This window comes from Stenotrophomonas indicatrix (assembly GCA_041545745.1).
In the GTDB taxonomy this organism is placed as follows: domain Bacteria; phylum Pseudomonadota; class Gammaproteobacteria; order Xanthomonadales; family Xanthomonadaceae; genus Stenotrophomonas; species Stenotrophomonas indicatrix_A.
In genome coordinates this window covers 2,647,017-2,702,383 of record CP168152.1, presented here as the reverse complement: position 1 = coordinate 2,702,383, position 55,367 = coordinate 2,647,017, and the positions used below count along the sequence as shown (strand labels likewise).

Below are 55,367 nucleotides of genomic sequence, written 5' to 3'. Positions count from 1 at the left end.
GCCGATGTGGGAGGGCGACCGCAACTTCCTGCCGCTGGTGTTCGATGCCGATCCGCGCCCGTTCCACGGGGTGATGCCTTACCGGGATGGACGCATGCAGAGCTGGTCCTTCAGCCGTCTTTGACCTAGCCCGCTTGGTAGTGCCGGCCGCTGGCCGGCAGCCGTCCTCGTCTTCGACGAAGCCGGCTGCCCCCGCATCCTCCCTTAACCCCGCGCCTTCGGCGCGCCCCCTTGAACAACAAGGGGGCTCTCCACCCGCCGGGTCCACGGTAGTGCCGGCCAGCGGCCGGCACTACCGGCGGCGCGCCAGCAGCAGGTGGAAGTGCTTTTCCCGCTGCTGGCCGTCATTGCCGGCCGTGCATTCGCGATGCGTGCGCCAGGCCGTGACGCTGAAACCGGACCCGCAGCGCCAGCTCCACGGCATCCCGCTCATGCAGTTCAAAGTCATCGGCGAAGGGCAGGCTGCGCATGAATCCAGCATCGCCGAAGGCCAGGCATAGCCGGCCGCCGCGATGCGGCACCCGCGCCAGCTCATCCGCCAGCACCGCGATTGCTGCCTGGTTGAGGGCGCCGTTGCTGCGGTTCATCGATTCGCCCACGGCCAGCGCGGCCTCGCCAAGGGGCTGCCGCAACTGCGCGGCCAGGGTGCGTGCATCCAGCATCAACATCGTCCGTCGGTAGGGAGTCGGACGTGGCGGCGGCGGGTCCGCCGCAGACCATAGCGCCAGCCGATTGGCTTGGGAAGTAGGAAAACCCCGGCTTGAGGTGATCAGGAAATGTCCAGCGTCGCAGTCGGTGAGAGCCAGTTGTCCACAGGGGGTGTGGATTACGCGTGGGCAACTTTGTGGATAAGCACTGGCAGGCGCCACCCCCCTAGGCTGTCAAGATGGGTGGCGAAAAATTCACCGCTGGTGAGGATCGGTGAGTGACGGGTGAAGGACAGGGGAAGCCCACGCTGTTGCCGGTGGCGGCGCTCGCGGTACCCTGTGGGCCTTGATGCCCCGTGAGACTTCATGAAACGTCACTTCTCGATGCTGCGCGAGTTCCATCTGGCGGACTGGTTCACCCTCGCCAACGCTTTCTGCGGCACCGGCGCGGTGTTTGCCGCGATGCGTTTCCTGCAGGACGGCGAGCGTGGCTATCTGCTGTTCGGCATGGCGCTGATCCCGCTGGCTTTCATTTTCGATGCACTGGACGGCCGTATCGCGCGCTGGCGCAAGTCCAGTTCGACCCTGGGCCGCGAGCTGGACTCGCTGTCCGACGTCATTTCCTTCGGTGTCGCACCGGCAGCGCTGGCCTATGCCTGTGGCATGCAGGGGGGCTGGGACTGGCTGGTGCTGAGCTACTTCGTCTGCTGCGGCGTCAGCCGCCTGGCCCGGTACAACGTGACCGCCGAGGCGATGAGCGGTGACGAAGGCAAGGTGAAGTACTTCGAGGGAACGCCGATTCCCACCAGCCTGGCGCTGGTGATCGTGCTGGCGATTGCCGCCGGCACCGATGCCATCGGCCACGACCTGTGGCTGGGCCAGTGGCAGATCGGTCCCTGGCAGCTGCATCCGTTGGTGCTGCTGTTCGCGCTGTCCGGGTCGCTGATGATCAGCAAGACCCTGCGCATTCCCAAGCCATGACCCAGCCCTGCGGAGGAGCGCGATGACCAGCTCGGCCAACGACCCCGGTAGCAGTGATTTCGAGAGCCTGGCCCGGCAGTACTTCGGTGCCTGGGGCGATGCCCTGCGCCACGCGACTGTACCGGGGGCCCCCGCTGGCGACGACCCGGGCAGTTGGAAGCACCTGTTCGACTGGTGGGGGCAACTGCTGCCCGAGACCGGGGCGGCAGCGCCGGAAGAGGCCGTGCGTCGGTTCCGCGAACAGGCTGGCAGCTGGTACGGCACCATGCAGGAAGTGGCTGCACGCTTTGCCGGCCGTGATGCCAGCAGTGCCGAGGTTGCCCAGGCCTGGCGTGAAGCGGTGAAGGGGCAGGGTGACGGCATGCTGCAGTGGATGTTGCAGGGCGCCCGTGGCAGCACCCACGCGGGCGCGGCTGCGCCCGAGTTCGCGGCGTGGTTCCAGCAGTTGCAGACGCTGGCCGGCCCTTGGCTGCAGAGCCCGGCGTTCGGGCCCGGCCGCGAGTACCAGGCGCGGTGGCAGGCCCTGCTGCGCGCGCAGGAGGAGTACCAGCATCACTCGCAGGCCTATGTCGAGCAGATCAAGCAGGCGCTGGAAGAGGCGTTCGACCTGTTCGAGCAGCGCCTGGCCAACCATGAGCAACCCGGCAGCCAGCTGACCAGCGCACGGGCGATGTTCGATCTGTGGATCGAAGTGGCCGAGGAGGCCTACGCCAAGGTCGCCATGTCTGCACCGTTCCAGCAGATCTACGCGGCGCTGGGCAATGCGCAGATGCGCCTGCGCGCGGGGCTGCAACGCGAGGTGGAACAGATGAGTGAACGTATCGGCCTGCCGACCCGCACCGAGATGGATGCCGCCCATCGTCGCATCGCCGAGCTCGAGCGCACTCTGCGCCGGCTGCAGGCACAGGTGGCGGTGCTTGCCGGTACCGATGCGGTCGATCCGGTGGCCCAGCCGGCGCCTGCGAGGGTGAAGCCCGTCGCGCGCAAGCCTGCCGCGAAGAAGGCACCAGCAAAGAAGGCCGCCGCGAAGAAGGCGCCAGCCAAGAAGGCCACCTCGCGCACTACCACGCGGAAGTCGTAAGCCATGAAAGGACCGCTGGGCTTCAATGCCGATGACCTGATGCAGGAGACCCTGGCCATGCAGCGCAAGCTGATGGAAGGGTTGAAGCTGTTGCCGCAGGTGGAGGTTGTCGACTATGGCGCCACCGCCCGCGAGGAAGTCTGGCGCGATGGCAAGGTGGTGCTGTATCGCTTCGTCGGCGAGAACGCGCCGGTCCGGCGCACGCCGCTGCTGATCGTGTACGCGCTGGTCAATCGCCCGTACATGGTCGACCTGCAGGCCGATCGCTCACTGGTGCAGAAGCTGCTGGCGCTGGGCCAGGACGTGTACGTGCTGGACTGGGGCTATCCGGATCGTTCCGAGCGCTACCAGACGCTTGAGGATTACCTGCTGCGCTACATCGATGGCGCGGTGGATGCGCTGCGCGCGCGCAGCGGTGGCCCGGTCGACATGCTCGGCATCTGCCAGGGCGGCGTGTTCGCGCTGTGCTACGCCGCGTTGCGCCGGCAGAAGCTGGGCAACCTGATCACCATGGTCACCCCGGTCGATTTCCAGACCGCCGACAACATGCTGTCGCACTGGGCGCAGCAGGTGGATGTGGATCTGCTGGTGGACACGCTGGGCAACATCCCGGCCGATCTGATGAATGCCAGCTACCTGATGCTCAAGCCGTTCCGCCTGAACGTGCAGAAGTACGTGGGCCTGCTCGACATCCTCGATGACAAGGCCGCGCTGGAAGACTTCCTGCGCATGGAAAAGTGGATCTTCGACTCGCCCGATCTGGCTGGCGAGGCCTTCCGTGAGTTCATCAAGCAGTTCTACCAGGGCAACGGACTGGTCAACGGCACCGTGCATATCGGTGAGGAGGCGGTGGACCTGGCCAAGGTGACCCTGCCCGTGCTCAACATCTACGCCGAACAGGATCACCTGGTGCCACCGGATGCATCACGTGCGATGCGTGGCCGGCTGGGCACGCAGGACTACACCGAGTCCAGTTTCCGCGGTGGGCATATCGGCATCTATGTCTCAGGCCGTGCGCAGCGCGAAGTGCCAGCGACCATCGACAACTGGCTGAAGGAACGCACGGCCGGTTCAGCGGGACGCTGAGCCTGGTCGCATGGGAATGGCCAGCGGCCCGCGGTAGGGCGTATGCACGACATGGAGGATGACCTCCGGCTGCCCCGCCTGCAGATTCCTGGGAACCGTCCTTGAATACGTGAACTCATCCGCGTCGAGGGTCTGCAGCCGGCGGGAGATCGGTGCGCCGCGATCGGGCAGGGTGACCTGGTGCTGGCCGTCCCCGGTGAACAGATAGTAGCCGGCGCCTCCCAACGATGCGCGCGATGCGCCGCTGATCGGGTCGAAATACTCGAACCGGTTACTGCAGGCATCCCACACGGATAGACCCACTACGTCAGGGTAGCGGTCGATCACGTTTGTGGACCGGTCGTCACCCTCATGCACGGCGGTCGTCTGCCACGCTGTCGATGCGAGAACCGTTTGTGGGGCCATCGCCGCCGGGCAGGCGGAGGCAGTGGTGGCCGCCAGCAGCAATGCCACAGCGCTTGATGGCAGGACGTGATGCATGTGAACTCCTGGATATGCGAGGATCCATCACGTTTACCGATGGAACCGACAAGTACCATGCAATCTGTACGAAAGCTGTTCATCCCGGTTTGCTTTCTGCCAGCCCTGCTGTGCACCGGGCCGGCGTGGTCAGCGCCGGGAGCGCAGGCGCGCCAGGAGATCGCGGGGCTGATCGCCAGCCTGGACGGGTCGGCCTGCCAGTTCCAGCGCAATGGCAGCTGGTACGGTCCCGCCGATGCGCGTTCGCACCTGCAGCGCAAATACGACTATCTGCTGAAGAAGAACATGGTCGACACCGCCGAGCAGTTCATCGAGCGTGCGGCGAGCCAGAGCAGCATGAGTGGCAAGGCGTACCGGATCCGCTGCCCCGGCCAGCCCGAACAGACCTCGGCGGCGTGGTTCGGCGCCCGCCTGCAGGCGTTGCGCCAACGCACGCCGTAGACACGGCAGGCGCTACAGTGGCCGCAGCCAGTCAGCCGGGAGACCTCGCCATGAACGCTGTGCCGCGCACCCTGTCGCGCTCGCTGAACGACCGCATGATCGCCGGAGTGATGGGCGGCATCGCCCATCGTTTCGGCTGGAACCCGACCCTGGTACGGGTGCTGTACGTGGTCATCTCGCTGGCGTCGGCCGCGTTCCCGGGCATCCTGATCTACCTGCTGCTGTGGCTGCTGATCCCCAACGAGGCCGATTGAACGCCGCGTCCCGGCCCTGGCCGATCTGGCTGCGCGCGCTGCAGGCACTGGGCGCGCTGTGGACCGTGCCCAATACCCTGATCGGCCTGCTCGGCGGTCTGGCGGGGTTGCTGGGGGGCGCGAAGATGCGCTGGAGCGGTCGCGACTGCGCGGTGGTTTTCGACCATTGGCCGTGGGGGCCGGGCGGAGCGATCACCCTGGGTAACGTGATCCTGCACACCGGCTACGACCTGGGCATGTGCTGCCGTACCTACGCGCATCAGGCGGGCTGGGGCGTGGAACCGTTGATCCGGCTGGATGACCACGAGCGTGCACACGTATACCAGTACCTGGTGCTGGGGCCGCTGTACCTGCCGGTGTATCTGTTGTGCGGTGGCGTCAGCGCGCGTAATCCGTTCGAGCGTGCGGCTGATCATTACGCGCGGTTCGGGCACGGCTGGTGGCCGTAGTTTCCAGCCAACGGCGCAGCCCCTCGTGGGTGGTCGCGAAAGGCGATTCATGTGATTGGGCCGGGCAGGTGGGTTGCGCAGGGGCCGCTGCAAGTACGTCCCTGTAAGCTCGGTCGCCGCATCCATGCGGCTCACGCCCCTGCGCAACCCACCTGCCCGGCTCCTGACAGTTTCCGGGCGCGTCCAGCCACGGAAAAGAAAAAGCACAACACAGCGGGTCGCGCGCTGCGCTCGGCTCTACAGAAAGCGGCCAGCCAGGCCGCTTTTGCTTTTGATCTTCTTTTTTCTTTTCCGTGGGTGGCAGACCGCAGAAATCTGTCAGAGGGCGGTCGGGTTGGGTTCGCGGGGATGTCCGCGCCATGGATGGCGCGGCCAAGCCTCCAGGGACGGATTCACGGCGTCCGCCGCGAACCCAACCCGACCGACCAGCGCGACGGATTTTGCATTCCGCGACCAACCACACCCACCCACGAGGGGCTGCGCCGTTGGCTGGAATCCCCGCGATTCGTTAGCCGGAAGTTAAAGATCCGTAAGCATTCTGCTGCGATTCCGCAGTCATCTGCATGCAACCGATCGTCATTAGTCTTCGTGACGTTCCAGTCAGCTTGGTCGCGGTAAGCTCTATCCCGATGGGCTCGCAAGTACCGCTCATCGTGTGCAGTACGCAGTAGCAATTTGGAGGAATACATCACATGGCAATCGTTCTTTATGTCGGTGGTAGCAAGGATGGCGAGAAGGGCGTGGTGCCCTACGGCTTCAGCAAATCCCGCGCCGATACCGCGCTGGGGCCGGAGTTCTACACGGAGCGGTTCATGGAACTGCAGGGTGTCGGCAAGGTCCGCCTGATGGCGCTTGAGAGCCTGCGTGACGATATCGTCATGCAGCGTGCCGCCCGCCACTACCGCTGACCTTCGCACTACGCGGCAGGACGCGCCCACCATCGCGCGTCCGCGCCGGCATCCCAGCCCCGGGGCCAGTCCGAGCCCCACTTGCCAGGATGCCGGCGTCCGATCCGGACCCGTCGCCTGAACCGTCGTTCTGTCAACGCCTTGTCCCTGCCGCCCGCGCATTGCAAGAATGGGCCTTTCCCGCAATGCGGCCCAGGCCGGAAACAATGCACGACGCCAAGCACGCCCAGCGCCAGCTCGCCCAGCAGATCGCCCAGACCATCGCCGATGAAATCGGTGCCCAGACCGCCCAGGTCAGCGCCGCCGTCGGCTTGCTCGATGAAGGCGCCAGCGTTCCGTTCATCGCCCGCTACCGCAAGGAAGTCACCGGTGGGCTGGACGACACCCAGCTGCGCAACCTGGAAACCCGCCTGACCTACCTGCGCGAACTGGAAGACCGCCGCGCGGCGGTGCTGACCAGCATCGGCGAGCAGGGCAAGCTCAGCGATGAACTGCGCAACGAGATCCTCGCCGCCGACACCAAGAGCCGGTTGGAAGATCTGTACCTGCCGTACAAGCCCAAGCGTCGCACCCGCGCGCAGATCGCCCGCGAAGCAGGACTGGAGCCGCTGGCCGATGGCCTGTTGGGTGATCCGACACAGGACCCGCAGGTCTTTGCCGCCACGTTCGTGGATGCCGACAAGGGCGTGGCCGATACCAAGGCCGCGCTGGAAGGTGCCCGCGCGATCCTGATGGAGCGCTGGGGCGAGGACGCCACGCTGGTGGGTGAGCTGCGCAGCTGGTTGAGCGAGCAGGGCGTGATCCGTGCCCGCGTTGCCGAGGGCAAGGAAACCGAGGGCGCCAAGTACCGCGATTATTTCGAACACGCCGAGTCGCTGGCGAAGATCCCCTCGCACCGGTTGTTGGCGCTGTTCCGTGCGCGCCGCGAGGAGATCCTGTTCCTCGAGCTGGATCCCGGCAAGGATGCCGAGGCCGGACATCAGTACGCTGAAGGGCGCGTGGCGCACAACGCCGGTATCCGCGATGCGGGGCGTCCCGCTGATCGCTGGCTGCTGGACGCCTGCCGCCTGACCTGGCGGGCCAAGCTGCACATGCACCTGCTGCTGGACTTGTTCAACCAGGCCCGTGAGAAAGCCGAGGCCGAAGCCATCGCGGTGTTCGGCGACAACCTCAAGGATCTGCTGCTGGCCGCACCGGCGGGCCCGAAAAGCGTGCTGGGCCTGGACCCGGGCATCCGCACCGGCTGCAAGATCGCCGTGGTCGACGCCACCGGCAAGCTGGTCGCCACCGATACCATCTACCCGCACGAACCCCGCCGGCAGTGGGAGCAGTCGCTGCAGACGATCAAGCAGCTGTGCGCCAAGCACAACGTGCAGCTGATCGCGATCGGCAACGGCACCGCCAGCCGCGAGACCGACAAGCTGGCCGGTGAAGCCATCAAGGCGCTGGGTGACAACGCGCCGCAGAAGATCGTGGTCAGTGAAGCCGGGGCTTCGGTGTATTCGGCATCGGAAACGGCGGCCAAGGAGTTCCCGGACCTGGACGTGTCGATCCGTGGGGCGGTATCGATCGCGCGTCGCCTGCAGGACCCGCTGGCCGAACTGGTGAAGATCGAGCCGAAGGCGATCGGTGTCGGGCAGTACCAGCACGACGTGGATCAATACCGCCTGGCGCGGGCGCTGGATGCGCGCGTGGAGGACTGCGTGAACGCTGTTGGCGTGTACGTAAACACGGCGTCGGCGGCGCTGCTGTCGCGGGTGTCAGGCCTGTCGTCGACGGTGGCCGAGAACATCGTGCGCCACCGCGATGACAATGGTCCGTTCAAGCGTCGCAAGGACCTGTTGAAGGTGTCGCGGTTGGGCGAGAAGACGTTCGAGCAATGTGCGGGCTTCCTGCGTATCGCCGATGGTGATCAGCCGCTGGATGCATCGTCGGTGCATCCGGAAGCCTACCCGGTGGTCGAGCGCATCGTGGCCAGCACCGCGCGCCCGATCAAGGCGCTGATCGGCGACGGTAGTTTCCTGCGCGGGTTGAAAGCCGAGCAGTTCACCGACGAAACGTTCGGTGTACCGACCGTGCGCGACATCCTCAAGGAACTGGAAAAGCCCGGCCGTGATCCGCGCCCGGAGTTCAAGGCGGCCCGTTTCGCCGATGGCGTCGAGGACATCAAGGACCTGCGCGAGGGCATGGTGCTGGAAGGTGTGGTCAGCAACGTGGCCGCGTTCGGTGCGTTCGTTGACATCGGTGTGCACCAGGACGGCCTGATCCACATCTCGGCGCTGTCCGATACCTACGTGAAAGATCCGCGTGACGTGGTCAAGGCCGGCGACATCGTCAAGGTGAAGGTGCTGGAGGTGGATGTGCCGCGCAAGCGCATCGCCTTGACCCGTCGCCTGGACGATACGCCCGGCCAGGCCACCAGCCGCACGGGCAGCCGTGACGAACGCAGCCAGGGGCAGGCGCCCCGTCGCGACGCTGGCAATTCCGGGCAGGGGCGTGGCCAGGGGCGCAACCCGGGCAACGGCGGACGCCCGGCACAGGCCGCGCCGCCCGCCAACAATGCCCTGGCCGAGGCGTTCGCCCGGGCCAAGCGCAGCTGAGTCCGCCGCCCCCCTCCCGGTGCGGCCCGGGTGGGGGACTTGTCGATGTTCCCCGGCAATGCGCACACTTGCGCCGGAAGGGGCGCCTGGGCCCCTGCTGTCGCTGGGGAGGCCATGCCGTCAGCACCATCCGACTTGTTCCGTGACCGCTGTGGCACCTCGCCACGGCCTGCGGGCAGCTGCGTCGGCAGGGGAGGCGGCTGATGGCCGATCAAGGCGACAGCGGCAACGCACTGCTGGAGCGCCGGCTGCAGGAACTGGCCGAAGAGCGCCGTCGCCTGGCGATGATCATCGAGGGCACTGCGGCCGGCACCTGGGAATGGAACGTCCAGAGCGGACAGATGCGGGTCAACGAACGCTGGGCCGAGATCGTCGGCTACCGGTTGGACGAGTTGGAGCCGATCTGCCAGAAGACCTTCATCGCACTGGTCCATCCCGATGATCTGGCGCTGTCCGATGCGGCCCTGCAGGACCACTTTGATGGCCGCACCGACCACTATGTCTGCCTGTTGCGGATGCGCCACCGGAATGGCGAATGGATCTGGATCCACGATCGAGGACGGGTTTTCGAATGGGACGGGCAGGGCAGGCCGCTATGGATGGCCGGTGCCCACGCCGACGTCACCGAACTGCAGCGCGCGCGCCAGGATGCGGCCGAAATGCGCCAGCGCCTGCAGGCGGTGGTGGATGCCTCCGACGAAGTGGCGGTGATCGCCACCGACACCGACGGCACCATCACCCTGTTCAACACGGGTGCGCAGCGGCTGCTCGGCTACACCGCTGCTGAAGTAGTGGGTGGGCGCAGGCTGGACGCCTTCCACGACCCGGTTGAACTGCAGGCGTGGCTGCGACCGCTGGCGACCGCTGACGGACAGGTTCCTGGTGTGTTCGAGGCACTCAGTGCGCGCGCGGACGGCCAGACGTATTCGCGGCAGTGGACGCTGCTGCGCAAGGACGGCCAGCGTCGCCAAGTGCGCCTGTCGATCAGCCGTATGGATGGCGCCGATGGTGAGCGCATCGGCTATGTCGGCATGGCCATCGACATCACTGAAATCCTGCAGGCACGCGCTGAGGCACGTCTTGCGGCGGACAAGTTCGCCGGTGCGTTTACCTCGGCGGCACTGGGAATGGCGCTGGTGTCGCTGGAAGGGCGCTGGCTGGATGTCAACGATGCGCTATGCCGCATTCTCGGCTACCCGCGCGAGGAGCTGCTGCAGGTCGATTTCCAGCGGCTGACCCATCCGGCCGATCTGCAGACCGATCTGGCCCTGGTGGAGGATCTGCTGGCGGGGCGACGCACGCACTATCATCTTGAAAAACGCTACGTGGGTCGTGATGGCAACACCATCTGGGCGCGGCTGTCGGTATCGCTGGTACGCAATGAGCGCGGCGAACCGCTGCATTTCGTGTCGCAGATCCAGGATGTCAGCGCCCAGCGCAGCAGCGAGCAGCGCTTGTTCGAAAGCGAACAGCGCAGCCGCATCACCTTGGATGCGGTTGCCGACCTGGTGCTCAGCGTCGCCCTGGATGGCCGCATCGAATATGCCAACGCCGCTGCCGTGCGTCTGCTTGCCGGCGATGGTGCGTTGTCGCTGGCAGGGCACAACGTGCAGGATGTGCTGGCACTGACCACCGAGTACGCCCCGCAGTCATTGCTGGACGTAGCGGTGCTGCTGGATCCAGAAGGCAATGCCGTGGACCTGCACGCTGATCTGTTACTGCGGATGGGAGTGGCGACAGTACCGGTGGACCTGACGCGGGCCTGGTTGCGTGACGACGAGGGGCATGTGCGCGGGGCCGTGTGGGTACTGCGCGATGACACGCAGCAGCGCGCCCGACAGCGCGAGGCACGACATCTGGCCGAGATGGACCCGCTGACCGAACTGGGCAACCGGCGTGGTTTCGAGGTGCACCTGCAGCAGGCGATCACCCGGGTCGAGCGGACGGGCCAGGCGGCCTCGTTGATGTATATCGATCTGGACCGGTTCAAACCGGTCAACGATACCTTTGGTCACCTGGCCGGCGATGCGGTGCTGTGGGCCGTGGCCAGCGTGTTGCGCCATGGTGTCCGCGATTCGGACGTGGTGGCGCGTCTGGGCGGTGACGAATTCGTGGTGATCCTGTCCGGGTGCAGCCCGCGGCGCGCGGCACGCATCGGTGGTGAACTGCTGCATACCCTGTCCAACCTGTCCATTCCCTGGGACCAGCACCAGCTGCGGATCGGCGCCAGCATCGGCATCGCGCCGCTCGCTGTCGGCATGAGCGTGGACCAGGCCGTCGCGGCCGCCGATGCCCAGTGCTACCGGGCCAAGGCGATGGGCCGCAACAACGTGCAGGTACAGGGCGAAACCAGCGAACTGCCCGGCGGCTCGCCGGCGGACGGCAGCGACCTCAACGACGGCTGATCTCAACCTGTGAGAGGGGCGCGGCGAATACTGCGCCAACGCCCCACCTTCGCAGGCAAACGAAAATGACGTCCTGGAACCTGAGTGCAGTTCGTGCCTATGCGCCGGCCATTGTCGGCTGGTCCCTGGCTCTCTCCGGCTGGCTCCGGCTGGAGCAGCTGCGCAACGATCAGCAGGCCCGGATGCTGGTCCCCGTGGTGCAGTGGGGCGTGGCGGTGATGCTGCTGGTCACGCTGGGCTGCATCGTCGCTGCCAGCGTGACGATCTGGCGCGCCGGGCGACGTGATGCGCAGCAACGCCGGTAGTGGAGCTGCTGCGGTGATAGGTGTAGGCCTCAGCGCAGCACCGCTTCGGCATCTACCAGCTGCACGTCATGCATCATGTTGAGGTAGGCCTCGTAGTAGCCTTTGTGCGAAGCGCCAACGATGGCCAGTAGCCGCGTCCCCGGCCGCTGGCCCAGCACCTCGCGGATGTTGGCGACCATGCGCAGGTTGCGGGTTTCCCAGTAGCCCACATAGTTGCGACCAAAGCCCTGGCGGGAGGGCTCGACCAGCGCGGCGCCGAAGTCCGCCTGGTAGGCCTGCAAGCCGACGTCGGGGCGGTTGTAGGCACGGTACAGGTCCAGTACGCCACCGACCTTGTCGACATTTGCATACAGCGGCTCGTCGGCGTCCCGCCGTGCGTTTGCGTGCGGATTGTCCCAGGCTTTCATGATCGCTTCGCGTGCTGCCTTCTCGTCCTCGGGCGGGGTTGGCGAATCGGCGGTATGGTCGTCCACTGCCCACAGGCGTTCCAGCCCGAGGCGGGCAGCGAGGACTGCCGCGACCAGGTTGGTTTCATTGCGACGGGTCAGGCCCTTGTCGAGCATCTCGACCAGCGCAGCATCCAGACCTTCGCCTGCGATGCGCTCCTGCACAGGCAGACGCAGCCATTGCACATGCGCCGATCCGCGCTCGCCAGCGGCAAGGAACACTGCGGCCAAGCGGCGACGCTGCGCCGCTGTCGGGCTTGCCGGCCATGCCGACAGCAGGCGTTCCATCTCGACATTGGCGCTGGGCACGTCGAGGCCGGTGGCTGCGCGGGCCGCGTTGGTGTCGAAGCAGTAGGTTTCCACACTTTCGGCATAGCGGCCGGGATTGCGGTGCATGAAGTCGCACTGCAGGCCGGACAGGTTTTCGGTGGCAATCGCCTCCGGGCGCCAATGTGCCAGGCGCTGCAGCAGTGGCTCCAGCATGGCCGGCTCGAAGGTCTTCGGCAGCCCTGACAGATGCGCTGTTCCAAGCACCAGTACTTCGTTGCGGCGACCGGCCGGTGGCCCCTTCAGCTGGTCGGGATGGAAGCTGGGGCGGAAACCCGCGTCGCTGGCCAATGCGCCGGCACTGCACAGGCTGAAGATGATGATGGCGCTCAAGCGTCGAAGCATGCTGCCTCCCAGGGAAAGTCCAGTCAGTGGCGCATGCTGCTGGCAGCGCGCAGGCAAAGGATGTCCCGATGGTCATTGCAACCTTCTGCGTGCCTGCCGCATCCCCTTTCCGTCGGCGCTGGTCCAGAATGGTGGCTGGAAGACTTCCGGAAGCGCGTCATGGATGAAATCGCCGCCATCGTAGCCGCAGGTGCCGTGCTTGGTGCCCTGGCTGGCTGGATCGGGCCGGGCAGATGGCGGTGGCAGCTGTTGCGGCTGGCACCGTTGCTGCTGGTGCCGTTCGCGTTGTACATCCTCTCCACCCGCAACTGGTTCCTCGGTGGCGGCGGGCCACTGGTGGCACCCTCACTGCTGGTCGTCTGCGGCAGTCTGGGCTACCTGCCGGCAGTGCTGGCAACGATGCTGCTGCGCTGGGTTCTGCGGCGCGCTTCCGACCAGGGGATGGCGCCCTAAAGTTGTTGGTCGCCCCGCCGATACCTTCTCTGGAGCCCACTACAGGCTCCTGCTGCCGGACCCGAAGCTGCCTCCGATGGGCGGCCCGAGCCGTTTGCTTCGCCGCTGATTGATGACGATCGCAGCTGCCTTGCTGTTTCTGCCAGTCGCTCGAGTGACGCCTTCCGGCGTCTGCAGTCCCAGGCAATCGAAGTTGCCGCCGGGCATCCCGCTCGGCGGGTCGCAACCGCTACCCGGACACCGAGGATCAGACGATGCTTGTTTCAGGCTCCATGGAAGGTGCTCAGGCGCCGGCCGAAGTGCTCACCCGTTGGTCTCCCTGGCACGCGCTGCGAGGGGTGTTGGGCTCGCAGCGCCGGGCGGCGGAGGTAGCCGAGCAGCATCGGCGGCACGTCGAGCTTGAAGCCCAGGTTGCCGCACTGCATCGGGTGCAGGCCGTCATCGAGTTCGCCCTCGACGGCACCATCCTGCAGGCCAATGACAATTTCCTGCAGGCACTGGGATATCGCCTGGATGAGATCCAGGGCAGGCATCACTCCCTGTTCGTCGATCCCGAGGACGCGCGCAGCACCGGATACCGCGACTTCTGGGCGCGGCTGGGTCGCGGTGAATTCGATGCAGGACAGTACCGGCGCTTCGGCAAGGGGGGGCGCGAGATCTGGATCCAGGCGTCCTACAACCCGGTGCTGGACCCGAACGGGCGACCGTACAAGGTAGTCAAGTTCGCGACCGACATCACGGCGCAGAAGCAGCAGGCGGCCGAGTCGGCGGGGCAACTCGCCGCCATCGATAAATCGCAGGCGGTAATCGAGTTCAGCATGGATGGCCGAATCCTGGACGCCAATGCGAACTTCCTGGCCGCCACCGGCTACACGTTGGAAGAAGTGCGCGGCCAGCATCATTCGCTGTTCGTCGAGTCTGACTACCGGGCCAGTGTCGAGTATCGCCGGTTCTGGGAGAAGCTCGGCTCTGGCGAGTACGACGCAGGCCAGTACCGGCGGCTGGGCAAAGGTGGCCGCGAAGTGTGGATCCAGGCGTCGTACAACCCGATCCTCGACGCGGGCGGGCGGCCCTTCAAGGTCGTCAAGTACGCCACCGACATCACCGCGCAGGTGCATGAGAGCCAGGCCATGCAGCGTGCCGTGGCGCAGACGCGCGAGGTGGTGGCTTCGGCAAAGGAGGGCGATCTGACCCGAAGCATCGCCATGGCCGACAAGAGCGGCCCGATCGCCGAACTGTGCGGCGGCGTCAACGCGCTGGTCGAAGCAATGGCCGGAATCATCGGTCAGATCAAGTTCGCCGCGGACACCATTGCGGTGGGTGCGAGCGAAATCGCCGAAGGCAACAACGACCTTTCCCAGCGCACCGAGCAGCAGGCCGCATCACTGGAAGAAACCGCGGTGTCGATGAAGGGGTTGGCCGAGACCGTGCAGCGCACCGCGAACAACGCGCGCCAGGCCAGCCAGCTGGCCGGCGGCACCGCCGATGTAGCCGCACGCGGCGGCCAGGTGGTGCATGACGTGGTCTCGACGATGGCGGTGATCAACGCCTCCTCGCGTCGCATCGTCGACATCATTGGTGTGATCGATGGCATTGCGTTCCAGACCAACATCCTGGCGCTCAACGCGGCCGTCGAAGCGGCGCGTGCCGGTGAGCATGGTCGTGGTTTCGCCGTGGTCGCCACCGAGATCCGTGAGCTCTCGCAGCGCTCGGCGGGTGCGGCGAAGGAAATCAAGCAGCTGATCGATGCATCGGTTGCCAATGTCGGCGCCGGAACGGCGCAGGTCGAGAGCGCCGGGCGGACCATGGACGAGATCGTGGTCGACGTGCGACGTGTCAGTGACCTGATGACCGAGATCAGCGCCGCTGCGCAACAGCAAAGCGACGACATCCAGCAGATGAACCACGCGGTGGATCTGATCGACCAGGGCACGCAGCAGAATGCAGCGCTGGTGGAAGAGGCCTCAGCGGCCGCGCGCAGCATGGAAGAGCAGTCTTCGCAGTTGCTGCAGACGGTGGCAGCGTTCCGTGTGCGCGCGGGGGCTGGTGCAGGGCATGGCCATGGCGTGCATGCCCCAGCGCTGCGGGTGGTGTAGCGCGCAGAACCGCGTCGGCCTATGGGGCGGCGCGGTCGTCGCCCTGGCCGCCATGCAGCTGCGGGAGAGTGTGCGCATACATCCAGAAGTCGCGCGGCTGCCCACGGACTTGGCGATACGACTGCAGCAACCCCTCGCGTTGCATGCCTGCGCGTTCGAGCACGGCAATGGATCGCAGATTGCTGTCGAGTACGGTGGCCTGGATGCGTACGCAACCCAGTGCGGCATGGGCCCAGGCGATGACCGCGCGGGCCGCCCCGGTCGCCAGCCCACGTCCCTGATGGGCAGGGGACAGGTCGTAGGCCAGTTCAGCGCGGTGGTGTTCGATGTCGATGTCGTTGAGGCCGACGGTGCCGAGCAGCTGGTCGTCGCCGTCGAGGATCGCCCAGCGGCGGCATCGCGCGTTGCGCGCATGGTCGACGATCTGCCGCTGCAAAGCCTCTACAGAGACATCGCCCCAGCTGGTGTGCTCGATCACGCCCGGCAGCGACAGGTAGTTCGACCAGGCGCCCGCGTCCTGCAGGAGCAGTTCGCGCAGGTGAGCCTGGAACGCTGGGGGTAGGGAGGGAGTGGAGTGCAATGCCATCGCTCCAGTGTCGGCGGCGTCGGTCGGGCAGGGCAAGACCGGAAACGACAAAGGCCAGGTCGTAGACCTGGCCTTTGATCGTGGTGCCGGTGAAAGGACTCGAACCTTCATGGGGTCACCCCCGGCTGATTTTGAGTCAGCTGCGTATACCATTCCGCCACACCGGCAGCAGCGGGCTAGTGTACCCGAGCCCGGCGGGTGTTCATAGAGGTGCGGGCGAACGGAGCTGAAACGGCCCCAAATTGTCGGTATCGGCTGGCCGCTGGCTATACTGGCAACGCTTAACAGGCAAGGAGCGATAGCCTATGTCAGCGTTGCAGGACCTGCGGGTACTGGTAGTCGAAAACGACGAGATGAGTGCGGCCCTGCTGCAGATGCAGCTGGTGCAGTCCGGCGCTCTGGTCGTCGGCTTGGCCGCGTCCGTCGCCGAGGCGCTGCGCCTGCTGGAAGAGGCCGCCCCTGACGTGGCCCTGTTGGATTACCGGTTGGCCCACAACGAGACCAGCGAACCGGTTGCTGCGGCGCTGGCCGCGCGTGGCGTGCCGTTCGTGCTCGCCACCGGCATGGCCGCCGAACAACTGCCGGTCGCGATGCAATCCGGCGTGCTGTTGATCAAACCCTATCTGTCGGCGGAACTGTCCAAGGCCTTGGTCCGCGCCGTGGGGCGCTCCAGCGCCAACGCCTGATCCAGCCGCTCAGGCGGCTTCCTCGTAGACGTAACGGATCTCCTCGCGGTCGTCGAGGATGGCGTACTGCGCAGCCAGGTCGTCCGGATCCGGGGTGAGCCATGCGTCCAGATGCTCGGCGCGGATCGGAAGTACACCCCGATCATGGCCGGCAGCGGCGACATCGATGGACGGTCCATCGGTGATGGTAGCGAAAGACAGCAGGCGGCCTTCCGGACCGTCCCATTCCGCCCACAGGCAGGCCAGCAGCAGGTCGCGCGGCGGGTCGGGGCGGAATTCCAGCACCACGTCCTGTGCCTGCTCGTCATTGCGCAAGGTGCGGCCGGCAATGGCATGGCGAGGCACGTGTTCATAGAAGGCCTGTACCACCACCACGCCATGGCGCAGCCCGAAGGCCCCGCGCCAATAGCCTTCCAGACTGTCCCGTCGCGCGTTGTAGGTGCCGGGATAGAGGACATCGTTACGCGCGGGCTTGTCCGGAAGCCGGCATTGATAGCGCATCGGCTTGATCACGCGCCGGCCATTCTCGCTGACCATCACCGGTGCGTAGGTGCCGGGAAAAATACGGTTGTCACGTGGCAGCAGCTGTTCCCGGTGCAGGTCGTCCAGCCGTGCCTGCGCGCGGTCGATGCGGTTGCCGGCAACGCGCAGGTCATTGCGCGCCTTCTGCGTGGGTCGGGTGGCCAGGGTTGCATTGGCGATGTCGCGACGTTCAAGCTGCCGTTCCAGCTCGGCCTGCAGCTGCTGCCGCTCCTGTGCGTGCCATTGCTGGATTTTCGCCACGATGTCGCGGCCCAGTTCGGTGCGCGCACCAGCAAATCCGTCGTCCATGGCTTTGGGCGTCTTTGGACGTTTCTTGCCGGGATCATGCGCATAGAGTTCTGCGAATTCCTCCAGGGAGAGGATGGCGCCGAACTCGCGCACCAGCTTGGCGTAATCGGCGCGGATCAGGGCGGAATAGCACATGGGGCTCTGCCGGAAGATAGGTCGCAGCGGCTGCGACGAGGATGCGGCAGGATAGCTCGACCTTCCAGGAGACGTTGCATGAATCATCCAGAGACGATCCAGTTCCGCGAGACGGTGCCGACGGTCGAGGACTACTGTCAGCTGCGCGCATTGGCCGGGCTCAGTGCAAAGACCCATGAGGCGGCGGCGCGGGCATTGCCCAACACCGTCTTCGGCGTCTGTGCCTACCAGGGCAGCGAGCTGGTAGCGATGGGCCGGATCATCGGCGATGGCGGTTGCCACCTGCAGGTCTGCGATATCGCCGTGCTGCCGCGTCTGCAGGGGCAGGGTCTGGGCAAGGCGGTGATGCAGCGTCTGAGCGACTGGATGCAGGGCAATCTGCCGCCGTCGGCGTATGTGAGTCTGTTGGCCGATGGCGAAGCGCATCGGCTGTATGCGCAGTTTGGCTTTGCGGCGACCGCGCCAGCCTCGATCGGCATGTATCGCCGGTTCTGAGCTGCGGTCACCGCAGAATCGCAGGCAAAGAAAAACCCCGGCCGAAGCCGGGGTTTCAAAGATTGGCGTCCCCACGGGGATTCGAACCCCGGTCGCCACCGTGAAAGGGTGATGTCCTAGGCCTCTAGACGATGGGGACGCACGAAAAACTTCAAGTTGTAGAACTCTCGACGGCCTAATGCCGAAAGTGGTGGAGCCAAGCGGGATCGAACCGCTGACCTCCTGCATGCCATGCAGGCGCTCTCCCAGCTGAGCTATGGCCCCATGAAACTTCGGATTCCTGCTGGGAGCAGGGTCCTTTTTGAAACTGGCGTCCCCACGGGGATTCGAACCCCGGTCGCCACCGTGAAAGGGTGATGTCCTAGGCCTCTAGACGATGGGGACGCACGAAAAACTTCAAGTTGTAGAACTCTCGACGGCCTAATGTCGAAAGTGGTGGAGCCAAGCGGGATCGAACCGCTGACCTCCTGCATGCCATGCAGGCGCTCTCCCAGCTGAGCTATGGCCCCGTGTTACCGAGCCGCCCATCATACCTGCCTGTTCACATTTGTGGAAGCTTTTTTTTGAAGCTTTTTCATCGAATCGTTCATGGCCACAAGGGCAGGGAGCGTTCCGACGCCACAACCTGAATGCCGGTGGGCGGTGAACAAAAAAGACCCGGTTATCGGCCGGGTCCTCGTTGTTCATGATGAGTGGCGTCCCCACGGGGATTCGAACCCCGGTCGCCACCGTGAAAGGGTGATGTCCTAGGCCTCTAGACGATGGGGACGCAGATCTCATCAATGTTCTTTGCGACCTTTCGACGGCCTAATGCCGAAAGTATGGTGGAGCCAAGCGGGATCGAACCGCTGACCTCCTGCATGCCATGCAGGCGCTCTCCCAGCTGAGCTATGGCCCCACGTCGCTGAGGAGCGAAATAATAGCTGTGCCTCCGTGGGTTGGCAAGCGCTTTGTTGCACATTTCTTCACGTAGCACGCGCGATGGCGCAGCTGCGTTTTCCTTATGCCGGACAGCAGATGTCGCGCCGCCGACACCAAGGGTTCAGCGGTCTTCCCCAGCCAGCGCGGCCAGGATCGGGCACTGGGCGAGCGCGCCATGTCCGGGACAGGCATCTACAAGTTGGGAGAGGGCGCCATGCATGCGCTGCAGCTCCGCCATCCGCAGTTCGATGTCCTGCAGGCGTACTCGCGCGGTGTCACGCACGCTGCCCATGTCCTGCGGAGGATGATCGCTGAGGGAAAGCAGTTCACCGATCTCATCAAGGCTGAAGCCCAGAGTCTTTGCCCGGCGGATGAAGCGCAGGCGTCGCAGATCCTGCTCGCCGAAGATGCGGTAGCCACCTGCCGAACGTGCCGCAGTGGGCAGAAGCTGCTGACGTTCGTAGTAGCGGACGGTGTCGATGGGGACCCCGGCCTGGCGTGCCAACTGACCAATGTTCACGGCGGACTCCTCTGGACCTGCAGTGCATAGTCATCCCTGGACTCTGGTCAAGAGTCAAGGCTTTGCTCGCGTCGCCCATTCAGCACACTTTGCAACTTTCTTCATAGCCCCCGGGGCAAAGCAGTTCCTACCCTGCGCCTGAACTGGCCGCTCGACGGCCTGAACCGGAAGAGGAGGTGGGGAGTGGAGGGAATCAGGAACGAAGGATTCGTCGAGGTTGCGGTGGTTGAATACCCCGGAGGCGACCCGTCGGCCGCATCGGTGCTTGCCGAAATGGCGCACGTCGCCAATCGTCTGGCGCAGCAGCAGCGCCGACCCTGCAAACGGGTGCTGGTTACCCGCTGGATTGTGCCCGCCAGCAACACCGGGGTGCATCGCATTGCCGGTGCGGAGATGCTGGATGCGGCAATTCCTGCGGTTATCGCCTTGCCGGGTCAGGTCAGTTCCAGCGCGTCGGTGCGGGCCGAGGATGTCCTGCTGGATTGGTTGCGGGCCCACTACGACGGCGGCAGCCTGCTGGCCGCCGCAGGCGACGGGGTCAGTGTGCTGGCGCGGGCCGGTCTGCTGACCGGGCGTACGGTGTCCGGCCCTGACCTCAACCGCCATCCGGCGCTGCAGGTGCAGGTCGGCAGTTGGGCGCCCAGTGAGCGGGCGCTGGTCGATGACGGCGATCTGCTTACCGTGGGCGGCGCCCAGGCCTGGCGCTTCCTTGGCTTGCGCCTGCTGTACCGGCTGCATGGCCAGGGCGTGGCCAGCGCGGTGGCACAGCAGTTGGGAATAGTGGTCCCGGTTGGGATCCAGCAGGATCTCGAGCGATTCAGTGCCAATTTCGCCCATGGCGACCGTGACGTGCTGAAGGCGCAGCGCTGGCTGCACACCACGGCTGCACGTGGGGCCACGCTGGGGGCGATCTGTGAGATCGCCGGATTGGAACCGCGGACCCTGCAGCGTCGTTTCCTGAAGGCGACCGGGCTGCGGCCCATCGAGTACTGCCAGCGACTGCGCGTGGCCAAGGCGCAGACGTTGCTGCAGCAGGGCGCCAGCATCGACGAAGTTGCCTGGGGTGTGGGTTACGCCGATCAGAGCGCATTCCGTCGGCTGTTCCTGCGCATTGTCGGCATGACGCCCGCCAACTATCGTCGCCACGTCAGCAGCAAACGCCGCGATCGTCCGCTGACGCCTGCTGTGGCCGGCAGCCTGCGGGGGCTGCGCGCCTCGCCGGGCACGCAGCTGGGTCGCAGTGCCGCTTGATGAACAATGTTCAATGCGTCGTGCTTGCATCGCGGGCACGACGCTTTGAACATGCGGGTCTGTGCAGGCGAGAGCGGGTGAGCTGATGTCGAGTGTTGGGCCGGTGCCGATGCCGGTGGTGTTGATCCTGATCTTCCTGCTGCTGGCGATGGCCGTTGCGCGGATCTGGTCGCGTGGCAAGCCTGGCCTAGCCCGGCCACCCGCGGCCGGAATGGTGCTGGACATGTTGCTGGTGGGGCTGCTGTGTGGCCGGCTGTCCTTTGTCGCAGCGCATTTCAGTCTCTATCGTGAAGCTCCCTGGAGCGTGCTGCAGATTGCCGATGGCGGGTACCACCTGCCCGTCGTTGTTGGCGCTGGTTTTGCCTGGGCGCTGTGGCGGCTGCGCAGGCAGCGCCCGTTGCGGGCGCCGGTGCTGGCAAGTGCGCTGGTTGGGTTGTTGTTGTGGGGTGGGGCAAGCCAAGGGCTCGCGTACTGGCAGGCACGGCAGATGCCGCTGCCCATACTGCAGGTGGCCGACCTGCAGGGCAGGGCGATTGACCTGCAGCAGTTTCATGGCAAGCCGCTGGTGCTGAATCTGTGGGCCAGCTGGTGTGGCCCGTGCCGCCGGGAGATGCCGGTGCTGGCGAGGGCCCAGCAGAAGCATGCTGGCATCCAGTTCGTCTTCCTCAACCAGGGCGAGACGCTTGAGGAGGTCCAGACCTTTCTTGCCGCTGAACACATCGTGCTGGGCAACGTCCTGCTGGATGAGGCTTCGGCTGCCTCGACCACGCTGGATGTCCGGGCTTTTCCTTCCACGCTCTTCTTCGATGCGCAGGGGCGGTTGCAGGAACTGCATCTCGGTGAACTGACCCAGGCCGGTCTCGAACACAAACTGCGCCGGCTGCGGTAGCCTGCGCTGGCATCCCACTACGGAGTTTCCATGTTGTCGATTTCCCCGCGCATCGCGCATACGCTGATGTTGCCGGCCATGTTGGCGCTGGCTGCCTGCAGCCAGGCACAGACCCCGCCGGGCAAGGATGCCGCTGCGCCGGCAACAGCTTCGTCATCGGCAACCGCCAAGAAGGGCGAGCTGCCGGCCGTCTTGAAGGGCATCGAGAAGCATGGCTTCGAGGTGGTCTCCGAATTCGACGCGCCGGGTGGCCTGCGCGGTTTTGCCGGCATGGTTGGCGGCCAGCAGCCGGCGGCGGCTTACGTGACCGCCGATGGCAAGCATGTGCTGGTGGGCAGCCTGTTCGATGCCGAGGGCAACGAAGTTGCAGCCGAGACGCTGGAGAAGCTGGTTGCCGCGCCGATGTCGGCCAAGATGTGGAGCAAACTGGAGACCAGTGCCTGGGTACGTGATGGCAAGGCCGATGCGCCGCGCGTGGTGTACACCTTCAGTGATGCCAACTGTCCTTACTGTCACAAATTCTGGGAGGCGGCACGGCCTTGGGTCGACGCAGGAAAAGTGCAGTTGCGCCACATCATGGTCGGCGTGATCCGTGAGGACAGTCCGGCCAAGGCGGCGGCGATCATGGCCGCACACGATCCCAGTGCGGCACTGCTGGAGAACGAGCATCAGTTTGATCGTGGTGGCATCAAGCCGCTGCCCAACATCAGCCGGGAGATCGCAGCGAAACTGGACGCCAACCAGGTTCTGATGGTGGAGATGGGCTTCCAGGGTACGCCTGGCATCCTGTTCCAGGATGCGCAGGGCCAGGTGCAGCGACGTGCCGGCCTTCCGCAGGGCAACGATCTGCAGATGGTACTCGGCCCGCGCTGAGGCCCCCGACATGCTGTACTGAGCGACAGGCCCGCATGGCAACGTGTGGGCCTGTTGCTTTCTGCGACAGTTCCGGCGATGAGGGCTGCGCAGGTCACGAACGGATGTCACGTCTGAATAGTGACTGACATCAAGCATTTTGCTTTGATTCCAATCAAGGCCAAAAACGACAATCGAACTAGCCTTGGCGCATGGAATACAGCGTCACTGCGCGATGGATGCCGCCTACGTCACGCCCTCGCGAGGGCGTGCGCGGCATGCCATTCACGACACTCTCACCCAGCGCTTGTTACCCAGACCCCTGCGGTCGCCACCCCTTCGGCAGCACTGCTGCAGTAGGAGCGACTCCGGCGCAGTGTTGGCAATCGGGACAGTGTCATTGCCCTGTTGCCTGCAACGTCCAGGCTGGCGACGGTCGTCCACGAAGTACCTGCATTTCCAGCAACGGCTCGTTGAGGTCGGGGCAGCGCTCGCGTGCTTCCCGGCCGGACAGCGGGAGTTTCAGTCCAGGGAGGATGCAATGCGCTTGGCGGTACTGAGTCTGGGGTTTCTGACGGCGATGGCAGCGATGCCGCTGCATGCTCAGGACGATGCGCAGGCGTTGCGTCGCGAGATCGACGCGATGCGACAGACGCTGGAAGGCATGCAGCAGCGTCTGGACCGGCTTGAACGGCGCGAAGAGCATGCGGCTGCGGCTCCCGTTGCCGCGTCGCCGCCGATGCCCGCTGCAGCGCAGGCGACACTGAATGTGCCAACCACCAGCGGCAGCCTTCACCCCACCCAGGTACCTGGCGTCGCGCAGCCTGTGCTGCCACAGCGTGAATCGGTGGCCGATCCTTCAACGGCAGCCTCGCGCCCAGACAGCGCCGCCGGCCCCACCGATCCGGATCTGAAAGGCTTCTTCGCCATTCCTGGCACCGACACCGTGATCCGCATTGGCGGCTATGCCAAGCTCGATGCGATTGCGGATTCGCGCGGGGCAGGGGACGAGGATCAGTTCATTCCTTCGTCGATGCCGGTGGGCGGCAGCCATCGCGATGTTTCGAACTTCAATATCCACGCCAAGCAGACGCGTTTCAGCTTCGAGGCGCGGCGACCGACCACGCACGGCAACCTGCGCTTCTATCTGGAGAATGATTTCTTCGGCAGCAGCGATGGCTATGAATTCCGCCTGCGCCATGCCTACGGCCAGCTGGGCAATACCTACGCAGGCTATGGCTATTCCAGTTTCATGGATCCGGACAGCCTGCCCGACACGCTGGATTTTGCTGGCCCCGGCGGCGCCGGCTACCTGCTGGTGGCCGGTATCCATCACAGCTTTGCGCTGGGCAAGGGCAACACCCTGACGCTGGCCGCCGAAGACCCGGACACCGAGCTGGCCGGCGCCAGCGATGCGATGGCGGCGGTCAATCGACTGCCGGATGTGAGTGCCATCGCGCGCATGGAGCGCGACTGGGGCCATCTGCAACTGGGCGTCGTGGCGCGCAATCTGGCCTACGACGGCGATACCCGTCGTGACCGCGTCGTTGCCGGTGGCGCGCAGCTCAGTGGCTCGGCCTCGGTGGGGGAACGCGATCTGCTGCTGTTCGGCGCGCTGGGCGGTCGCGGTCTGAGCCGCTACACCGCCGATCTCACCGGCTCCGGTCTGGATGCCGTGGTAGGGGCCGATGGACGCATCGATGCGCTGGACCTGCACGGTGGCTTCGTCGGCTACACCCATTACTGGTCGGATCTGTGGCGCTCGAACCTGATCTACGGCCAGCTGACCTTGGAGCACAACGCAGCGCTGCCGACCGATGCGTTCCGGCAAAGCCGCTACGGCGTGTTCAACCTGATCTGGAGTCCGGCACCGTCGTGGACGATGGGCATGGAGCTGCTGTACGGCCGCTTGCAGCAGCAGGGTGGCGCGCGCGGCGACACGGTCCGGGTGCAGGGCAGCCTGCAATACAACTTCATCAAGTAGGCGCCAGCGGCAGCACGCCAGCGTAGCCATTCCCCACGCCCGGGTTCACCGGGCCCATGCCAGGTACAGGAGATTGTCATGGCAGAAGCAAAGAAAATCGGGGTGGTCGGAGCCACCTTCCTCGTCGCCGGCAACATGATGGGCTCAGGGGTGTTCCTGCTGCCCTCCAGCCTGGCCAAGATCGGTACCGCCTCGATATGGGGTTGGCTGATCACCACGGCCGGTGCGCTGCTGTTGGCCTTCGTGTTCGCCAAGCTCGGCAAGCTGGCGCCCAAGGCGGGTGGCCCGTATGCGTATGCGCGCGATTGGTTCGGTCCTTACATGGGCTTCCAGACCAACACCATCTACTGGTTCGCCAACTGGATCGGCAACGTTGCCATTCCGATCGCGGCGGTGGGTTACTTCAGCTATTTCTTCCCGATCCTGTCCGAGCCGCTGGTGCGCTGCATCGCGGTGCTGATCCTGGTGTGGGCGCTGAGCTTTGCCAACATGATCGGCCCGGCATTCGTCAGCCGCGTGCAGACGGTCACCACCAGCTTCGCGCTGGTGCCGATCCTGGGCATCGCCATCTTCGGCTGGTTCTTCTTTGATGCCGACATCTTCAAGGGCGCGTACAACGTGTCCGGCGAATCGAACTTCGGCGCGATCTCCAGTGCTGCGGCATTGACCCTGTGGGCGTTCATCGGCGTGGAATCGGCGTCGGTGACCGCCGGCGTGGTCGAGAACCCGGAGAAGAACGTCGCCCGCGCCACTCTGGCCGGTGTGTTCCTGGCCGCCATCGCCTACATCGCCAGCTCGTCGGTGATCATGGGCATGGTGCCTAACGGTGAACTGCAGACCTCCGACGCACCGTTCGCACTGGCAGCGGCCAAGGCCGTCGGTGGCTGGGGTGGTGCGGTGGTCAGCCTGTGTGCCTTCGTCGGCGCTGCCGGCTCGCTGGGCGGCTGGATCCTGCTGACCGCGCAGAGCGCCAAGGCAGCGTCCGATGATGGCCTGTTCCCGAGCATCTTCAGCAAGACCAACAAGGACGACGTGCCGGTCAAGGGCGTGCTGATCGTGGCGGTGCTGATGACTCTGGCGGTGCTGGTGACCTCCACCTCGAAGACTGCCTCGGCCCAGTTCGACGTGATCACCTCGGCGGCGGTGGTGCTGACGCTGTTGCCGTACATCTACTCATGCGTGGCCTGCTATTTCGTGGTGGAGCGTTCGCACACGCTGGTGCACACCGGTGCGTTCTGGACCCTGACCAGCCTGACGGTCGTGTACTGCCTGTGGGCGATCTATGGCTCGTCGGGAACGATCGTGCAGTACGCCTTCCTGTTCGTGCTGTTCATCACCGTGTTCTATCCCTTCTTCAGCGAGGAGCGTCGCCAGCAGCGGCAGCGGTCCCGCGCGGCGGCGGCGATTTCGTCCGGCGCCCAGCGTTCCTGAGTTAGACAAGGAGAATCAACGTGTATTTCAAGTCCCTGGATTATCCGGTCATCGTCATCGACGGTGACTACGACTCGCCGCGCATCGGCGGCATCCTCATCCGTGCGCTGGTGGAAGAGCTGCGCAGCAATGACCAGCGCGTGCTGTGCGGCCTGAACCTGGACGATGCCCGTGCCGGCGCCCGTACCTACGTGGCCGCTTCGGCGGTGCTGATCTCGATCGACGGCAGCGAGGAGGTCGAAGGCGAGTTCCAGCGCCTGACCGCCTTCCTGCGCGAACAGAGTGCGCGCCGCGCCAACCTGCCGGTGTTCCTGTACGGCGAGCGGCGCACCATCGAGAAGGTGCCGAGCAAGCTGCTCAAGTACATCCACGGCTTCATCTTCCTGTTCGAAGACACCAAGAGCTTCATCTCGCGGCAGGTGATGCGTGCGGCTGAAGACTACATGCAGAACCTGCTGCCGCCGTTCTTCAAGGCGCTGATCCATCATGCAGCCGAGTCGAACTATTCCTGGCATACGCCGGGCCATGCCGGCGGCGTGGCTTTCACCAAGTCACCGGTCGGGCGCGCCTTCCACCAGTTCTATGGGGAGAACACGCTGCGCAGCGATCTGTCGATTTCGGTGCCGGAACTGGGCTCGCTGCTGGACCACACCGGCCCGATCAAGCAGGCCGAGGACGAGGCCGCGCGCAACTTCGGTGCCGACCACACCTTCTTCGTCACCAACGGTACCTCGACGGCCAACAAGATCGTATGGCACGGCACCGTGGCCCGCGGCGACGTGGTGTTCGTCGACCGCAACTGCCACAAGTCGCTGCTGCATTCGTTGATCATGACCGGCGCGGTGCCTGTATATTTCACGCCCAGCCGCAACGCACACGGCATCATCGGCCCGATCAGCCTGGACCAGTTCACCCCGGAAGCGCTGCAGCAGCGCATCGCCGCCAATCCGCTGGCCAGCCAGGCCTACCGGGCCGGCTCCAAGCCGCGCATCGCGGTGGTGACCAACTCGACCTACGACGGCCTGTGCTACAACGCCGAGAAGATCGCCGATGAGATCGGCAGCGCGGTCGACTTCCTGCATTTCGATGAAGCCTGGTATGCCTATGCCGCGTTCCATCCGTTCTACGAGAACCACTACGGCATGGCCAAGGGCAAGCCGCGTGAGCAGGATGCGATCATCTTCACCACGCACTCCACCCACAAGTTGCTGGCGGCGTTCTCGCAGGCGTCGATGATCCATGTGCGCAATTCCGCCAGCCGCGACCTGGATGCCGAGCGCTTCAACGAGGCCTTCATGATGCATACCTCGACCAGCCCGCACTACGGGGTGATCGCAGCGTGCGATGTGGCCTCGAAGATGATGGAGGGCGATGCCGGTCGTTCGCTGGTGCAGGAAATGCACGACGAGGCGATTGCCTTCCGCCGGGCCATGCTGCACGTACGCGACGATCTGGGGCGCGATGACTGGTGGTTCAGCGTATGGCAGCCGACCCAGGTCGAGCGCAGCCTGGACAAGGGCGATACGCCGGCGCCGCTGGTCGCCAAGCGCGAGGAATGGTACCTGCAGCCCGATGCGCATTGGCACGGGTTCGAGAACCTGGTCGATGACTATGTGCTGATCGATCCGATCAAGGTGACCCTGTTGACCCCGGGCCTGTCGATGGACGGCAGCATGGGCAAGCAGGGCATCCCGGCTGCGGTGCTGAGCAAGTTCCTGTGGGGCCGTGGCATCACCGTGGAGAAGACCAACCTGTACTCGGTGCTGTTCCTGTTCTCGATGGGCATCACCAAGGGCAAGTGGAGCACGCTGGTTACCGAACTGATGGCGTTCAAGGAGCTGTACGACCTCAACGCGCCGCTGACCCAGGCGCTGCCGTCGCTGGCTGCCGACTACCCCCATGCCTATGCCGGTTGGGGCCTGCGTGACCTGTGTGACGCACTGCATGCGTTCAACCAGGAGTTCGCGGTGGCCAAGGTGATGCGTGAGATGTACGTGGACCTGCCGACACCGGTGATGACTCCGGCCGATGCCTACAACCACCTTGTGAAGGGCGAGATCGAGCGGGTCGACATCGAGCAGGTCAGCGGCCGCATCGCTGCGACGATGCTGGTGCCGTACCCGCCGGGCATCCCGACGATCATGCCGGGCGAGCGCTTCGGCGACCGCGACGAGCCGATCATCCAGTCGCTGCGCATCGCCCGCGAGCAGAACGCGCGCTTCCCGGGCTTCGAGTCGGACGTGCATGGCCTTATCATCGAGCGTGATGGCGACGTGCCGTCCTACAAGGTGGAGGTGCTGAAGGCCTGAGCCGGTACGGTCGGCCCTTCGGCGAACGATGGATACCGCGCGCGAGCAACGCATCCTGAAGTTCTCGATCGGGGTCACCGTGGCGGTCAGCGCGGTCGGCTTCATCGGTGGTCTGCTGGTGGGATCGCAGGCCATCCTGTTCGATGGCATCTACAGCCTGGTCGACGTGGCCCTGACTCTGGTGTCGTTGTCGGTGCTGCGGCTGGTGGCGCGGGAACACAGCCCGCGCTTCCAGTACGGCTATTGGCACCTGGAGCCGATGGTCGAGGCGCTGGGAGGAGTGATCCTGTCGCTGGCCTGTGTATACGCGCTGGCCAACGCGGTCATTGGATTGACCACCGGCGGGCACGAAGTGAAATTCGGGCCCGCCCTCTGGTGGGCGGCGCTGCTGAGTGCCAGCAACCTGGGCATGGCCGCGTTCGTGGCCCAGCGTGCCCGTAGGTTGCAGTCGGCATTGCTGTGGCTGGACGTGCGTGGCTGGCTGCTGGGTGGATTGATGAGCCTGGCGGTGGTGCTGGCGTTCATGTTGGCGCTGGCGCTGCACGGTGGGCAGTGGCACCACTGGGTGCCGTATCTGGATTCGATCGTGCTGGCGTTGATCAGCCTGGCGGTGTTGCCGGTGCCAGCGCGTAGTGCGTGGAAGGCCATGCGGGAAGTGCTGCAGGTGGCACCCGATGACCTCGACGAGCGCGTGCAGCAGGTGATGCAGGCGTTCGTGGCCGAACATGGCTATGCCGGCTTCACCAGCCACGTCGCGAAGATGGGGCGCATGCGGTTCATCGAGATCCACATCCTGACCTTGCCGTCGACCCCGCTGGGCACGGTGGGCGAGGTGGATGCGATGCGCGATGAGATCGCGGTGAGGATGGACGCGCGGGGCAGCACGTTCTGGCTGACGATCGATTTCACCGCGGACCCGGCGTGGACGTGATGTTGTTGCTGCCGATCGTTGCGCGCGGTGGACCGCTCTGTTGCATGCAATGGGTTTGACCTCAACAGCAGTTGAGGTCGCAGACTGCCTCGCATTCCCCACGAGGCATGCAGTATGAACCTGCTGACCACTCCGGACTTCAGTCATGGCCTGCTGGATCTGTTCGATCCTCCCGGCCTGCACGATCCCAGTGCCAACGGATATTCGCACGTGGCGGTGGTGCGACTGCCAGCGCGTGTGATCCATATCGCCGGGCAGGGCGGCGAAGACGACCAGGGAATCCTGTCGCCCAGCTTCGAGGAGCAGGTGTCGCAGGCACTGGACAATCTGCAGACCGCGCTGCGCTCGGCCCACGCGGATCTGACCGATGTTGCGCGACTGCGGATCCTGGTGGTCGACCACGATGACGATCGCCTGGGCATCATCGCCCGCCAGGTGCGGCGACGCTGGGCCAATCGCCCGGCACCGACCTGCACGCTGATTCCGGTGCCGCGGCTGGCGTTGGACGGAATGCTGTTCGAGATCGAGGCCGAGGCCTACAGCGCTTAGCGCAGGTAGTACTCCACCGGCACCACCAGTTCCTGCGGAGCCGGCAGTTCGTCTGGAATCCGGGGCAGAGGTTGCGCGCGGCGGAATGTCTGCAGCGCGCTTTCATCCAGCATCGGCTGTCCGCTGGGCTGCTCCAGGCGCAATGCCAGCAGGTGGCCGTCGCGGCTGATGCTGGCCCTGACCCATGCGGTGCCCTGCTGGCGCCGCGACCTCGCTACGGCGGGGTAGTAGCGGTAACGCTCCAGCCGCGCCATCAGGCGGGCTTCCCACTGGTCGCTGGCGGCGCCGGCCTGGAAGTCCGCCGGTGGTGCGTCCGGGGCGGGCGGCGCGGCCGTGATCGATGCCGGTGCTGGACGGGCATCGGTCGCGGCCGCAGGCGGGGCCACGGGCAAGGGCTGGTGGCCGTCGCCATTCTTCTCGCTGGCGGCGAGGTTGCCTTCGGGTGCTGCCGTGGCGCGCGGTGGTGGGGGTGATTTCCGCGCTTCGGCTGCCCGCGATTGCTGTGCCTGGCTGGGACGTTCGGACTGCAGTTCTTCCACCGGCTGCGGTGGCGTGGCCGGTGCCAGCAGGCGCAGGCTGATGCGCACGTCCTGTTCCGGCGGTGGTAGCAGCGGCGGGGTGGGCACCCAGTGGACGAACAGCAGCAACGGCAGCAGGTGCAGCCCGATGCTGATCGTCACCGCTTGCCAGTGCTGCCGACGCTCACTCATCGCCGACCACCCACAACAGGTCGGCGTCGTCACCCGCCACGTCTTCGTTGGCCGATGCCAGCGCGATCACCAGCGCTGGCTCAGCGGCTGGCAGATAGCCGGGTACGCCGGTGCCACGCAGCACATGCCAGCGGCCGGCGACCAGCAGGGCGGGGGCCGGCGACTGCATCAGCACCTGCGCCATCCGTGTGTCACGTGCGTGCTGAACGGCGAGCATGCCACCGAGCATGGGTGCAGCGTCGGCGTGCTGGGCCAGCACCACCGCTGACAACCGCTGCCGTGCGCCGTCGGCCGGGAACACCACCTCGGGCGATGACACCAGCAGCGTATTGACGTCAGCGCGCGACAGGTTGCTGCCATGCAGCTGGATGCCGCTGTCGACGGCGAACTGCACCAGTCCGCCATAGCGTGTCCAAGGCCAGCGGGGATCCCAGTCCAGCAGTTCGGCCAGGCGCTGCGGTTCGACCTGATGGCCCTTGTCCAGCCAGCGCTGCACGCGCTGCAGTCGGGGCTGGCGTTCGCTGGCGATCATCTCCAGCACCAGCGCACCCTGCGGACGCCGCTGCTGCAATGCCTGCAGCAGCCAGCGTTCGGCGACATGGTCGGCGTCGCTGTCGTGACGCTCGCCGAGCAGCACGCGCTCGGTAGCGGCAACGCGCTGCACGAAGGCAGCCTGGTCCAGTTCCTTGCCCCTGGCCAGATCGATCACTTTGCCGGGCATCGGCTGCGCGCTGGCTGCCGCCGCCAGCGCGATCAGCCCCAGCGCCAGCCAGCGCCGGCTAGAACGCCACATTGACGCCCACCGAGACGGTACGGCCACGGCCGTTGCCGCGGTCCAGGATCGGGCTGAAGATGCTGTCGATGGAGGCGTTGTTGTCATAGGCCTTGTTCTGCAGGTTTTCGATGTTCAGCCACAGCGTGGTGTTGGCCTGTGGCTTGAAGCTGGCGTAGAAGTCCAGCAGCACGCCGGTGCCGCCGGTCTTGCGGGTCTGGAAGAAGTCGTAGCCCTCTTCGGTGGGGCCGGAGTACTCGGCGCGCACACCCGCCTGCAGGCGCTGCTGCCACCAGCGGCCGCCGACATCCAGCGTCCAGTAACGGTCGGGCAGGGCGGTGATGTCTTCCAGGTTGACGAATTCGATGGCCGGCGCGCTGGTGCGCGAGCGGGTCCAGCTGAGGGTGGCGTGGTAGTGCTCGCTGGCGTAGTGCGCTTCCAGTTCCAGACCGCGCATGCGCACCACCCCGGGATGGTTCATCCAGCGCGTGGTGGTGCTGAAGTCGTCCACGTCCAGGCTGTCGGTCCACGCGTTGAGCTGCGGGTCGCTGTCGATCGGCACTACGAACGGTTCGACTTCCGGCGGGTGCACGATCAGCAGGTACTGCGGCTTGATGTAGTCGCGGATGCGGTTGTCGAAGCGGGTCAGGCGCAGCTGCGCAAGGTCGCCGTCGACAAGCAGCGAGCTGGTGCTGAGGTTGGCGCCGAACTGCAGGTTGCGCGAACGCTCGCGGCGCAGGAAGGGATTGGCGCCGACGCCATCGGCATCGCTCATGCCCTCCAGCGGGATCTTCTCGAAGAACATCTCCTGCACGCGCGGCGGCCGCGAGGTGCGCGAGACTTCGGCAAACAGCTGCAGCCAGTCGGTGGCCTGCACCGACAGCGAGAGGCTGGGGCTGAGGGCATGCTGGGTGCGATCCACGTCGATGCCACCGCCCCCGATCTCCAGGCATTGCCCAGGCACATCCGAGCAGGTGGGGACGTGGCCACGGATGCCGTAGCGGTCCTGGCGCAGGCCCGCCGACAGCGCGTAGATGTCGTACTGCAGCTCCAGCGTGGTGAACACGCTGTCGAGTTGGCTGCGCCCTTGTGGGTTGGCGCCGCGCAGGGTGGGGGTATCGGCAACGAAGATGTCCGACTGATGCTTGATGCCGGTGTTCCAGCGCGCCTGTACGGCACCGATGTCGAAGCGGCTGGTGTTGTCCACGTTCCAGCTGCTCAGGCTGCTGTGGGTACGCCGGCCGATGTAGCTGGAATCTTCCACCGGCGGATAGAACAGCCGGGTCTTGTTGGCGGCGAAGCTGGCGCGCAGGTCGATCCACGGCGAGTAGGGCGTGTAGTGATAGCTGGCGCGCTGGTTGCGCGCGGAAATCTGCCAGGGATAGTTGTGGTAGAAGTCGTTTTCATAGCGCATGTGGCTCAGGTCCAGGCGGTGCTGGTCGCTGGGCTGCAGGCGCGCCTTCAGCAGCCAGCTGCTGGGCTGCTGGCTGCCGGGGTCGGCGCTGTTTTTCTGGCCACGGGACGTTGCGTACTCACTGCTGCGGCTGCTGCTGGCTGCTGCCAACAGGCCGAACTGGCGATCGCCACCGTCTTCGCTGTGGCGCCAGGCACCGGCGAAGGTACGTCCGCTGCCATAGCCGTTGTTGCCATGCCGGTAGCCAGCACGCAGACCCCACTCGCGGCCATCGGAGACTACGTCTTCGATGGCCAGGGTGCGGAAGTTGGCACTGCCGGCCAGCGTACCGGCACCGTCGCCACCACTGACCGCGCCGCGCTGTACGTCGACGCCTGCCAACAGGAAAGGGTCCACGTAGGCGAACGGGCCGCCCGAGCCATGGCCGGCGTTGTTGCGGAAGGTCTGGGTGACGCCGTCGATCATGGTGTTGACCCGGCCAGCGCCGGTCATGCCGCGGATGTTGACCTGCAGGCCGGGCTGGCTGCGTGAGTGGAAGCTGTGCGTGCCGGGCATCGAGCGCAGCAGGCTGTTGCCGTCCTGGCGCTCGGCCATGGCGACCCGCTCGCTGCCGATCTTCGGCGCGAAGCCATCCTGGGTGGCCGCAATGTACTGGCTCGCCCCGGTACCTGGAGCAATGGCATGGGCGGTGCGCCCCTGTACGCGCAGCGGGCCGGTCTGGCGGCTGCCGTCGTCGGTGCTGGCTGGCGCCGGTTCGAGGGTGGCACGGCGGGCATCGATGAAGCGCGCGCGCAGGCCGCTGCCGGTCAGGAGCCGTGCCAATGCCTGGGTGTCGTCGAAGTCACCCTGCAGGGCGGGTGCGCTCTGCTTGGCCGACAGGGCACGGCCGATCACCAGATCGACGCCGCTGAGGCGGCTGTAGGCGTCCAGCGCGGTGACCAGCGGCTGGGCGGGAATGTCGTAGCGGCGGGTTGCGCTGGTCTGTGCCTGCGCGGTGGCAGCAAGCACGGGGGCGATACCGGCGCAGGCAAGAGACAGCGCAAGAACAAGGGGGCGGTGGGACAGCATCGTGGGCTCCAGGGAGTGACGCAGTGCGTCGTCACCCTGGGAAGACGCAGCAGTGGCCCGAATGTCAGGGTCGATGCGTTCAGCGCGCATCGGACGATGCCTTCGCCGGCAGCCACACCTGCAGGTTGGGCCCGATACGGACGACGCGCACGTGCAGCTCGGCGGCCAGCTGGTCGCGGCTGCGCGCGGCCGTATCCGCGCCGGCCAGCACCGTGACCGGCTGCCGTCGCAGTGCGTCGCCGGCGATCCAGGTGCGGCCGCCGTGCCAGCGATCCAGATCCTGGACGACATCAGCCAGTGGCGCGGAGACCCAGGCCAGCCGGCGTTCGCGCCATGCCAACTGCGCCGGGGCTGCTGCAAGCGCGGCCGAGGGTGCCGTGCCGTCGAAGCGCAGCTGCTGGCCGGCGGCCGCTTCGCTGTTGCCCGTGCCACTGTCCACGCGGACCTGGTGTTCGGTGACGGTCACGATGCTGGCATCGCCACTGACCGCGATGTCGAAGGCAGTACCCAGGGCCGTGACCGTACCGTGCGGCGTATGCACCTGGAACGGACGGTCGCGATCAGGTGCGACCTGGAACCAGGCCTGGCCGTGCCGCAGCTGCAGCGCACGCCGGTTGGCATCGATGCGTACGCCCAGTTCGCTGTCCGGCGAGAGCTGCAGGCGAGAACCGTCCTGCAGGCGCACCTCTTCGATTTCGCCTGATGCCGTGCGCAGTGTCTGTTCCGGCGGGAGGGCGTTGTGCCGGGTGTAGAGGCCGAGCGCACACAGCAGCAGCACGGCGATGCCGGCCTCGCGCAGTTGCCGGCGCTGGCGACGCTGCTGTTGCCGTTGCAGGCTCGGCAGTGCTGCACCGGCCTGCCATAGCTGCAACAGGTGCTGGTACTGCGCCGCATGGCGCGGATCGGCCTCGTACCACTGAGCGAAGGCGGCTTCGTCGCGCTGTTCGTCGTGCGCATGCAGCCACCAGCGCGCCGCCTCGCGGGCGATCGGATCCTGGCTCATGCGGTAGGCACCTGCTGCAGGGCCACCAGCGCGCGCAGCAGATGGCCATGCGCGGTCTGCCGGCTGATGCCGAGCTGGCGGCCGATGTCGGCCAGGCTGAGTTGTTCGACGCGCGCCAGCAGGAACACCTCGCGCGAGCGCGGCGGCAGGGCGGCGATGATCGCATCGAGGTGACGCAGCTGTTCGGCATCGAGCAGGCATTGCTCGGGCAACGGGGCGGGATCGGCGATGGCCTGCAGCTGCGCGTCGTCCAAGGCCTCTTCGCGACGCCGCTGGATCAGGCGATAGTGGTCGGCGATCAGGTTATGGGCAACGCGGTACAGATAGGCGCGGCCATTGCTGAGCAGGCCGCTGGCGGCGACTTTGACGACACGCAGCCAGGTTTCCTGGACGACATCATCGGCGTCACTGCGTTGTGGGAGTTTGCGACGGACGTGGGCGTGCAGCGGCCGGTAATGGGCGGCGCACAGCTGCGCGACATCCGTCGATTCGACAGGCGTGGGCACGGGGCGGGCGAAGGCTGGGGAAGGGAACAGCCCGCGGCGGCAAGGGCAGCGGCATTACCTTACAGTAAAAGAGAATCATTTACATCCGAGCGCCATTGCTGGAGTTAGATGCTGGTCGCCTGCAACGTGCGGGGAACGTCGATCAACGCGGCCCGTCCAGATCACATGGGAGTGGGTAGCCGGGTAGTGCCGGCCGCTGGCCGGCAAACGTGTTCTCGCGCCGGGTGCCGGCCAGCGGCCGGCACTACCAGCACGATGGTCAGAGATCGCGGTACTGGATCTGTGCGGCCAGCACGCGTAGGCCATCGGCAGTGCTGGAGAGGATGCGCTCCTCGCCGATGCCCTTCTGCCGTTGCAGGGTGAAGCCTTCGGCGGCGGGCAGGCGCGCGGCGATGGCATCGATGCGTTGCAGCGCGTTGGGACCGTCGCAGTCGACATGGCCCCAATGGATGCCGTTGTGCTGGATGGTCAGGCGGTAGTGCATGGGCGGGTCTCCGGAAGTTCGTGCAGCCACTGATGGAACATCGCGGTCGCCGCGGCGGCGAGAGGCCCGCCATAGCGCCGGGCCTGCGTGCGCAGGTCGACGGGATCGATGCCGGCCTCGGCCAGTTCCAGCGCGTGGCCGATCAGCCAGCGCTCGAACTGGCGCGCGTCCAGCTCGGGATGGCATTGCAGGGCGAGGGCGTGGTGGCCGATGGCGAAGGCCTGGTGGCGACAGGCGGGCGTACTGGCGAGGCGGCGTGCGCCCACCGGCAGTTCGAAGGCTTCGCCATGCCAGTGCAGCACCGGGATGCCCTGCAATGCCTGCAACGGCGAGCGCTGGCCATCATCGGTGAGCAGCAGCGGTGCGAAACCAATTTCCTTGCCACCGGTGGGGGCGACGCCAGCGTGCAGTGCGCGCGCCATCAACTGGGCGCCGAGACAGATGCCGAGCGTCGGCCGCTGCTGTTGCAACCGACGCTGCAGCAACGCGATGCTGACGGCGAGGTACGGATAGGCCGCCTCATCGTTGACGCTGATCGGCCCCCCCAGCACTACCAGCAGATCGGCATCTTCAGCGGTATCGAGTGCATCCACGCCTGCCTGCAGGACCTGCACCTGCCATCCTTGCGCCAACAGCAGCGGCTGCAGGATGCCGAGGTCCTCAAAGGCTACGTGCTGCAGGGCAACGGCGCGCTTCATGCCGGTGCTCCCGGGGTGGGCCAGTAGAAGCTGTCGGGCGTGGAGCGTGCACCGAAGATCGCCTGGCCGACACGGACGACAGTGGCGCCTTCCTCGATGGCGACTTCAAAATCACCGGACATGCCCATCGACAGCTGCGACAGGTCGATGCCAGCCGGTGCCGTCTGCTGCAACTGGTCGCGCAGCTCGCGCAGGCGCACGAAGCAGGCGCGTACACGCTCCACGTCCGCAGTGAAGATGGCCAGGGTCATCAGGCCGCGCACGCGCAGGCGGTCGAAGGCGGGCAGCTGATGCACGAAGTCGGCCACCGCAGCCGGTTCCAGGCCGTATTTGCTGGGCTCGGCCGAGGTGTTGACCTGTACGAACACATCCAGCGTGCGGTCCTCCAGCAGCAGTCGCTGCTGCAGCGCCTCGGCCACGCGCAGGCTGTCCAGCGCCTGGAACTCGCTGGCGAAGCGTGCGACGTACCGGGCCTTGTTGGTCTGCAGGTGGCCGATGACCGACCAGTGCACGCCAAGGTCGGCCATGGCCTCGGCCTTGCGTTGTGCCTCCTGCACCTTGTTCTCACCCAGTTCGTGGCAGCCGGCGGCGACGGCCATGCGGATGCGCGCTTCATCGACGGTCTTGCTGACCGGCAGCAGGCGCACGCTGGCCGGATCACGACCGGCGCGGGCGCAGGCGCTGGCGATGCGCTGGCGTACGGTGACCAGGTTGGCGGCGATCTGTTCGACGGACTGGGCGACGGGCCAGTCGGCGGGGGCGAGGGACATGGGGCACCTCCGGTGCGGGGTGGCCAGGGTGGGATACACTGGCACAGGACAAGAGATAGTTTGGCATAGGACAAAATGAAAATCACCGGGAGCAGCGCCGAAGCGATCTTCGACAGCATCCGCGAGGGCATCGGTAGTGGCCATCTGGCGGCGGGCAGCGTGCTGCCGCCGGTGCGGGATCTGGCCGATCAGCTGGAGGTCAACCGCAATACCGTGGCCGCCGCCTACAAGCGGCTGGACGCGGCGGGCCTGGCCAGTACGGCAGGGCGTCGCGGCACCGTGGTGCGCGGCCTGCCAGCGACGATGGCGCGCGAGGGCAGTGCGCCGGGACTGGCCCTGCATGATCTGGCCGGCGGTAATCCGGATCCGCGCTGCCTGCCCAGCCTGCGCGTAGCTGCGACGACCTCGCGCCTGTATGGGGTGGAGACGGTAGATCCACGCATGCAACGCCTGGCACAGGCCTCGCTGGATGCCGATTGCCCGCCGGGCTATGCGCTGGAACTGACCCATGGCGCGGTCGATGGCATCGAGCGTCTGTTGTCGGCGTGGCTGCTGCCGGGGGACCGCATCGCAGTGGAGGATCCCTGTTTCCTGGGCAGCCTCAACGTACTCGGTGCGGCCGGGCATGCGCCGTTGCCGGTGGCGGTGGATGCGCACGGCATGCAGGTGGAATCACTGCGGCAGGCGTTGGATGCCGGCGCACGTGCGGTGCTGCTGACCCCACGCGCACACAATCCCACCGGTGCCAGCCTGGATGCGAAGCGTGCGCGTGCGCTTCGCCAATTGCTGGCCGGCTATCCGCAGGTGGCGGTGCTGATCGACGATCACTACGTGCTGCTCTCGCAACAGGCCTATCACTCGGTGTTGCCGATGGACGGTCGGCGTTGGGCGCTGCTGCGTTCGTTGTCCAAGGCATTGGGCCCGGACCTGCGCGTGGCCTGGTTGGCCTGCGATGGGCAGACCGCGGCGCGCCTGCGCCTGCGCTTGGCGGCGGGCACCGGCTGGGTCAGCCACCTGTTGCAGGATGCGGTCAGTGCGGTATTGGAGTCGGCGCAGCAACGAGCGAAGGTCGCCGCGGCCGGTGAGCGCTACCAGCAGCGGCTGCAGGGTCTGCAGGCGCTGTTGCAGGCGCGCGGGCTGCCGACACCCGTGCCGATGGAAGGCCTGAATCTGTGGTTGCCACTGCCGGCCGACAGCACACCGCAGGTGCTGGCGCTGGCCGCGCGTGGCTGGCATGTGCGTGGAGGTGAAGTCTTTGCCGTGGCTGCACCGGCGCATGGGCTGCGCATCACCTGTGCGGCACTCGGCCCGGCGCAGCAACGGCGATTGGCCGATGACCTGGCGGCGGTGATGCGCTGAGCGTGCTCAGGGCGCGGCGCTGGCGCCGGGTCGCACGTAGTAGGACTGGCCGCTGTCGTCCAGGAACACCAGCTCCGGCTTGCCCTGCCAGGAACTCAGCATGGCGCCGGTGTTGTTCTGGTGCTTGACCATCAGGCTGGCACCGCGGTCCGGGTTGGCGACCACTTTGAAGACTTCGGTGGTGCCGGTGGCATCGTCCAGGGTAAGCAGGGCTTCGCCACCCCGGTCGCTGGTGCCGTAGCCGCCGCGCTCGGAACCATCGGGGCCGAGCAGGATCACGCCGGACAAGGGGGTGGCACGCGGCCCCTGCGGGCGGCCTTGGCTGAGGGGATCGGGGACCGGTGCACCGAGGATCACCCGCGGCTGGCCGCTGGCATCGTGGATGATCAGGCCGCGCGCTTCGATCACGCGTTGCGGTGACTGGCTGCGATGCAGGTTCCAAGCGGTCCAGCCGGAAACGAGCAACGCGAGTGTGGCGACCACCAGGGTGGTCAGGGTCAGGGCACGAGCCATTGTGTATTCCTTCCTTGGACGTGGCCGACGATAGCGGAATCCGGTCGATCGTGGCCAGTTCGTTGTGTGACGGTGTGTATCGTCAATGGAAGTCGCGGCTGTGGCTGCGCAGTCCCTGCAGCAGTTGGTCCAGGCAATGCATGCGCTGCACGATCACATGCTGCACGCCATCCACGCGTTCCAGTCGGCCATCGATCTGCATCAGCTGCGTGTCTACCAGGATGCGGTGCTGGCGGTCGGCCAGATGTCGCCAGACCACGGCGTTGACCATGCCGGTTTCATCTTCCAGGGTAAGGAAGGTGACGCCGCTGGCGGTCTGCGGGCGCTGGCGCATGCGTACCAGGCCGGCGATGCGTACGCGCCGGCCATGGCCGTGGCTGGCCAGCTGCGCGGCATCCAGGCAACCGCGGGTTCGCAGCTGCGCGCGCAGGAATGACATCGGATGGCGGCCGAGGGTGGTGCCGGTGCTGCGGTAATCGGCCTGCATGTCTTCCCAGGCGCTGGGCAGGGGCAGGGCCACGCGTGCTTCGGCGGTGGCGCGGGCCTGGTCGAACAACGGCAGGCGGTTCTCCACGCCGGAAATATCCCAGCGTGCACGGTGGCGATGGCCGCTGAGGCCGCGCAGGGCGCCGGCATCGGCGAGCAGGCCCTGCTGGCGGCGATCCAGTGCGGCGCGTTGGCAGAGGTCGCCGACATCGTCGAACGGACGCCGCGCGCGTTCGCGCATGATGGCCTGCGCGGCCGGTTCGCTGCAGCCATCGACCAGGCGCAGGCCGAGGCGAATTGCCGCCGCGCCTTTGCTGAAGTCCAGCGTGCAGTCCCAATCACTGTGGCGCACGTCCACCGGCAGTACGGTGATGCCATGCCGGCGCGCATCCTGCAGCAGCTGGTCGGGGCTGTAGAAGCCCAGCGGTTGGCTGTTGATCAGGCTGGCGGCGAACGCGGCCGGATGATGGCACTTCAGCCAGCAACTGGCATAGGTGAGCAGGGCGAAGCTGGCGGCGTGGCTTTCGGGAAATCCGTAATCGCCGAAACCCTTGATCTGCTCGAACAGGTGCTCGCCGTATTCCAGGCTGAAACCATTTTTCAGCATGCCGGTCAGAAGCTTTTCGCGATGGGGCTCCAGGCCGCCACGACGCTTCCAGGCGGCCATCGAGCGGCGCAGGGCATCGGCTTCGCCTGCAGTGTAGCCAGCTGCATCCACCGCCAGCTGCATCACCTGCTCCTGGAACAAGGGCACGCCCAGAGTGCGCGCGAACACGCGTTCCAGTCGCGCTGGATACAGCGGGTTGTCCGGGTCGTTCAACGCATCCGGGCCCTGTTCGCGCAGGATCCGCCGGCGCTCCAGGTAGGGGTGGACCATGTCGCCCTGGATCGGGCCGGGGCGCACGATCGCCACCTCGATCACCAGGTCATAGAAATTGCGCGGCTGCATGCGTGGCAGCATCGCCATCTGCGCGCGCGATTCGATCTGGAACACGCCGATGGTGTCGGCGGCGCAGATCATGTCGTAGGTTCTGGCATCTTTGGAGGGAATGGCATCCATCCGCCCTGCATGCAGGCCATGCTGCTGCAGCATCGCCAGGCATTTGCGGATGGCGGTGAGCATGCCCAGTGCCAGGCAGTCGACCTTCATCAGGCCGGTGGCGTCCAGGTCGTCCTTGTCCCACTGGATGACGGTGCGGTCGGCCATCGCCGCGTTCTCCACCGGCACCAACGTCGACAGCGGGTGTTCGGAAATCACGAAGCCACCCGGATGCTGCGACAGGTGGCGCGGAAAATCGATCAGCTCGGCGGTCAATGCCAGCAGCCGTCGCATCAACGGTGTTTCCGGATCAAAACCGCGCTCGCGCAGGGTCTCCGGCAGCGGGATGTTGCCGCCCCAATGATCCATCGCCGCGCCCAGCTCGTTGACCTGGTCCATCGGTAGGCCCAGCGCACGGGCGACATCGCGGATAGCGCTGCGGCCACGGTAGCTGATCGCCACCGCAGTCAACGCGGCACGCTCACGGCCATAGCGGTTGAACACGTACTGCAGCACTTCCTCGCGGCGCTCGTGCTCGAAGTCGATGTCGATGTCCGGTGGTTCATCACGCTCGGCGGAGATGAAACGCTCGAACAGCAGGTTGCTGCGCGCCGGGTCGATCTCGGTCACGCCCAGTACGAAACACACCGCCGAGTTGGCTGCCGAACCGCGCCCCTGACACAGAATGTCCTTGCTGCGCGCGAAACCTACGATGTCCTGCACGGTGAGGAAGTAGGACGCGTACTGTTTCTTCGCGATCAGGTCCAGCTCGTGTTCGATCTGCTCACGTTGCGCGGGCTCGATGCCCTTTGGCCAACGCCAGGGAATATTTTTCTCGACCAAGGCGCGCAGCCAGCTGTCCGGGTCGTGGCCCTCGGGCACCAGTTCGCGCGGGTAGGTGTATTTCAGCTGGTCCAGGGTGAAGTGGCAGCGTTCGGCGATGCGCAGGGTTTCAGCCAGCAGTTCGGGCGGATACAGCTGGGCCAGTGCGGTGCGTGGGCGTAGATGGCGCTCGCCGTTGGCAAACAGCCGCCAGCCGGCCTCGGCCACGCTGCAGCGGTGGCGGATCGCAGTCAGCGTGTCCTGCAGGGCGCGGCGCCGGCGCACGTGCATGTGCACGTCGCCACTGGCGACCAGTGGCAACTGGTGGCGTTCGCCGAAGGCCTGCAACTGTTGCAGCCGGCGCGTGTCGTCATGTTCGTGGTGCAGCTCCACCGCCAGCCACAGGCGCTGTGGAAAACAACGGTGCAGCAGTTCCAGTTCGGTGGCCGCCGGTTGCCGGTCCAGCCACAGGCACAGCAGCCCCTCGGGGAGTCCATGCAGGTCCTCGCGCAGGCAGCGGTATTCGCCCTTGGCCGCCCGTCGCCGGCAGGTCGTGATTAGTTGGCACAGCCCCGCATAGGCTGTCTGGTCGGTGCACAGCAGGGCCAGCTTCGGCCCGTCTTCAACCTGGAATTCGGCGCCGACGATCAGCGCCACGCCGTGTGTCTTCGCCGCCTGCCAGGCGCGCACGATGCCGGCCAACGAGCACTCGTCGGTGATCGCCAACGCGCGATAGCCTTGGCCGGCGGCGCGTGCGAACAGTTCCTCGGCGATGGAGGCGCCACGCTGGAAACTGAAGGCCGACAGGCAATGCAGCTCGGCGTACCCGGGCAGGTCGGTGTGCATGGGGCTCAACCGAACCAGCCGTGCAGCATCCACGGTGCATGCGGATCATTGCGCGTGCGGAAGGCCCAGCCGCGTTGGCCCTGCGCGGTTTCCACCACGTAATAGTCGCGGCGTGCGTCGGCCTGGTCCCACCAGCCCGATTCGATCCGCTCCGGCCCGGCGACGATACGCAGGCGCGGATCGCGCAGCGGCTGCGGCGTATCCAGCAGCCAGCCGGGGCGTAGCGGCCACCAGGCAGGTGGCTTGGTCGGCGGTTGGGTGCCGCTGGCACGTTCGGGGCGGTGGTCGGCCTGCACGGCCAGTGGCTGCACGGCGTCATCGCCAAGGCGGGCACGCAGTCGCTCTCGCAGCTGGGTCCATGGCATCGCCTGCGCTGGGCGCGTATCGAACAGATCACGCGCGGCCGGTACGAACGGCGGCAGCTGCTCGGCCTGCAGGCGCAGCGCACGGCTGCCGGCGGGCAGGACGAAGGCTTCCATGCGGTTGCGCGCGATCTCGAACAGCAGCGCCGCATCGCGTTCGGGGGCGAGCAGGCCGATGGTCAGCACGCTGGCCGGAAGCATGTCGTGCTCGAAATGCAGGTCGAAACGCTGCACGCCGCCATCGCGCGAACACAGGAACGCGGCCAGGTCCAGCAGCAGGCGCCGCAGCGGGAACAGCAGGGCCTGGCTGGATTCGATCTCGTATTCGAATTCGATGCGCGCATCGAACCGGTCCGGCGGCTGGTAATAGCGCAACGGCGCGTTGCCCAGGCCGCGCACGGCATCCAGCTGCTGCAGCACCCCGGGGGCGAAGCGACGGGCCAGGCTTTCACGTGGCAGGTCGAAGGCCGCGCCCAGCGTGCGCAGGCCGGAGCGTGCCAGCACGGTCACCGCATCAACGGGCAGGCCACTACGCGCCAGTGGCAGCTGCGCCAGTGCGGCGGGCAGTTGCTGAGCATCGATGCCGAGACCATCGTGCACATTGGCCAGCACGCGCGCGGCATGCGGGTTGGGGGCGGCGACCAGGCGATGGCGGAAGCCCAGTTCGTGCAGGCCGTGGCGCAGGCGTTGTTCGATCGTCAGCCAATCACCGAACAGGGCACGGCTGGCACCGATCTCCAGCACCAGCGCATGCGGAAAATCAAGGCTGACCAGCGAGCTGGTGGCATACAGCCAGCTGGCCAGAAACTGCCGGGTGTGCTGTTCGACGCTGGGATCGTAGTCGTGCAGCTGCAGGTCCTGCACCAGTACCTGCGCAGCCGACAGCAGCATGCCCGGGCGCAATCCCGCTGCCCGCGCGGCCGGGCTGACCGCACGCAGCACACGACGCTGCGCCGGCCCCTGCAGCAGCACCAGCGGCCGCTGCGGATCGGGCTGCAGGCGCAGCATGCTGTCCAGCGCCAGCTGCGGCAACAACAGGCAGGCCCAGTGCATGGCGCGGCCTCAGTGGGTGATGGCCAGCGGCAACGGCTGCGCCGGTGGCAACCCGCCGCGGCACTTCAACACCCGCACCTGGCCGTGGTCGAGCTGCAGGCGCAGGCTGGCCGGGGAGGGGTTGCGGGCGGCGCGGAGCTCGCGGAACACGAAACCCAGGCACTGGCCGCTGTCGGCAGCAACCTGCAGGCGACGCAGGGCGCGATCGTCGGCCTGTTGCGGCCAACACAGCACGGCGGCGCAGGCAGCAGAGCGCAGGCACTGCTCGGCCGCCCACAGCGCCTGCTTCGGTGCGGCGTGGATGATCTGCAGCTGGGCCAGGTCGAGCCCGGCGGCGGCCCATGCCGGGGCATGCAGGCGGTGGGGCGGGGCGACCAGCACGATCGGCCGATCATGCTGGCTCAGTTTTGCCAGCGCCGGCCAGACCAGGGCCAGTTCGCCGACCCCGGGCGCGGCCTGCAGCACTTCGCACAGCCCGCTGGCTGGCCAGCCACCGCCGGGCAGGCGCGCGTCCAGCGCCGGGTGGCCGCTGGCCAGATGGTCGCTGGCCTGCCCCTGGCGTGCCGGCCCGCGCCAGACCTGGCGGCCATCCAGCAGGCGGTCGAGGGCGACGACGGCGCCCATCAGCCGGTCCTCCCAAGGAGGTGCCGGGCTGGCGGGAAGCGACAGAAGTGGGCGGAAACGGCAGGCATGGAGCGAGTATCGACAGGCCGGTATCAGGGGCTGAGACCGGACATGCTACTCGCCTTGTGAGTAATATTACTAATGAAATCGGAGGGTGGGGTTTCAGCTTGCTGAAGGAGCAGATCAAAAGCATCCACGCATGGCGTGGATCTACTGGGGAATGGGTGGCCTGGATGCGGAAAAGCCGGCCTTCCCGTAGTAGAGCCACACCGTGCGTGGATGGGAAAAAGCGGTGCCGGCCAAGGTTGGCACCCACCGTGGTTTGCCGGGCCTTCGAACAGTAGATCCAGGCCATGCGTGGATGTGGGCGAGCAGTGCCCGCCAACAGTGCCCACCAAGGTGGGCCTCTACCAGGGTGGACGCAGGGGTTGCGCCGTTTGTTCAAGCCGACAGTCTGTACGCCCCGCCAACATGCAGGCCCTTACTTCCCGGGTTGCCCATGAAACACTGGATGCTCCGCCTGTATGCCCCGTTGTTCCTGCTGGGTTTTGTTGCCGCTGCCATCGCCTGGGTCGGCCACTCCCACGGTGACCCGTTGTGGCTGCTTGCCTTGCTGGCTGTCGCCATCGCGGTGTCGTTCGCTGCCGAACGGCTGTGGCCGTACGATCGGGCGTTCAACCACGACCAGGGTGACCGCCTGCGCGACGTCCTGCATGCGCTGGTCAATGAAAGCCTGAACCTGCTGTCGATCGCCACGGTGCCGCTGCTGGCGGCGATCGTGCCCTGGCACGTCTGGCCGATGCAGTGGCCATTCGCGCTGCAGGTGCTGGTGGCGATCATCGCGGCTGACCTTGGCATCACCCTGGTGCACTACGCCAGCCATCGCATCGGCTGGTTGTGGCGGCTGCATGCGGTGCATCACAGCGTGACCCGCATGTATGGCTTCAATGGTTTGATGAAACACCCACTGCACCAGGCCGCCGAAGCGGTGGGCGGCGTACTGCCGCTGCTGCTGTTGGGCATGCCGATGCCGGTGGCCGCAGTGCTGGCGTTTGCCATTGCGATCCAGTTGTTGCTGCAGCATTCCAACGTGGACATGCGCCCGGGTGTGCTGGGCAGGGTGATGGCATGGGCGCCGCTGCATCGCTTCCACCACATCCGCTATGGCACTGCGGGCGACGTCAATTTCGGCTTGTTCCTGACCGTGTGGGACCACCTGCTGGGGACGGCGTTCGATGCGCCGTGCTATCGGTTGCGGCAGCGTGATCTGGGCATTGGCAGCCAGCCGGGCTATCCGCAGGCGTATTCCGCACAACTGCTGGCGCCCTTCCGCGAGCTGCCGCATGGCGATGTGCCGGAGCTGCCGGAGGGGCTGCGCAGGCGCGGTTGATCGGGGCGTCAGGCCGCGTGCAGCTGCAGACCCTGCAGTTGTGCGGCGCTGATGCCGAACATGCGGCGCAGGCTGCGCGAGAGGTGGGGAAGGTCGGCGAAACCGGCAGCATGCGCGCTGTCGGTCAGGCTATGTCCGTGCAGATGATGCGCCAGCGCGCTGCGCAGCCGTTGCCACAGCACCCAGCCGCGCAGGGTCACCGCCAGCTCGGACTGGAAGCGCCGATGCAGCTGGCTGGTCGACAGATGCGCGGCCTCGGCGATATCGGCGGCCGGCACCGGGCCGGGCAGGTGCTGGGTGATGCGGGCCAGCGCCGCCTGCACGCGACGGTCCAGGGGCTGCGGGCGGCTCAGTCGCGGCAGCCACTCGTGCAGCTGCGCGGCATTGCCTGGCAATGACTGCAGATGCTGCTGGATCTGTTCGAGGTCGGCATGCGCCGGTTCGAGGAACACCGTGCAGCCGTCAGCGGGCCCCGACAGGATCGCGTGTGGCTGGAAGGAGGGCAGCCATAAGCGCTGGCCTTGCTGCCGCGCGCCATCGATCTCGATCTGCCAGGGCGCGCCTTCGCTCAGCAGCAGTTGATGGGCGTAATGCGCATGCGCAGCGCTGTCACCGGCGTGGCCCTGCAGCACGGCAACGTGTGCATCCAGCAGCAGGGTGCCATTCCAGGGTAAAGCGGGAGAGGACATGGTCGCATTGTAGGTCCACGCCATGCGTGTATGACGCAGGTAGAGCAGTAGATCCACGCCATGCGTGGATAGCGGTCATGGTGCCGCATGGCTCCGGGTGCAAGGCATCCACGCATGGCGTGGATCTACTGAGGTGGGGCGCGCCGCCTCAGCGCCCCTGCGGGTCCGGCCGATGGTGCACGTACTCGACCACGGTGCCGTCGGGATGCACCGCATTGAACGCCGCACCGGTGGGCACTACCTGCAGCGGAAAGATGATCTCGGCGCCAGCGGCCACCAGTTTTTCGTGATACGGCCGAACGTCGTCGACCAGCAACGTGCCCGTGGTCGACGTGAAGGGCGCTAACGCCTCGTCGCAGCCTTCGATCAGCAGGAACGCACCGACCATCGCCAGCCGCAGGCCCGCATCGGGAAACGGAAAGCCGGCATCGGCGACCACACCCTGCAGTTGCTCGTAGAAGGCCACGCTGCGTTCCAGCTCGCCGGGGGCGACGAACACCCGGATCAGCACGCGCGGGCTGCGCTGGCTGGAGGTGTCACAGCGGTCGCGCCAGAGATGGTCGAAGTCGCGATGTACGGTCATGGGCTCGATTCGTCGCCGGGGAGATCCATTATCGGCAGCGCCGTGCAGCCCGTTGATGACCGCCGGTGATGGGCTGATAACCAGTCCGCACATCGCGCCTGTGACTTAGGTCCTGTTGACAGCGATGAACGCCCTCGCACACTCTTCACATGATGGGTCGCTCTGCGCGGCCCGGACAGGCAGGTTGTCACGCACGGGAGGAGGGTCCCGCGCGCAGACCGGCTCGTCCTCTGGCCTGCAAGGCGTTGCCCGGCAACGCATGCGCGGCATGACGCTGCACCCTTCGGCGGCACTTTCCCTGGACCGATTGCCTTGGCAACGGAATTACGCCCGCCGATGAAAACGTTTACAAAGCCGCTCGCCCTGTCCCTGGCCCTGTCTGCCGCACTGGCCACCCCGGCCTGGGCCGACTCCGCCGCCTTCACCGTGCTGACGCTGGAACAGGCGCCGACCGCGGACGCGATGCCGGCCCTGGCTGCCCAGTTGAAGACCCTGCAGGTGGATGCGGTCAGCGTTCGCCAAGTACAGCGCGGCATCGGCCAGGTCGATCCGCTGCAGCTGCTGGCCGATGGCCTGGGCTACCAGTACCGCTTCATCGCCGCCGGCAAGGATGACGGCCAGACCCAGCACGGCCAGGCCGTGTTGACCCGGCTGCCGATCGCCGCCGAATCCGGCCCGGACCAGCCGGGCCTGAACTACCTGCGCCTGGATGACGGCCGCCATGCAGTGGCGGTCTACACCGACGCGGGCGCCGGTGCTTCGCAGTTGCCGGCACTGGTGTCGCGTTCGCGACTGGGCGCACCGGCGGTGCTGCTCGGCGCGGTGGCCGGTGAATCGGCCAAGGCGGCCGGCTTCGACCCGGCACGCGTGGCCCTGGAAGCCGATGCCAGCTATTTCAGCGATGGTTTCCAGGCCGCCAGCAGTGCGCCGTTCAAGGTGGAAGGCAGCACGCTGCGTGCGACCCTGCTGACCCTGGCCTATGCCGCCGACAAGGGCGGCGAGCAGCCGTGGATGGACACCACCCTCACCGCCGATGCGCGCGCTGCGCTGCTGCTGAAGACGATGACCGAGGACGAGAAGTTCCAGATGCTGCACAGCTACTTCGGGCTGGGCAAGGATGGCGGCAAGCTGCCGGAAGGTGCGGTGGGTTCGGCCGGTTTCGTGCCGGGCGTGGCGCGCTTGGGTATTCCGTCGCAGCAGTCGGCCGACGCCGGCGTGGGCGTGACCAATCCGGGTGGCATCCGCCCGGGTGACTTCGCCACGGCGATGCCGTCGGGCCCGTCCACGGCGTCGACCTGGAACCGTGGTGTTGCCTTTGCCGGCGGTGCAACGATGGGCCGCGAAGCCTGGCAGCAGCGCTTCAACATCCTGCTGTCCGGCAGCGTCAACCTGCAGCGTGACCCGCGCAACGGCCGCAACTTCGAATATGCCGGTGAAGACCCGCTGCTGGCCGGTTCGATGGTCGGCGCGGTGATCCAGGGCGTGCAGAGCCAGCACGTGATCTCCTCGATGAAGCACTTCGCGCTGAACGACATGGAGACCCGCCGCAATTTCCACGACGTGCGCATCGGCGAACAGGCCATGCACGAGTCGGATCTGCTGGCGTTCGAGATCGCGTTGGAAGCCGGTCGTCCGGGTGTGGCGATGTGCTCCTACAACAAGATCAATGGCACCTACGGCTGCGAGAACGGCTACCTGATGAATCAGGTGCTGAAGCAGGAGTGGAAATTCCCTGGTTTCGTGATGTCCGACTGGGGCGGCGTGCACAGTGGTTCGAAGGCGGCGCTGGCCGGCCTGGACCAGCAGTCGGCCGGTGAAGTGTTCGATGCGGCGGTGTTCTTCGATGAGCCGTTGCGCTTGGCGGTGCACGGCGGCGTGGTGCCGCAGGCGCGCCTGAACGACATGGTCGCGCGCATCCTGCGCACGATGTTCCTGCACGGCAACTTCGACAACCCGCCGCAGCACCAGAAGGTCGACGCCGAGGCCGGTTTCGCCGTGGCCCAGCGCACGGTGGAAGAAGGCAGCGTGCTGCTGCGCAATGAAGGCAGCCTGCTGCCGCTGGCCGACAGCGCCAAGCGCATCGTCATCATCGGTGGCCATGCCGACAAGGGCGTGATCGGTGGCGGTGGTTCGTCGATGGTGGGTGTGACCGCCAAGGGCACCAATGCGGTGCCGGGCGTGCTGCCGACCACCTGGCCGGGCCCGGTGATCTTCCATCCGTCCTCGCCGCTGGAATCGCTGCGTGCCGCACGTCCGGATGCCACCATCACCTATGTGGACGGCACCAATGCTGCCGCTGCGGCCAAGGCTGCCGCGCAGGCGGATGTGGCCATCGTGTTTGCTACCCAGTGGGCAGCTGAATCGGTGGACCTGCCGGACATGCAGCTGCCGGACAACCAGGACGCCCTGATTTCAGCGGTGGCCAAGGCCAACCCGAAGACCGTGCTGGTGCTGGAGACCAATGGCCCGGTGCGCACGCCGTGGCTGGCGCGGGTACCGGCGGTGCTGCAGGCCTGGTACCCGGGCATCCGCGGCGGTGAAGGCATTGCCGCGCTGCTGACCGGGCAGGCCAATCCGTCCGGCCGCCTGCCGGTGACCTGGGTGGTGGACGAATCGCAGCTGCCGCGTCCGCACATCGATGGCCTCGGCTTCAAGCCGGCCAAGCCGTTCGGCGATGTGTTCGATTTCGATATCGAAGGTGCCAACGTCGGCTACAAGTGGATGGCAGCCAAGGGCCTGACCCCGACCTTCGCCTTCGGCCATGGCCTGTCCTACACCTCGTTCGCCTATGAAAACCTGAAGGTGAGCGTGGAAGGCTCGCGCCTGGTCGCCAGCGTCGACATCCGCAACACCGGCAAGCGCGCCGGTGCCGACGTCGCCCAGCTGTACCTGAAGCTGCCGGCTGGCAGCACCACGCCGATCCGCCTGATCGGCTACGACAAGGTGAACCTGCAGCCGGGCGAACAGCGCCGCATCCGCATCGAAGCCGAGCCGAAGACCCTGGCCCATTACGATGCACAGGCGCGCCAGTGGAAGATCGCCGGCGGCACCTACCAGGTGCAGCTGTCGCGCAATGCTGCCGAGCCGTTGCAGACGGTGGACGTGCAGTTGGTGGAGCAGGTGCTGCGCTGATCCGGCGCGGTTCTTATGCTTGAAAGCACGGCCCCGCAAGGGGCCGTGAAAAAAGGGGACGGAGGGGATTAAGTCGTTTATGCCACAAACGACTTAATCCCCTCCGTCCCCTTTTCATGTTCCAAACCACACGCGCAGGAAATCGATCAGCTGCCGCACCTTCGGCGAGGGTTGGCTGCTGTGCGGGTACACCGCGTACACGCTCTGCTGAGGAAAGCGGTGCTGGCGCAGCACGGGCCGCAGGCGGTCGTGGGCGAGATCGTCCTCGATCAGCCAGCGTGGCAGCACGGTCACTCCTGCACCGGCCACGGCAAACGCGCGCAGGCTGCTGGCCCCATCCACGCGTATCACTGCGTTGCCCGGGTTGGTGGCGAACAGCGCATCGCTGCCATCTGGTGCTACCACCGGCACATCGGCCAGGCGGGGATAGCCAAGGCGGGGCAGGGTGCCCAGCTGTACGGGGTCATCGACAGCATCGGCGGATGGCAGGCGAGCCAGCAAAGCGGGCGCGGCGACTGCACACAACGGATGCCGCTCCAGCTCGCTGGCATGCAGTCCCGAGTCCGGCAGGCGGCCAAGGCGGATCGCCAGATCGAAGCGTTCGGGAATCAGGTCGGCCGGTGCCGGCGAGGTCGATAGATGCAGCAGCAGGGCTGGATGCTGCGCGCGGAAGGCTTCCAGTGCCGGAATCAGCCGCAGCTGCGCGTACTCCGGGGTGGTGGTCAGGCGCAGTACGCCCTGCAGCTGATGCTGGTCGCGGCGTGCGGCATCGATCGCGGCCTGCGCGGCATCCAGTGCCTGCACGCAGTGCTGCAGGAACTGTTCGCCGGCCTCGGTCAGCGCGAGGTGGCGGGTACTGCGCAGCAGCAGGGTCACGCCCAGCTCCTGCTCCAGCCGCTTCAGGTTGAAGCTGACCACCGCGCGACTCAGGCCGAGGCGATCAGCGGCAGCGGTCAGGCTGCCGGCCTCGACCACGGCGCGGAAGATATCGAAGCGATCGAGGCTGACCATGGTGGTTGATTGTCAAAACAGGTTTGACAGTGTTGCAGTTGTCGTCGAGTTTTTCCAACAACGCCGGTCCGCGATGCTGTCGCCTTCGCTGCTGGAGCCTGCTGATGCCTTCCCCCCGCCTGCGCCATGAGGCGATCTTCCTGCTGGTGTTCGCCCTGGACCTGGTCAACATGTTCATCGCCACGGTGGCCTACCCGGCCCTGGCGGCCGAGCTGCATGTGGACATCGGCACCCTGGCCTGGGTGGGCACCGCCTACATGCTGGGTCTGAGCGTGGTGATTCCGCTGGCACCCTGGTTGGCCGCGCGCTGCGGTGAGCGTCGCCTGTTGCTGGTTGCCTTGTTGTTGTTCGCGGCGGCCGCGGGCCTGGCCGGCGCCGCACCGTCCATTGGTTGGCTGCTGGGCTGGCGGTTGCTGCAGGGGCTGGCCGGTGGCCTGCTGATTCCGGTGGCGCAGGCGGCGGCGTACCGGCAGTGCACGCCTGAACAACGCGGTGCGCTGACCCGGCGCATCCTGCTGGTGGCATTGCTGGTGCCGGCACTGGCGCCGGCTCTTGGCGGCCTGCTGGTGCAGTGGCTGTCCTGGCGCGGCGTGCTGTGGGCCAGCCTGCCGCTGGCGGTGCTGGCGATCGCCCTGGTACTGGCATGGATGCCGGCTGATGGCCGGCGCAGTGCGCCGCGCCTGCAGGGCTATGCGTTGACCACCGCGATGTCTGCGCTGGGCGCGTTGCTGCTGGCGCTGACCTGGCTGGGTGAGCCCGGCCATCGCTTCGTCGGCGCAGGGTTGCTGCTGCTGGCAGCAGTGCTGGCCATCGCCCACCTGCGTAATGCACGCCGGCAGCCGCAGCCGCTGCTGCGCTGGTCGCTGCTGTCCCATCGAGGCCTGCGCATGGCGATGCTGGTCTATCTGGCGGTGCCGGGTGTGTTCATCGGCAGCCAGCTGGCCAGTACCTTGCAGTTGAACCACGCCGGTTACAGCGCCGCGCAGATCGGCGCCTTGATGTTGCCGTGGGCGCTGGCCTCGGCACTGGCAATCACCGGCAGCCGGCGATTGCTGGCGCGCTTCGGGCCGGGCTCGGTGCTGCGGCTGGGCATGGTCCTGCAGGCCAGCGGTCTGCTGTTGATGGCGCTGCAATCACAGCCGTCGTTTGTGCTGGCCGCCATGCTGTTCGCCCTGATGGGTGCGGGCGGCAGCCTGTGCAGCAGCACCGCGCAGACGCTGGCGTTCCATGGTGTGGACGCCGAGGCGCTGGGCGATGCCAGCGCGCTGTGGAACCTCAACCGCCAGCTCAGCTTCTGCCTGGGTACCGCCGCCATCGCTCTGCTGCTGGCCTTGGCCATGCAGTGGTGGCCGGCGCATGCCACCGGCGTGGTGCTGGGCTTGGCGGCCGTACTCACCCTGTTGCCATTGGCGCTGCTGCGCCGGTCGCAGCTGCATTCCCTTTCCACTCCGGAGACTGCTTGATGGACATGACCGCCGAACACGAAATCCACCTGCTGCACGACAAGCTGCAGGCCTGGTTCCGCGCAGAGGTCGCGGCCGATGCACTGGCTGATCTGATGGAACATTTCTGCGCGGACTTCAGCATGGTCGGCATCTCCGGTCGCAGGCTGGACCGCGCCGCCGTGCAGGCGCTGTTCGTGGGCGGATACGGCGCCCGGCCAGGACTGCGGATCGCCATCGAGGCTGTGCAGGCGGTGGACGCCCCGTCGCCGCTGGCGGTGCTGCGCTACCGCGAGGGGCATGCCGTTGGCGAAGGAGAAACCGCATGGCGGGAATCGCTGGCGGTGCTGCGCCATGAAGATGGACGCTGGCGTTGGCTGGTGCTCCACGAAGTGCCGGTGAGCTGATGTTCGGGTAGTGCCGGCCGCTGGCCGGCAACTCCATCAACCTTTGGCGGTGCGGTTGCCGGCCAGCGGCCGGCACTACCGGGTGCGTGGCGCATGTGCCATCAGTCCTGCCTGTAAACGCCGCAGAATGCAAAGCAGGCACACGCTTTGCCAGGGGCTACGGGAGTAGGCTGGGGCCTTTCCTGCCGGGAGGTAATGTCCATGCGTGTGCGTGCCGTTGCTGTTGCCGTAGCCTTGAGCCTGTCCAGCGCCGTGCTGGCCGCCGACACGCCGCCGATGACCCCGGACATCAGCGGAAAACCTTTCGTCGCCCCCGATGTGGGCCGCGACTACGACAAGCGCGTGGTGATGGTGCCGATGCGCGATGGCACCAAGTTGTATACGGTGATCGTGGTACCCAAGGGCGCCCGCAACGCACCGATCCTACTGACCCGCACACCGTACGACGCCGCCGGCCGCGCCAGCCGCAGTGATTCTCCGCGCATGCGCGATCTGCTGCCGCAGGGCGATGAAGTGTTCGTCGATGGCGGCTACATCCGCGTGTTCCAGGACATCCGTGGCAAGTTCGGTTCCGAGGGCGATTACGTGATGACCCGGCCGCTGCGCGGGCCGCTGAACGGTACCAAGGTCGATCATTCCACCGATGCCTGGGACACCATCGATTGGCTGGTCAAGCATGTGCCGGAGACCAACGGCAAGGTCGGCATGCTCGGATCCTCGTATGAAGGCTTCACCGTGGTGATGGCGCTGACCGATCCACACCCGGCACTGAAGGTGGCAGCGCCGCAGAGCCCGATGGTCGACGGCTGGATGGGCGACGACTGGCTCAACTACGGCGCCTTCCGCCAGGTCAATTTCAACTACTTCGCCATGCAGACCGAGAAGCGTGGCAAGGGGACGCCACTGCCGTCGCTGGGTTATGACGATTACAGCACTTTCCTGCGCATCGGCTCGGCCGGCGACTACGCGCGCTTCACCGGCGTGGACCAGCTGACCTGGTGGAAGAAGCTGGTGCAGCACCCTGCATACGATGCGTTCTGGCAGGGCCAGGCGCTGGATGCGGTGATGGCGAAGACGCCGCTGAAGGTGCCGACCATGTGGCTGCAGGGCCTGTGGGACCAGGAAGACATGTGGGGTGCCAACCATGCCTACCAGGCGATGGAAGGGCGCGATACCGGCAATACCCACAACTACCTGGTGATGGGCCCGTGGCGGCACAGCCAGGTGAACTATGACGGCAGCCAGCTTGGGGTGCTGAAATTCGAAGGTGATACCGCGCTGCAGTTCCGCCGCGACGTGCTCAAGCCGTTCTTCGACCAGTACCTGGTAGACAGCGCGCCGACGGCCGATACGCCACCGGTGCTGGTCTACAACACCGGTGAAAACCACTGGGACCGCCTGCAGGGCTGGCCGCGCAGCTGCGAGAAGGCGTGCGCGGCACACAGCAAGCCGCTGTACCTGCGTGCCGGCGGCAAGCTGGCATTCCAGGCGCCGGCGGCGGGCGAGGGCGACTTCGAAGAATACGTGTCCGATCCGGCCAAGCCGGTGCCGTTCGTACCGCGCCCGGTGCGTTTTGGCGACCGCGACATGTGGACCACCTGGCTGGTCAAGGACCAGCGCTTCGTCGATGGCCGGCCCGACGTACTGACCTTCATCACCGAGCCGTTGACCGCACCGCTGCGCATCGGAGGGACGCCGGTGGTGAACCTGCAGGCGTCCACCAGCGGCACCGACAGCGACTGGGTGGTGAAGCTGATCGACGTGTATCCGGACCAGGAGGCATCGACGCCGGAGATGGGCGGCTATGAGCTGCCGGTGTCACTGGCGATCTTCCGTGGCCGTTACCGCGAGAGCTTCAGCGATCCCAAGGCGCTGGCGGCCAACCAGGTGCTGCCGTACCGCTTCGATCTGCCCAATGCCAACCACACCTTCCAGAAGGGCCACCGGGTGATGGTGCAGGTGCAGTCCAGCCTGTTCCCGCTGTACGACCGCAACCCGCAGACCTACGTGCCCAACATCTACCTGGCCAAGCCGGGTGACTACCAGAAGGCCACGCAGCGGGTGTGGCACAGCGCCGCGCAGGCCAGCTACATCGAACTGCCGGTGTATTGAGGCGGATGTGGTAGTGCCGGCCGCTGGCCGGCAACGTGGTGGTGCGAAAGCGTGTCGACCAAGGTCGACACCTACCGGAACGGATCGCCTGCAGGACCGGCGTGGTAGTGCGGCCGCTGGCCGGCAACGCGGTGGTGCGAAAGCGTGTCGACCAAGGTCGACACCTACCGGAACGGATCGCCTGCAGGACCGGCATGGTAGTGCCGGCCGCTGGCCGGCAACGTGGCGGTGCGAAAGCGTGTCGACCAAGGTCGACACCTACCGGAACGGATCACCTGCAGGACCGGCATGGTAGTGCCGGCCGCTGGCCGGCAACGTGGTGGTGCGAAAGCGTGTCGACCAAGGTCGACACCTACCGGAACGGATCGCCTGCAGGACCGGCGTGGTAGTGCCGGCCG

The 55,367-nt window shown here is 66.4% G+C and carries 49 protein-coding genes, 7 tRNA genes and 1 pseudogene (1 of these 57 only partly in view); 29 read left to right on the top strand and 28 right to left on the bottom strand.

What is annotated here, in order from left to right; translation table 11 throughout:
• Positions 1-124 carry the 3' portion of an NUDIX hydrolase gene (locus ACEF39_RS12370; protein ID WP_093819148.1) on the top strand. The gene continues 365 nt to the left of window position 1, outside the view, so the window shows 124 of its 489 coding nt (coding positions 366-489); its start codon lies off the left edge, out of view; it ends in the stop codon at positions 122-124.
• Between the two features lie 168 nt (positions 125-292).
• On the opposite strand, the pseudogene ACEF39_RS12365 reads toward ACEF39_RS12370, so the two are convergent.
• Positions 293-668: pseudogene (locus ACEF39_RS12365) on the bottom strand (hypothetical protein).
• A 345-nt stretch (positions 669-1,013) separates the two neighbouring features.
• Between ACEF39_RS12365 and ACEF39_RS12360 the strand changes: the two are divergent.
• From ACEF39_RS12360 to ACEF39_RS12350, 3 genes are read left to right on the top strand one after another with little or no spacing between them, the layout of a single operon-like run.
• Positions 1,014-1,628 (top strand): CDP-alcohol phosphatidyltransferase family protein, encoded by a 615-nt coding sequence (locus ACEF39_RS12360; RefSeq protein ID WP_025879258.1) that lies wholly within the window; start codon positions 1,014-1,016, stop codon positions 1,626-1,628.
• 22 nt (positions 1,629-1,650) lie between these two features.
• Complete coding sequence (phaE, locus tag ACEF39_RS12355; protein ID WP_500285260.1) at positions 1,651-2,709, top strand: class III poly(R)-hydroxyalkanoic acid synthase subunit PhaE; 1,059 nt, start codon at positions 1,651-1,653, stop codon at positions 2,707-2,709.
• Positions 2,710-2,712: 3 nt separating this feature from the next.
• Complete coding sequence (locus tag ACEF39_RS12350; protein ID WP_500285259.1) at positions 2,713-3,795, top strand: class III poly(R)-hydroxyalkanoic acid synthase subunit PhaC; 1,083 nt, start codon at positions 2,713-2,715, stop codon at positions 3,793-3,795.
• Here ACEF39_RS12350 and ACEF39_RS12345 read toward each other — a convergent pair.
• Entirely contained in the window at positions 3,781-4,275 is a 495-nt protein-coding gene (locus ACEF39_RS12345; protein ID WP_500285258.1) for a DUF4822 domain-containing protein, read from the bottom strand. The genes ACEF39_RS12350 and ACEF39_RS12345 overlap by 15 nt on opposite strands.
• A gap of 57 nt (positions 4,276-4,332) precedes the next feature.
• Here ACEF39_RS12345 and ACEF39_RS12340 point away from each other — a divergent pair, with 57 nt between their 5' ends.
• From ACEF39_RS12340 to ACEF39_RS12310, 7 genes are all read left to right on the top strand, one after another.
• The gene (locus tag ACEF39_RS12340; RefSeq protein WP_500285257.1) at positions 4,333-4,716 is read left to right on the top strand and encodes a YfeK family protein; all 384 of its coding nucleotides are present in this window, start codon (positions 4,333-4,335) and stop codon (positions 4,714-4,716) included.
• A gap of 50 nt (positions 4,717-4,766) precedes the next feature.
• Complete coding sequence (locus ACEF39_RS12335) at positions 4,767-4,970, top strand: PspC domain-containing protein (RefSeq protein WP_089235996.1); 204 nt, start codon at positions 4,767-4,769, stop codon at positions 4,968-4,970.
• Positions 4,967-5,419, top strand: coding sequence for a hypothetical protein (locus ACEF39_RS12330; protein WP_500285256.1), 453 nt, complete (start codon positions 4,967-4,969; stop codon positions 5,417-5,419). The genes ACEF39_RS12335 and ACEF39_RS12330 overlap by 4 nt, the downstream gene beginning before the upstream one ends.
• A gap of 692 nt (positions 5,420-6,111) precedes the next feature.
• Entirely contained in the window at positions 6,112-6,327 is a 216-nt protein-coding gene (locus ACEF39_RS12325) for a hypothetical protein (protein WP_025879252.1), read from the top strand.
• A gap of 206 nt (positions 6,328-6,533) precedes the next feature.
• Positions 6,534-8,927: a Tex family protein gene (locus tag ACEF39_RS12320; protein WP_500285255.1), complete on the top strand. Its 2,394-nt coding sequence runs from the start codon at positions 6,534-6,536 to the stop codon at positions 8,925-8,927.
• Positions 8,928-9,130: 203 nt separating this feature from the next.
• Positions 9,131-11,332 (top strand): PAS domain S-box protein, encoded by a 2,202-nt coding sequence (locus ACEF39_RS12315; protein ID WP_500285254.1) that lies wholly within the window; start codon positions 9,131-9,133, stop codon positions 11,330-11,332.
• Between the two features lie 65 nt (positions 11,333-11,397).
• Positions 11,398-11,637: a hypothetical protein gene (locus ACEF39_RS12310; protein WP_500285253.1), complete on the top strand. Its 240-nt coding sequence runs from the start codon at positions 11,398-11,400 to the stop codon at positions 11,635-11,637.
• 29 nt (positions 11,638-11,666) lie between these two features.
• On the opposite strand, the gene ACEF39_RS12305 is transcribed toward ACEF39_RS12310, so the two are convergent.
• Positions 11,667-12,755 carry a DUF5694 domain-containing protein gene (locus ACEF39_RS12305; RefSeq protein ID WP_500285252.1) on the bottom strand — a complete coding sequence of 363 codons (1,089 nt, stop codon included), beginning with the start codon at positions 12,753-12,755 and terminating at the stop codon, positions 11,667-11,669.
• Between the two features lie 159 nt (positions 12,756-12,914).
• Here ACEF39_RS12305 and ACEF39_RS12300 point away from each other — a divergent pair, with 159 nt between their 5' ends.
• The gene (locus ACEF39_RS12300; RefSeq protein WP_500285251.1) at positions 12,915-13,208 is read left to right on the top strand and encodes a hypothetical protein; all 294 of its coding nucleotides are present in this window, start codon (positions 12,915-12,917) and stop codon (positions 13,206-13,208) included.
• Between the two features lie 254 nt (positions 13,209-13,462).
• Positions 13,463-15,304 carry a methyl-accepting chemotaxis protein gene (locus ACEF39_RS12295; protein ID WP_500285250.1) on the top strand — a complete coding sequence of 614 codons (1,842 nt, stop codon included), beginning with the start codon at positions 13,463-13,465 and terminating at the stop codon, positions 15,302-15,304.
• Positions 15,305-15,323: 19 nt separating this feature from the next.
• On the opposite strand, the gene ACEF39_RS12290 is transcribed toward ACEF39_RS12295, so the two are convergent.
• Both ACEF39_RS12290 and ACEF39_RS12285 read right to left on the bottom strand, forming a co-directional pair.
• Positions 15,324-15,890 carry a GNAT family N-acetyltransferase gene (locus tag ACEF39_RS12290; RefSeq protein WP_500285249.1) on the bottom strand — a complete coding sequence of 189 codons (567 nt, stop codon included), beginning with the start codon at positions 15,888-15,890 and terminating at the stop codon, positions 15,324-15,326.
• Positions 15,891-15,971: 81 nt separating this feature from the next.
• Positions 15,972-16,057: transfer RNA gene (locus ACEF39_RS12285), tRNA-Leu, on the bottom strand.
• A 138-nt stretch (positions 16,058-16,195) separates the two neighbouring features.
• On the opposite strand from ACEF39_RS12285, the gene ACEF39_RS12280 reads away from it, so the two are divergent.
• The gene (locus ACEF39_RS12280) at positions 16,196-16,576 is read left to right on the top strand and encodes a response regulator (protein WP_100460341.1); all 381 of its coding nucleotides are present in this window, start codon (positions 16,196-16,198) and stop codon (positions 16,574-16,576) included.
• A gap of 9 nt (positions 16,577-16,585) precedes the next feature.
• Here ACEF39_RS12280 and ACEF39_RS12275 read toward each other — a convergent pair whose 3' ends face one another.
• Positions 16,586-17,542 (bottom strand): SOS response-associated peptidase family protein, encoded by a 957-nt coding sequence (locus ACEF39_RS12275; RefSeq protein WP_500285248.1) that lies wholly within the window; start codon positions 17,540-17,542, stop codon positions 16,586-16,588.
• A 78-nt stretch (positions 17,543-17,620) separates the two neighbouring features.
• On the opposite strand from ACEF39_RS12275, the gene ACEF39_RS12270 reads away from it, so the two are divergent.
• Complete coding sequence (locus ACEF39_RS12270) at positions 17,621-18,037, top strand: GNAT family N-acetyltransferase (RefSeq protein WP_500285247.1); 417 nt, start codon at positions 17,621-17,623, stop codon at positions 18,035-18,037.
• Positions 18,038-18,100: 63 nt separating this feature from the next.
• Here the strand turns inward: ACEF39_RS12270 and ACEF39_RS12265 are convergent.
• The 7 genes from ACEF39_RS12265 to ACEF39_RS12235 all read right to left on the bottom strand — a co-directional run bounded on the left by ACEF39_RS12265 (position 18,101) and on the right by ACEF39_RS12235 (position 19,478).
• Positions 18,101-18,176 (bottom strand) — tRNA-Glu (locus ACEF39_RS12265).
• A 49-nt stretch (positions 18,177-18,225) separates the two neighbouring features.
• Positions 18,226-18,301: transfer RNA gene (locus ACEF39_RS12260), tRNA-Ala, on the bottom strand.
• Between the two features lie 44 nt (positions 18,302-18,345).
• A tRNA-Glu gene (locus tag ACEF39_RS12255) sits at positions 18,346-18,421 on the bottom strand.
• Positions 18,422-18,470: 49 nt separating this feature from the next.
• A tRNA-Ala gene (locus ACEF39_RS12250) sits at positions 18,471-18,546 on the bottom strand.
• 184 nt (positions 18,547-18,730) lie between these two features.
• Positions 18,731-18,806: transfer RNA gene (locus ACEF39_RS12245), tRNA-Glu, on the bottom strand.
• Between the two features lie 53 nt (positions 18,807-18,859).
• Positions 18,860-18,935: transfer RNA gene (locus ACEF39_RS12240), tRNA-Ala, on the bottom strand.
• Positions 18,936-19,079: 144 nt separating this feature from the next.
• Positions 19,080-19,478, bottom strand: a complete 399-nt coding sequence (locus tag ACEF39_RS12235; RefSeq protein ID WP_500285246.1) for a heavy metal-responsive transcriptional regulator — start codon at positions 19,476-19,478, stop codon at positions 19,080-19,082.
• A 183-nt stretch (positions 19,479-19,661) separates the two neighbouring features.
• On the opposite strand from ACEF39_RS12235, the gene ACEF39_RS12230 reads away from it, so the two are divergent.
• From ACEF39_RS12230 to ACEF39_RS12195, 8 genes are all read left to right on the top strand, one after another.
• Positions 19,662-20,729, top strand: a complete 1,068-nt coding sequence (locus ACEF39_RS12230) for a GlxA family transcriptional regulator (RefSeq protein ID WP_251474520.1) — start codon at positions 19,662-19,664, stop codon at positions 20,727-20,729.
• A gap of 85 nt (positions 20,730-20,814) precedes the next feature.
• On the top strand, positions 20,815-21,618 hold the full coding sequence (locus ACEF39_RS12225; protein ID WP_500288018.1) for a TlpA family protein disulfide reductase: 804 nt from the start codon (positions 20,815-20,817) through the stop codon (positions 21,616-21,618).
• 30 nt (positions 21,619-21,648) lie between these two features.
• On the top strand, positions 21,649-22,491 hold the full coding sequence (gene dsbG, locus ACEF39_RS12220) for a thiol:disulfide interchange protein DsbG (protein ID WP_500285245.1): 843 nt from the start codon (positions 21,649-21,651) through the stop codon (positions 22,489-22,491).
• Positions 22,492-23,011: 520 nt separating this feature from the next.
• Positions 23,012-24,454 (top strand): DcaP family trimeric outer membrane transporter, encoded by a 1,443-nt coding sequence (locus ACEF39_RS12215; protein ID WP_500285244.1) that lies wholly within the window; start codon positions 23,012-23,014, stop codon positions 24,452-24,454.
• A gap of 78 nt (positions 24,455-24,532) precedes the next feature.
• Positions 24,533-25,885: an arginine/agmatine antiporter gene (gene adiC / locus ACEF39_RS12210; protein WP_500285243.1), complete on the top strand. Its 1,353-nt coding sequence runs from the start codon at positions 24,533-24,535 to the stop codon at positions 25,883-25,885.
• 20 nt (positions 25,886-25,905) lie between these two features.
• Entirely contained in the window at positions 25,906-28,194 is a 2,289-nt protein-coding gene (locus ACEF39_RS12205) for an Orn/Lys/Arg family decarboxylase (RefSeq protein ID WP_500285242.1), read from the top strand.
• A gap of 28 nt (positions 28,195-28,222) precedes the next feature.
• Positions 28,223-29,125: a cation diffusion facilitator family transporter gene (locus ACEF39_RS12200; protein ID WP_500285241.1), complete on the top strand. Its 903-nt coding sequence runs from the start codon at positions 28,223-28,225 to the stop codon at positions 29,123-29,125.
• Between the two features lie 114 nt (positions 29,126-29,239).
• Positions 29,240-29,674: a RidA family protein gene (locus ACEF39_RS12195; protein WP_500285240.1), complete on the top strand. Its 435-nt coding sequence runs from the start codon at positions 29,240-29,242 to the stop codon at positions 29,672-29,674.
• Here the strand turns inward: ACEF39_RS12195 and ACEF39_RS12190 are convergent.
• The 8 genes from ACEF39_RS12190 to ACEF39_RS12155 all read right to left on the bottom strand — a co-directional run bounded on the left by ACEF39_RS12190 (position 29,671) and on the right by ACEF39_RS12155 (position 37,099).
• The gene (locus ACEF39_RS12190; RefSeq protein WP_500285239.1) at positions 29,671-30,384 is read right to left on the bottom strand and encodes an energy transducer TonB family protein; all 714 of its coding nucleotides are present in this window, start codon (positions 30,382-30,384) and stop codon (positions 29,671-29,673) included. The genes ACEF39_RS12195 and ACEF39_RS12190 overlap by 4 nt on opposite strands.
• The gene (locus tag ACEF39_RS12185; RefSeq protein WP_500285238.1) at positions 30,377-31,177 is read right to left on the bottom strand and encodes a ChaN family lipoprotein; all 801 of its coding nucleotides are present in this window, start codon (positions 31,175-31,177) and stop codon (positions 30,377-30,379) included. Before ACEF39_RS12185 ends, ACEF39_RS12190 begins: the two co-directional genes overlap by 8 nt.
• Positions 31,164-33,638 (bottom strand): TonB-dependent receptor, encoded by a 2,475-nt coding sequence (locus ACEF39_RS12180; protein ID WP_500285237.1) that lies wholly within the window; start codon positions 33,636-33,638, stop codon positions 31,164-31,166. The genes ACEF39_RS12185 and ACEF39_RS12180 overlap by 14 nt, the downstream gene beginning before the upstream one ends.
• 79 nt (positions 33,639-33,717) lie before the next feature.
• Positions 33,718-34,641: a FecR family protein gene (locus ACEF39_RS12175; protein ID WP_500285236.1), complete on the bottom strand. Its 924-nt coding sequence runs from the start codon at positions 34,639-34,641 to the stop codon at positions 33,718-33,720.
• Positions 34,638-35,147: an RNA polymerase sigma factor gene (locus tag ACEF39_RS12170; protein ID WP_165377443.1), complete on the bottom strand. Its 510-nt coding sequence runs from the start codon at positions 35,145-35,147 to the stop codon at positions 34,638-34,640. Before ACEF39_RS12170 ends, ACEF39_RS12175 begins: the two co-directional genes overlap by 4 nt.
• 259 nt (positions 35,148-35,406) lie before the next feature.
• Entirely contained in the window at positions 35,407-35,631 is a 225-nt protein-coding gene (locus ACEF39_RS12165) for a hypothetical protein (protein ID WP_032975245.1), read from the bottom strand.
• Positions 35,616-36,329: a glutamine amidotransferase gene (locus tag ACEF39_RS12160; protein ID WP_500285235.1), complete on the bottom strand. Its 714-nt coding sequence runs from the start codon at positions 36,327-36,329 to the stop codon at positions 35,616-35,618. The genes ACEF39_RS12165 and ACEF39_RS12160 overlap by 16 nt, the downstream gene beginning before the upstream one ends.
• Positions 36,326-37,099 (bottom strand): YggS family pyridoxal phosphate-dependent enzyme, encoded by a 774-nt coding sequence (locus ACEF39_RS12155; protein WP_500285234.1) that lies wholly within the window; start codon positions 37,097-37,099, stop codon positions 36,326-36,328. Before ACEF39_RS12155 ends, ACEF39_RS12160 begins: the two co-directional genes overlap by 4 nt.
• Before the next feature lie 75 nt (positions 37,100-37,174).
• Between ACEF39_RS12155 and ptsJ the strand changes: the two genes are divergently transcribed.
• The gene (gene ptsJ / locus ACEF39_RS12150; protein ID WP_500285233.1) at positions 37,175-38,458 is read left to right on the top strand and encodes a MocR-like B6 salvage transcription factor PtsJ; all 1,284 of its coding nucleotides are present in this window, start codon (positions 37,175-37,177) and stop codon (positions 38,456-38,458) included.
• A gap of 6 nt (positions 38,459-38,464) precedes the next feature.
• Here ptsJ and ACEF39_RS12145 read toward each other — a convergent pair whose 3' ends face one another.
• The 4 genes from ACEF39_RS12145 to imuA all read right to left on the bottom strand — a co-directional run bounded on the left by ACEF39_RS12145 (position 38,465) and on the right by imuA (position 44,203).
• Positions 38,465-38,971, bottom strand: coding sequence for a hypothetical protein (locus ACEF39_RS12145; RefSeq protein WP_500285232.1), 507 nt, complete (start codon positions 38,969-38,971; stop codon positions 38,465-38,467).
• An 82-nt stretch (positions 38,972-39,053) separates the two neighbouring features.
• Positions 39,054-42,164, bottom strand: a complete 3,111-nt coding sequence (locus tag ACEF39_RS12140; RefSeq protein WP_500285231.1) for an error-prone DNA polymerase — start codon at positions 42,162-42,164, stop codon at positions 39,054-39,056.
• A 5-nt stretch (positions 42,165-42,169) separates the two neighbouring features.
• Complete coding sequence (locus ACEF39_RS12135) at positions 42,170-43,579, bottom strand: Y-family DNA polymerase (RefSeq protein WP_500285230.1); 1,410 nt, start codon at positions 43,577-43,579, stop codon at positions 42,170-42,172.
• A gap of 9 nt (positions 43,580-43,588) precedes the next feature.
• A complete protein-coding gene (gene imuA, locus ACEF39_RS12130; RefSeq protein ID WP_500285229.1) occupies positions 43,589-44,203 on the bottom strand; it encodes a translesion DNA synthesis-associated protein ImuA in 615 nt (204 codons plus the stop codon).
• Positions 44,204-44,714: 511 nt separating this feature from the next.
• Here imuA and ACEF39_RS12125 point away from each other — a divergent pair.
• Positions 44,715-45,593: a sterol desaturase family protein gene (locus tag ACEF39_RS12125; RefSeq protein WP_500285228.1), complete on the top strand. Its 879-nt coding sequence runs from the start codon at positions 44,715-44,717 to the stop codon at positions 45,591-45,593.
• 8 nt (positions 45,594-45,601) lie between these two features.
• On the opposite strand, the gene ACEF39_RS12120 is transcribed toward ACEF39_RS12125, so the two are convergent.
• Both ACEF39_RS12120 and ACEF39_RS12115 read right to left on the bottom strand, forming a co-directional pair.
• Positions 45,602-46,306 (bottom strand): helix-turn-helix domain-containing protein, encoded by a 705-nt coding sequence (locus ACEF39_RS12120; RefSeq protein WP_500285227.1) that lies wholly within the window; start codon positions 46,304-46,306, stop codon positions 45,602-45,604.
• A gap of 124 nt (positions 46,307-46,430) precedes the next feature.
• Positions 46,431-46,865: a VOC family protein gene (locus ACEF39_RS12115; RefSeq protein WP_500285226.1), complete on the bottom strand. Its 435-nt coding sequence runs from the start codon at positions 46,863-46,865 to the stop codon at positions 46,431-46,433.
• Positions 46,866-47,201: 336 nt separating this feature from the next.
• Between ACEF39_RS12115 and ACEF39_RS12110 the strand changes: the two genes are divergently transcribed.
• A complete protein-coding gene (locus ACEF39_RS12110) occupies positions 47,202-49,997 on the top strand; it encodes a beta-glucosidase family protein (RefSeq protein WP_500285225.1) in 2,796 nt (931 codons plus the stop codon).
• A 114-nt stretch (positions 49,998-50,111) separates the two neighbouring features.
• Here ACEF39_RS12110 and ACEF39_RS12105 read toward each other — a convergent pair whose 3' ends face one another.
• A complete protein-coding gene (locus ACEF39_RS12105) occupies positions 50,112-51,008 on the bottom strand; it encodes a LysR family transcriptional regulator (RefSeq protein WP_500285224.1) in 897 nt (298 codons plus the stop codon).
• Between the two features lie 104 nt (positions 51,009-51,112).
• Here ACEF39_RS12105 and ACEF39_RS12100 point away from each other — a divergent pair, with 104 nt between their 5' ends.
• The 3 genes from ACEF39_RS12100 (at position 51,113) to ACEF39_RS12090 (ending at position 54,969) form a co-directional block, all read left to right on the top strand.
• The gene (locus ACEF39_RS12100; RefSeq protein WP_500285223.1) at positions 51,113-52,471 is read left to right on the top strand and encodes an MFS transporter; all 1,359 of its coding nucleotides are present in this window, start codon (positions 51,113-51,115) and stop codon (positions 52,469-52,471) included.
• The gene (locus ACEF39_RS12095; RefSeq protein WP_500285222.1) at positions 52,471-52,857 is read left to right on the top strand and encodes a DUF4440 domain-containing protein; all 387 of its coding nucleotides are present in this window, start codon (positions 52,471-52,473) and stop codon (positions 52,855-52,857) included. Before ACEF39_RS12100 ends, ACEF39_RS12095 begins: the two co-directional genes overlap by 1 nt.
• Positions 52,858-53,058: 201 nt before the next feature.
• The gene (locus ACEF39_RS12090) at positions 53,059-54,969 is read left to right on the top strand and encodes a CocE/NonD family hydrolase (protein ID WP_500285221.1); all 1,911 of its coding nucleotides are present in this window, start codon (positions 53,059-53,061) and stop codon (positions 54,967-54,969) included.
• Positions 54,970-55,367: the final 398 nt, after the last annotated feature.

What these genes read in the sequence shown, in the direction of transcription:
- ACEF39_RS12155 (WP_500285234.1), bottom strand. Translation starts at nt 37,099, where the DNA reads ATGTCCCTCGCCCCCGCCGACTGGCCCGTCGCCCAGTCCGTCGAACAG.
- ACEF39_RS12195 (WP_500285240.1), top strand. Translation starts at nt 29,240, where the DNA reads ATGAACCTGCTGACCACTCCGGACTTCAGTCATGGCCTGCTGGATCTG.
- ACEF39_RS12280 (WP_100460341.1), top strand. Translation starts at nt 16,196, where the DNA reads ATGTCAGCGTTGCAGGACCTGCGGGTACTGGTAGTCGAAAACGACGAG.
- ACEF39_RS12350 (WP_500285259.1), top strand. Translation starts at nt 2,713, where the DNA reads ATGAAAGGACCGCTGGGCTTCAATGCCGATGACCTGATGCAGGAGACC.
- ACEF39_RS12215 (WP_500285244.1), top strand. Translation starts at nt 23,012, where the DNA reads ATGCGCTTGGCGGTACTGAGTCTGGGGTTTCTGACGGCGATGGCAGCG.
- ACEF39_RS12345 (WP_500285258.1), bottom strand. Translation starts at nt 4,275, where the DNA reads ATGCATCACGTCCTGCCATCAAGCGCTGTGGCATTGCTGCTGGCGGCC.
- ACEF39_RS12090 (WP_500285221.1), top strand. Translation starts at nt 53,059, where the DNA reads ATGCGTGTGCGTGCCGTTGCTGTTGCCGTAGCCTTGAGCCTGTCCAGC.
- ACEF39_RS12115 (WP_500285226.1), bottom strand. Translation starts at nt 46,865, where the DNA reads ATGACCGTACATCGCGACTTCGACCATCTCTGGCGCGACCGCTGTGAC.
- ACEF39_RS12310 (WP_500285253.1), top strand. Translation starts at nt 11,398, where the DNA reads ATGACGTCCTGGAACCTGAGTGCAGTTCGTGCCTATGCGCCGGCCATT.
- ACEF39_RS12335 (WP_089235996.1), top strand. Translation starts at nt 4,767, where the DNA reads ATGAACGCTGTGCCGCGCACCCTGTCGCGCTCGCTGAACGACCGCATG.
- ACEF39_RS12275 (WP_500285248.1), bottom strand. Translation starts at nt 17,542, where the DNA reads ATGTGCTATTCCGCCCTGATCCGCGCCGATTACGCCAAGCTGGTGCGC.
- ptsJ (WP_500285233.1), top strand. Translation starts at nt 37,175, where the DNA reads ATGAAAATCACCGGGAGCAGCGCCGAAGCGATCTTCGACAGCATCCGC.
- dsbG (WP_500285245.1), top strand. Translation starts at nt 21,649, where the DNA reads ATGTTGTCGATTTCCCCGCGCATCGCGCATACGCTGATGTTGCCGGCC.
- ACEF39_RS12135 (WP_500285230.1), bottom strand. Translation starts at nt 43,579, where the DNA reads ATGCACTGGGCCTGCCTGTTGTTGCCGCAGCTGGCGCTGGACAGCATG.
- ACEF39_RS12295 (WP_500285250.1), top strand. Translation starts at nt 13,463, where the DNA reads ATGCTTGTTTCAGGCTCCATGGAAGGTGCTCAGGCGCCGGCCGAAGTG.
- ACEF39_RS12180 (WP_500285237.1), bottom strand. Translation starts at nt 33,638, where the DNA reads ATGCTGTCCCACCGCCCCCTTGTTCTTGCGCTGTCTCTTGCCTGCGCC.
- phaE (WP_500285260.1), top strand. Translation starts at nt 1,651, where the DNA reads ATGACCAGCTCGGCCAACGACCCCGGTAGCAGTGATTTCGAGAGCCTG.
- ACEF39_RS12360 (WP_025879258.1), top strand. Translation starts at nt 1,014, where the DNA reads ATGAAACGTCACTTCTCGATGCTGCGCGAGTTCCATCTGGCGGACTGG.
- ACEF39_RS12190 (WP_500285239.1), bottom strand. Translation starts at nt 30,384, where the DNA reads ATGAGTGAGCGTCGGCAGCACTGGCAAGCGGTGACGATCAGCATCGGG.
- ACEF39_RS12160 (WP_500285235.1), bottom strand. Translation starts at nt 36,329, where the DNA reads ATGAAGCGCGCCGTTGCCCTGCAGCACGTAGCCTTTGAGGACCTCGGC.
- ACEF39_RS12125 (WP_500285228.1), top strand. Translation starts at nt 44,715, where the DNA reads ATGCTCCGCCTGTATGCCCCGTTGTTCCTGCTGGGTTTTGTTGCCGCT.
- ACEF39_RS12100 (WP_500285223.1), top strand. Translation starts at nt 51,113, where the DNA reads ATGCCTTCCCCCCGCCTGCGCCATGAGGCGATCTTCCTGCTGGTGTTC.
- ACEF39_RS12185 (WP_500285238.1), bottom strand. Translation starts at nt 31,177, where the DNA reads ATGTGGCGTTCTAGCCGGCGCTGGCTGGCGCTGGGGCTGATCGCGCTG.
- ACEF39_RS12225 (WP_500288018.1), top strand. Translation starts at nt 20,815, where the DNA reads ATGTCGAGTGTTGGGCCGGTGCCGATGCCGGTGGTGTTGATCCTGATC.
- ACEF39_RS12270 (WP_500285247.1), top strand. Translation starts at nt 17,621, where the DNA reads ATGAATCATCCAGAGACGATCCAGTTCCGCGAGACGGTGCCGACGGTC.
- ACEF39_RS12290 (WP_500285249.1), bottom strand. Translation starts at nt 15,890, where the DNA reads ATGGCATTGCACTCCACTCCCTCCCTACCCCCAGCGTTCCAGGCTCAC.
- ACEF39_RS12175 (WP_500285236.1), bottom strand. Translation starts at nt 34,641, where the DNA reads ATGAGCCAGGATCCGATCGCCCGCGAGGCGGCGCGCTGGTGGCTGCAT.
- ACEF39_RS12145 (WP_500285232.1), bottom strand. Translation starts at nt 38,971, where the DNA reads ATGGCTCGTGCCCTGACCCTGACCACCCTGGTGGTCGCCACACTCGCG.
- ACEF39_RS12320 (WP_500285255.1), top strand. Translation starts at nt 6,534, where the DNA reads ATGCACGACGCCAAGCACGCCCAGCGCCAGCTCGCCCAGCAGATCGCC.
- ACEF39_RS12120 (WP_500285227.1), bottom strand. Translation starts at nt 46,306, where the DNA reads ATGGCGTGGACCTACAATGCGACCATGTCCTCTCCCGCTTTACCCTGG.
- ACEF39_RS12110 (WP_500285225.1), top strand. Translation starts at nt 47,202, where the DNA reads ATGAAAACGTTTACAAAGCCGCTCGCCCTGTCCCTGGCCCTGTCTGCC.
- ACEF39_RS12305 (WP_500285252.1), bottom strand. Translation starts at nt 12,755, where the DNA reads ATGCTTCGACGCTTGAGCGCCATCATCATCTTCAGCCTGTGCAGTGCC.
- imuA (WP_500285229.1), bottom strand. Translation starts at nt 44,203, where the DNA reads ATGGGCGCCGTCGTCGCCCTCGACCGCCTGCTGGATGGCCGCCAGGTC.
- ACEF39_RS12140 (WP_500285231.1), bottom strand. Translation starts at nt 42,164, where the DNA reads ATGCACACCGACCTGCCCGGGTACGCCGAGCTGCATTGCCTGTCGGCC.
- ACEF39_RS12325 (WP_025879252.1), top strand. Translation starts at nt 6,112, where the DNA reads ATGGCAATCGTTCTTTATGTCGGTGGTAGCAAGGATGGCGAGAAGGGC.
- ACEF39_RS12340 (WP_500285257.1), top strand. Translation starts at nt 4,333, where the DNA reads ATGCAATCTGTACGAAAGCTGTTCATCCCGGTTTGCTTTCTGCCAGCC.
- adiC (WP_500285243.1), top strand. Translation starts at nt 24,533, where the DNA reads ATGGCAGAAGCAAAGAAAATCGGGGTGGTCGGAGCCACCTTCCTCGTC.
- ACEF39_RS12200 (WP_500285241.1), top strand. Translation starts at nt 28,223, where the DNA reads ATGGATACCGCGCGCGAGCAACGCATCCTGAAGTTCTCGATCGGGGTC.
- ACEF39_RS12300 (WP_500285251.1), top strand. Translation starts at nt 12,915, where the DNA reads ATGGATGAAATCGCCGCCATCGTAGCCGCAGGTGCCGTGCTTGGTGCC.
- ACEF39_RS12165 (WP_032975245.1), bottom strand. Translation starts at nt 35,631, where the DNA reads ATGCACTACCGCCTGACCATCCAGCACAACGGCATCCATTGGGGCCAT.
- ACEF39_RS12105 (WP_500285224.1), bottom strand. Translation starts at nt 51,008, where the DNA reads ATGGTCAGCCTCGATCGCTTCGATATCTTCCGCGCCGTGGTCGAGGCC.
- ACEF39_RS12315 (WP_500285254.1), top strand. Translation starts at nt 9,131, where the DNA reads ATGGCCGATCAAGGCGACAGCGGCAACGCACTGCTGGAGCGCCGGCTG.
- ACEF39_RS12095 (WP_500285222.1), top strand. Translation starts at nt 52,471, where the DNA reads ATGGACATGACCGCCGAACACGAAATCCACCTGCTGCACGACAAGCTG.